The following is a 57,112-nucleotide window of genomic DNA, read 5'->3' as shown; positions in this document are numbered from 1 at the left end:
TGGCCGCATCGTCAGCGGCACCATCAAGTTCAAGGGCCGCGATCTGACCCATATGACCGACGAAGAACTGCGCCACATTCGCGGCTCGGAAATCGCGATGATCTATCAGGAGCCGATGGCATCGTTGAACCCGGCAATGAAGATTGGCGCGCAACTGGCCGAAGTGCCGATGATCCATCAGGGCATGGCAAAGGATGAGGCGTGGAAGCTGGCGCGTCAGATCGTGGCCGATGTCCGCCTGCCCGACCCCGACCGCATCCTGCAAGCCTATCCGCACCAGCTTTCCGGTGGCCAGCAACAGCGCATCGTCATCGCGATGGCGCTGATGTCAAAGCCCGCGCTGCTGATTTTGGATGAGCCGACCACCGCGTTGGATGTGACGGTTGAGGCCGGCATCGTCGATCTGGTCAAGGACTTGGGTCATAAATACGGCACCTCGATGCTGTTCATCTCCCACAATCTTGGCCTGATCCTCGATGTCTGCGACCGGCTTTGCGTGATGTATTCCGGCGAAGCGGTGGAAACCGGCAATGTCGTCGAAGTCTTCGACAAGATGCGCCACCCCTATACCCAAGCCCTGTTCCGCTCGATCCCGTTGCCGGGAGCCGACAAGAACACGCATCCGCTGGTGGCGATCCCCGGCAACTTCCCGCTGCCGCATGAACGGCCGAAGGGCTGCAACTTTGGCCCGCGCTGCGATTACTTCAAGGACGGCTTGTGCAATGCCGCCGACGTGCCGATGTTCCCGGTGCCCGGCGATGACCGCCACGCCACGCGCTGCTTCAGGTGGACCGAAATCGACTGGAACGCGCCGATGGCGGTGAAGGCCAGCAAACCCAAGACCCCGATCGGCAAGGTTGTGCTGAAGATGGAGGATCTGAAAAAGTATTACTCTGTCTCCACGGGCGGCTTTGGCAGCGGCACCACAAAGGTGGTGAAGGCCAATGAAACCCTGTCGTTTGAGGCCCGCGAAGGCGAAACCCTTGCCATCGTCGGCGAATCCGGTTGCGGCAAATCTACCTTCGCCAAGGTGCTGATGGGGTTGGAGACCGCGACCTCTGGCTCGATCCTGCTGTTCGATGAAAACGTGCAATCGACGCCGATCCAGCAGCGCAACACCGATACGGTATCTTCGGTGCAGATGGTGTTCCAGAACCCGTTTGACACGCTGAATCCGTCGATGAATGTCGGCCGCCAGATCATCCGCGCTTTGGAGATTTTCAAGCAGGGCAAGTCGGACGCCGAACGCCATGCCCGCATGCTGGAACTGCTCGATCTGGTAAAGCTGCCACGCGCCTTCGCCGACCGGATGCCGCGCCAGCTTTCCGGTGGCCAGAAACAACGGGTTGGCATCGCGCGGGCGTTTGCCGGTGGGGCGAAGGTTGTCGTCGCCGATGAACCGGTCAGCGCCTTGGACGTGTCGGTGCAAGCCGCCGTCACCGATCTGTTGATGGACATTCAGCGCGAGAACAAGACTACGCTGCTGTTCATCAGCCACGATCTTTCCATCGTGCGGTATCTCTCTGACCGGGTGCTGGTGATGTATCTCGGCCATGTGGTGGAAACCGGCACCACCGACGAGGTGTTCCAGCCGCCCTACCACCCCTATACCGAGGCGTTGCTGTCGGCGGTGCCGATTGCCGACACCAAGGTGATCCGCAAACGCATCGTGCTGGAGGGCGATATTCCGTCGGCCATGAATCCGCCGCCCGGTTGCCCGTTCCAGACCCGGTGTCGGTGGAAATCTCTGGTCTCCCCCGCCGGGCTTTGCGACCGCGAAATGCCCCCGATGGTGACGCTGGCGGGCGGCCATCAGATCAAGTGCCACCTCAGCGCCGAAATGTTCGCCTCGATGGAGCCGGTTATTCAGGTCGCAGCGGAGTAGACATCAGGTGGCGGGGTGACCCCCGCCCTTCCGATCATTCTGATAACTTCTGCTTTGGACATCTCTGGATGCCTCCGGCGGGAGTATTTCAGAAAGAGCAATGCCTTAAGGGCATCCTCTGTGCTCAAATATCCCCGCCGGAGGCATCGACGCCGCACCACGCGCGGCGCTACAGGCTCGGCCCCGGCGCGATTTTGCTGCCGTCGCTGAACCGCGACAGCCGGAAGCGGGTCAGATCATGCGCCTCGGTCTTGCCTGCCACCAGATCAGCCACCACCCGGCCCATGCCGGGGCCAATGCCAAAGCCGAGGCCGCTCATCCCCGTGGCGATCACCAGACCGGGGATCGCAGCGACACGGTCGATCACCGGCACCACATCGGGCATGGTGTCGATCATCCCGGCCCAAGCCGCTTTCAGCTGCGGGCGGCCCAACTCCGGCAAAGCTTGGGCGAAATTGTCCTGCACATCCGCCAGCGCCTTCATATTCGGCGCAGGATTCAGCACCCGCAGATGTTCAAACGGCGAGACTTGATCGGCCTGCCATTTGCGCTTGGTGCCCCAGGCATCCGGGTAGTGTTGCGGGGCTGCGGGGCGAAACTTGGTGGATCTGAAATCTTTTTTCAGCACCGGAACATAGGTCAGCATATGGCGAAACGCATCGGGGCCAATGAAGAAGTCATGGCTGGCCCCCGGCGCAATCGTATAGCCGCCATCCAGACGGCGGCGGAAGGCAAAGCGGTCATCCGCCACATCGCCAGCATAGACTTCGGGCATCGCTTCGGTCGCGGCCACTGAGGCCAGAACCGCCAGTTGCGGGATGATCACGCCCTCGGCGCGCAGGAACAGCGACGACCACGCGCCGCCCGCCACCACCACCTGATCGCAGGCGATGCGGCCTTTTTCGGTGTAGACCCCAGTGATGCGGCCCCCTGCCCGATCAAGCCTGCGCACGGCGCAATCCTCGATCAGCACAGCCCCGCGCGCTACCGCGCCCTCGGCCAGCATCGGCACCGCTACCCAAGGTTCGGCCCGCGCATCGGATGGCGTCAACAAGCCACCGATCCACGGTGCTTCGGCGCCTTTGATCGCCGCCTGCACCTGCCCTGCCGATTGCATCACGGTATCAAGACCGTGGGCTTTTGCATGCACCAGCCAGTCGGAGAAGCCCTGCATTTCGGCCTCGGTGCGGGCGAGATACATCACGCCTTCCTGCCGAAACCCCAGACCTGCGCCGAATTCCTGTGACAAGGATTTCCAGATCCGCAGCGACTCGATCATGATCGGCAATTCGCCCAGATCGCGGCCTTGCTGACGGATCCAGCCCCAGTTGCGGCTGCTTTGCTCGCCCGCAATCCGGCCCTTTTCGCACAGCACAACCTTCAAGCCAGCCTCGGCCAGATGCCAGGCCGTCATCACGCCAATCACACCGCCCCCCAGCACCACCACATCGCAGGCGGCAGGCAAGGCGCTGGTGAAGCGGGGTTTATTGGCTTCCGAGATCGGGAATTGCATCAGGCGAGTTCCTTCAACAGACCCTGCATGAACCGCAATCCGGCGTCCCATTCCGCCAGTTCCAGATATTCATCCACCTGATGCGCCTGCGCGATATCGCCCGGACCACAGACCACGGCGGAATAGCCCGCCTCTTGGAATTGCCCGGCTTCGGTGCCGTAAGACACCACCCCAACCGTGTTGTCGCCAGTCAGCAGCCGCACCAGATATTCGGCGGCACCATCGGTTTCAGGCTTCAGCCCCGGCACTCCGAAAAACTTTTCCAGATGCACGCCCGCTTCGGGCCGCACGGCTTTCAGCGCCGCGTCCAACCGCCCTGCTTCGGCTTCGAACTCTGCCGCCAATGCGTCAATATCCTCGCCCGGCACCACCCGCATTTCAACGGCAAATGTGCAATCGCCTGCGGTGATGTTATGCGCCGTGCCGCCTTGAATCATGCCAACATGCAGGGTGGTAAACGGCGGATAGAACGTCGCGGCCACCGCAGAGATCGGCCGCGCCTGAATTTCAGTGTTCTTGGCATTGACCCAAGCAATCAGCCGCGCGCCTTCCATGATCGCCGACACGCCGTAAGGCAGCAGCGAGGAATGCACCTCAAACCCCTTCACATGCACATGATAGCCAGTGCCGCCCTTGTGGCCGTGGATCAGCTTCATGCGGGAAGGCTCGCCAATCACCGCAGCCGAGGCTTGTGGCAACACCGCCTGCATCGCGGCGATCATCGGCGGCGCACCAGTGCAGCCAAGTTCTTCGTCATACGACAGCGCCAGTTGCAAAGGCCGCGTCACGCCTTGGCGATGCGCGCGCACCAAGGCCCAGACCGCCAGCGCGACATAGCCCTTCATGTCGCAAGTGCCTCGACCATAGAGCCGCCCGTCGCGTTCGGTCACCACCCAAGGATCCGACGACCACGCCTGCCCATCGACAGGCACCACATCGGAATGGCCCGACAGCACCACGCCGCCCTCGACCCACGGCCCGACATGCGCGAACAACGCGGCTTTCGTGCGATCTTCATTCCAGTGCTGATGCGACGTGATGCCATGCCCCGCGAGGTAGCCTTCCAGCCAGTCAATCAGATCGAGATTGCTGCCGCGACTCACCGTCGGGAAGCCCACCAGTTGCTGCAGCACTTGACGCGGCGTCAGTTCGTCCATTTTCAGCCCCCATATGTTGTGGCGGAAGGTGCCGCCCGCCACTCTCCCTGTCAATCCCAGCAAATCGACGACCAAACGCTACAAAACGCCGGAAAAACAATCTGTATCGAAGCGAAAATTCAGGATTGATAGCTGAGGGGAAATCGTCAAGACTTCCCCATACAACCGGAGCGGCACTGATCGACTTTGGACAAAAACAAAGAATAACAACGACCTGGGGAGTTTCATATGCCCGATAGGGCCGCACCCGTCCTTGATGTGAGGGGGCTGAAAACCGTATTCCGCACCCGTGGAGGCGAGATTCACGCCGTCAATGATGTCAGCTTCCATTTGGAACGCGGTGAACTTTTAGGCGTTGTCGGCGAAAGTGGTTCCGGCAAGTCAGTAACCATGATGTCGCTGATCGGTTTGCTGCCCTCGCCGCCTGCGGAAATCCGCTCAGGCACGGTGATGCTTGGCGATCAGGACCTGCTGAAGATCACGCCGGATGCCCTGCGCAATGTGCGCGGTGCCAAGGTTGGCTTCATCTTTCAAGACCCGATGACCAGCCTGAACCCGGTGTTCAACATCGGCTTTCAGATCGCCGAACCGCTGCGGCGGCATATGGGGATGAACAAAGCGCAGGCGGCAGCGCGGGCGGTGGAACTGCTGGAACTGGTCGGTATCCCCGATGCCGCCAAGCGCTTGGGCGACTATCCGCATCAGTTTTCCGGCGGCATGCGCCAGCGGGTGATGATCGCGATTGCCTTGGCTTGCGACCCCGATGTGCAGATCGCGGATGAGCCGACCACGGCGCTGGACGTGACGATTCAGGCGCAAATCCTTGAACTGGTGAAGGAATTGCGCGTCAAGCTGGGCATGGCGATCATCTGGATCACCCATGATCTGGGCGTGATTGCCGCCATCGCGGATCGGGTGATGGTGATGTATGGCGGCCAGATTGTGGAACAGGCCCCGGTGCGCGAGCTGTTTGCCAATCCGCAGCACCCCTATACGAGGGCGCTTCTAAAAACCATTCCCTCACTGACCGGGGTGCGCGAGAAGCGGCTGCAAGTGATCGAAGGCCAGCCGCCGATCATGACAACTGCGCCCACCGCGTGCGCCTTCCGCGCCCGTTGCACCCATGCGTTTGATCGCTGTGAGGTGGAAAACCCCAAGCGCCACGGCATTGATCGGCTGCCCTTGGGCCAAGGCCATGATGTTGCCTGCCATTGGGTCGCCGCACCCGTCCCAGCGGAGACTGCCCATGTTTGATGCCGCCACCGCACCCTTGGTTCAGGTTGACGGGCTGAAGATGTATTTTCCGATCTATTCCGGCATCCTGCGCCGCCATTCCGGCGATGTGAAAGCCGTCGATGGGGTGTCGTTCAGCATTCAGGCTGGCGAGACCTTGGGGCTGGTCGGCGAATCCGGTTGTGGCAAATCCACCGTCGGACGTGCGCTGCTGCGGCTTTATGAGCCGACCGCAGGCGCTGTGGTGATTGAGGGCGAGGATATCGCCAAGCTGTCGCCGGAAGCGCTGCGCCGCAAACGCCCGACGATGCAGATGGTGTTTCAAGACCCGCAGGCGAGTTTGAACCCGCGGATGACTCTGGCCGACATTATCAGCGAACCACTGGTCGAGCACACTGATTGGAAGGCCGAGCGTCGTCTGGAACGGGTTTATGAGTTGATGGATGCGGTGGGTTTGAACCGCCGCTTTGCCAACCGCTTCCCGCATGAATTTTCCGGCGGCCAACGCCAACGTATTGGCATCGCGCGGGCCTTGGCGCTGAATCCGAAATTCATCGTGTGTGACGAACCGATTGCCGCATTGGACGTGTCGATCCAAGCGCAGGTGGTCAACCTGCTGGAAGATTTGCAAGAAAAGCTGGGGCTGACCTATCTGTTCATTTCACACGATCTGTCGATGGTGCGCCATATCGCGGATCGTGTGGCGGTGATGTATCTGGGCCGCATTGCCGAACTGAGCCCCCGCGATGCGTTGTTCTCCAAGCCGTTGCACCCCTATGCCGAGGCGCTGTTGTCGGCGGTCAATGAGCCTGACCCTGCGCTTGCCCGCCGTCCGCGCATTATCCTCAAAGGCGATGTGCCTTCCCCGGCACGGCCACCAAAAGGCTGCAACTTTTCCACCCGTTGCCCGAAAGCCTTCGCGCGCTGCCACGCCGAGAAACCCGAATTGCAAGAGGTTGAACCGGGCCGCCATGTCGCCTGCTTCCTCTACACCAGCCAAACCGGATCAACCGGGACACTTGAGGCCAAAGAGCACAATCAACAAGGAGAGTATCAATGAAGCTGAAAACAGCCCTTCTCGGGGCGGCCTGCGCGCTGACCTTCGCGCCCGCCGCTTTTGCAGATCGTGGCACCGATGGTGAGGTGAAATTCACCTTCCCGCAGGCCGTCTCGATCATGAACCCCTTCCTGTCGTCCGGCACCAAGGACGTCTATGCGGCGTCGCTCGTGGTGGAACCGCTGGCGGGCTTTGATGCCGATGGCAACATCATCCCGAAACTTGTCACCGAAATCCCGACGCTGGAAAACGGCGGCATCTCGGAAGACCTGACCACCATCACCTGGAAACTGCTGCCCGATCTGAAATGGTCGGATGGCACGGCTTTCACCGCCGATGACGTGGTGTTCACTGCGGCCTATTGCATGGACCCGGCAGGCGGCTGCGCACAGCTTTCGAAATTTGACGGTGTGACCAAGGTTGAGGCTGTCGATGCGTCGACCGTCAAAGTCACCTTCTCGGGGCCGAAACCGAACCCCTACACCGCTTTCGTCGGGGCACTGTCACCGATTCTGCAAAAGGCGCAGTTCGCCGCCTGCCAAGGTGCGGCTGCCCCAACCTGCACCGATCCGAACAACATGCCGATCGGCACTGGCCCGTTCAAAGTCACCGGCTTTACCGTCAATGACACCGTGACGCTGGCGATGAACGAAAACTACCGCGATCCGGCGAAACCGGCGTTTGCAAGCGCTGTGATCAAAGGCGGCGGCGATGCCGAAGGCTCGGCCCGCGCCGTGATGGAAACCGGCGAGTTTGATTACGCCTGGAACACCCAAATTCCGCCCGACAGCCAAGCCTCGATGACCGCCGCTGGCAAAGGCGAGTTTGTGGTGGCGTTCGGCACGCTGGTGGAACGGCTTGAGATGAACATGACCAACCCCGATCCGGCGCTGCCGGAAGGTGAGCGGTCGACCGCCAAGCACCCGCACCCGTTCCTGTCGGACGTCAATGTCCGCACCGCTTTGTCGAAAGCCATTGACCGCCAAATTCTGTCGGATGTCGGCTATGGCGCAGGCGGCAAGCCGACCTGCAACGTGGTCCCCGCCCCGGATTCCTGGGCTTCGGACAACACCGGCTGCATCGCGCAGGATATGGAAGGCGCGAAAAAGCTGCTGGATGATGCGGGCTGGGTTGTCGGTGCCGATGGCATCCGCGAGAAAGACGGCAAGAAGCTGCACATCCTGTATCAATCCACCGTCAATCCGATCCGTCAGGATTTCCAGGCTTTGATCAAAGACTGGTGGACCGAGCTGGGCGTGGATGTCGAGCTGAAAGCCATTGACCCGTCGGTGTTCTTCGGTGGCGATGCAGGTTCGCCCGATACGTTCCAGAAGTTCTATGCCGATGTCGAGATGTATGCCAACAACTCGGATGGCACCGACCCGGAAACCTATCTGTCGCAATACCAGTGCGTGAACGCGCCTTCGCCGGAAAATCAGTGGCAGGGTGAAAACATGAACCGCTTCTGCGACCCGGCCTATGATGCCAAGGTCAAGGTTCTGTCGACCACGGTTGATGTGGCCGAGCGTCAGAAAATCGCTAAGGAACTCAATGACATGGTGACGAAAGACTCCATGACGGTTGTTCCGCTGGTGCACCGCGGCACGCTGTCGGCGCATTCCAACACCTTAGGCGGCGTGCAGATCAACGCATGGGATTCGGAAATGTGGAACGTGGCCGATTGGTTCCGCGTGAAGTAATCTGATCCGGCGGGGTCAGCACATGACCCCGCCACCTCCCCCTTCCCCGTTGACTTCTGACCAAAGGCGCCGCCGCGTATGCTTACTTTCACGCTCCGCAGGTTATTACTGGCCATCCCGACGCTTCTGGTCATCAGTCTGGTGATCTTTCTGCTGGTCGATCTCGCCCCCGGCTCGCCGATGTCCGAGATACCGCTGACCGTCCCGCCGGACGTCCGCAAGAAAATGATCGAGGCTTTGGGCGCCGATCAGCCCGTCATGGTGCGCTATGTGCTGTGGCTGCGGCAGTTTTTCTGGGTCGAACCCGCGACCCTGCTGGATGGCTGGTTCGGCACCAACCTTGCGGGCGGTGAGCAGCGGATTCTGTCGTGGCAGTCGCGCGCCCCGGTGTTCACCATCATCGGCCAGCGCATCCCGCAGACCCTGACCGTGATCGGCACCGCCTATCTCGTCGGCATTCTGATCGCCTTGCCGATTGGGATCTACTCGGCCTACCGGCAGTATTCGCTGTTCGACCAGTTGGGCACCTTGTTTGCGATGATCGGCTTTTCGGTGCCGACGTTCTTTTCCGGCACGCTGATCATCATCATCTTCGCCGTCACCTTGGGGTGGTTTCCGACCAAATATGACACCAATCTAAGCGTCACCGACTGGCCATCCTTCGTCAAACAACTGCAACAGATGGCGATGCCGGTGATGACGCTGGGCCTGGCCAATGCCGCCGTGATCAGCCGCTACATGCGATCTTCCATGCTAGATAACATGAGCATGGATTACGTCCGCACCGCCCGCGCCAAGGGCATGTCTGAACGCGTGGTGGTGCTGAAACATGTGCTGCGCAACTCGATGATCCCGGTGGTCACGGTGATCGCGCTTGGCATCCCGTCGATCTTCGGCGGTGCGATCATCACCGAGAACCTGTTCGGCGTGAATGGCATTGGGGCTGCGCTGATCGGCGCGATCCATGCCAGCGACTTGCCGATGGTGCAAACCCTCGCTTTCATCTTCGCCGTGCTGATCGTCACCTTCAACCTGATTGCCGATGTGCTTTACGGCTTGCTCGACCCAAGGATCCGTTATGACTGACCTCAGCACCGCCATCCCAAAACCCGAAAAGGCGTGGCGCGCGATCTGGCAGCAATTCCGCAGCCATCGCGGCGCGGTGTTCGGCCTTGTGGTGCTGTCGATCCTGATCCTCGCCGTGTTGATCGGCCCCTACCTGTGGCAGCCCGAAAAGCTGACCGTGGTGGAAGCGATCAAGTCGAAGAACAAAGGCCCCAGCCTGCAATTCCCACTTGGCACCGATCAGCTGGGCCGCGACATGCTGCAACGCATGATTCAGGCCGGCAAGGTCAGCCTTGCCGTGGGCTTTGTCGCCATGATCATCGCCATCGTGTTCGGCACTCTGATCGGGGTGCTGGCGGGCTATTACCGCCGCCTTGACGGCCCGTTGATGCGGCTGACCGACATGTTTCTGGCCCTGCCTCTGGTGCCGCTGCTGCTGGTGATCATGATGCTGTTCCGCGACCGCGCGGCCAGCATTCTGGGGGCCGAGCTGGGGGCATTCGTGCTGATCGTGTTCGCCATCGGCATCACCTCGTGGATGCAGGCCGCCCGCATCGTGCGCGGTGAGGTGCTGGCGCTGAAAGAGCGCGAATATGTGCTTGCCGCCCGGTCCATCGGTTCGGCTTCAAGGCGCATCATCACCCGGCATATCCTGCCGAACGTGATCTCGCCGGTGATGGTTGCGGCCACCCTTGGAATTGCCGAGGCGATCATCACCGAATCCGTGCTGTCCTTCCTCGGCCTTGGCTTTCCGCCGGATTTCCCGACATGGGGCCGGTTGCTCTATGATGGCCTCAGCTACATGCAGGTTTACCCCGAGCGGGTGATCTGGCCAGGCCTTGCAATCTCGTTGACGGTGCTGTCGGTGAACTATATTGGCGACGGACTGCGCGACGCTTTGGACCCGCGCATCCGGGGACGCTGATACCTTATGAAATCACTTCTGATCCACACCGGCGGCACCATTGGGATGGTGGCGACGCCGACAGGTTTCGCGCCCGCTGAAGGTGTGATTGAGGCCGCTTTAGCCGATCTGGGGGCAAGCCAAGTCACCCTGCTGCCGCTGTTGCCGCTGATTGATTCTGCACAAGCGACGCCTTCGGATTGGAACCGCATCGCCCAAGCGATCTTTGACAATCACAATGATTACAATGGCTTCATTATCACCCACGGCACTGACACGCTGGCCTTCACCGCCAGCGCTTTGTGCTTTGCGCTGGCGGGCCTGAAGCGCCCGGTGATCCTGACCGGAGCGATGCGTCCGCTGACGGTGGAAAATTCAGACGGGGTGCAGAACCTCTCGGACGCGCTGAAAGCCGCGCAAACCGCCCCACCCGGCATCTGGGTGCAATTCTCGGGCCAACTGCTGCACGGCGCACGGGTGCGCAAAGCCCACAGCTCTACGCTGGATGCCTTCACCGCTAGCCGCAGCACGGTGCCGCCGCTGCAACCCGGCAAAACCCCGACGCTGATCCCCTACACCCCTGCCGAGATCGGCATCCTCAGCATGGCCCCCGGCCAGTCCGAGGCCTTCCTCAGCCATGCCCTGACCACACTCGACGCCGTGGTGTTGCGGGTGTTCGGCGCGGGCACCATTCCTGAAACCCCCGCCCTGCGTGCAGGCCTGCTGGCCGCCCAAGCCCGCAACACGCCGGTCATCGCCATCAGCCAATCCCCCAAGGGTGGCATCGCTTTGGGCACCTATGCGGCGGGCAATCTGATGCTGCAATCCGGCGTGATCGACGGTCGCGATATGACGCCCGAAGCCGCCTACACCAAGCTTGCGCATGTGCTCAGCCTGCCCGCTGAGCAACGCCAAGCCGCCCTCGCCCGCACGCTTTGTGGTGAGGTCAGTGCATCCCGGCCTTGATCCGCCGCAAAGCGCCCCACACGCCCAGCACCACCAAAGGCGTCAGCACCGCCATCGCGGCGCCTTTGGAAATCCCCAAACCTTCGATCAGCGGATAGGCCGCATAGGCCGCCAAAGACACCGCATAATAGCTGATCGCCACCACCGACAAACCCTCGACCGTATGCTGCAACCGCAACGCCAAATCGGCGCGCCTGTCCATGCTTTCCAGCAGCTTTTGGTTCTGCGCCGAGCGTTCGACATCCACCCGCGTGCGCAGCAATTCGGCGGCGCGTTGTGCGCGTTCCGCCATCGAGCCCAACCGCGCTTCGGCGGATTTCACCGTCCGCATCGCCGGATCATAGCGCCGCATCATGAACTCGCCAAAGGTCTGCCGCCCCTGCACGCGCTCCTCGCGCAGGGCCGAAATCCGTTGGTTCACAATCGCCTCATAAGCCCCGGTCGCGCCGAACCGAAAGCTGTGCTGCACCGCCAAAGATTCAAGTTCCGCCGAAATCGCCAGCAATTCGTGCAGTGCGGCCTCAGCAGGCCGCGACACCCCATCCAGCCCCGAAACAAGCGCCGACAGCCGAGGGTCCAGCGCGTTCAACCGCCCGGTCAGCCCGCGCGCGCGCATCAGCCCCAGCATCGACATCGCGCGATAGGTCTCAACCTCGCACAACCGCTGCACAATCCGGCCCAGCCGCCGCGCGCCTGCATCGGGGCGCGCAAACACCGCGAACCGCATGTTGCCCGCCGGATCAATCCGAAAATCGCCCGCGATCACCGCCGCCCCATCGACCACCCGCGCCACCGCAAGGCTTTCGGGCACGAACCATTCCTCCAGCTTGGCCAGCATCGCGGCTTCGTCCTCGATCAGCTCCACCCGGATCAACACTGCCGCCACCCGCTTGCCAGGGGCGACCGCCAGCCAATCCTCGGCGAAAACCTCCATCTCGGCCGGATCAAACGCCCGCGCCGACAGCCCCGGAGTGAAGGCCGAATAGGTGACGAACTCGGTATGGCTTTCCCATTTCACATCCGCCCGCCCCAACGGCCCCGAGAAATGCGTCGCATCCGGCTGTGGATGTGCCGAGCCATAGCGATCCAGCAGCGCCAGCAAATGCGCCCGGTCCGCGCCCCGGTCGCGGTTCTGCGCCTCCACCGGTTCCTTGATCGCAATATAGGCCGCCACGCAGGGGGCAGACAGCGCCGGAAACGGCCGCGCGTGCAGCTCATTGACCAAAGCATAGCGCAAAGGGTGGTCGGAGGTCATCATCGGGCCTTACGTCAGCAGGAATGACCCATTTGGGCGCGTCCGCGCGGGGAGCGCCAGAATTTTCGCGGAATACCCGCGTATGCACCCCCGCTGTTGCAGAAAAGCAAAACCCCGGTGTCTCCACCGGGGTCTGGCCTATGCGTAGGGTGCGTGCTTGCACGAACCTTGCTTAATCAATCATCGGCAACAAAGCATCCAGCGACTTCTTCGCATCACCATAGAACATCCGGGTATTCTCTTTGTAGAACAACGGGTTCTCAATCCCGGAATACCCGGTGCCCTGCCCGCGCTTGCTGACAAACACCTGCTTGGCCTTCCAGCATTCCAGCACCGGCATCCCCGCGATGGGTGAGTTCGGATCTTCCTGCGCCGCCGGATTGACGATGTCGTTCGAGCCAATGACGATCGCCACGTCGGTGGTGGGGAAGTCCTCGTTGATCTCGTCCATCTCCATGACGATATCGTAAGGCACCTTCGCCTCCGCCAGAAGCACGTTCATATGCCCCGGCAGACGCCCTGCGACCGGATGGATCGCGAAACGCACGGTCTTGCCCGCCGCCCGCAACTTCCGCGTCAACTCCGACACCGATTGCTGCGCCTGCGCCACCGCCATGCCGTAACCCGGAATGATGATGATGCTGTCGGCATCGTTCAACGCCGCCGCCACGCCTTCGGCATCAATCGCCACCTGCTCACCGGTGACTTCCATCGCAGGCCCGGTGGTGCCACCAAAGCCGCCCAGGATTACCGACACAAACGACCGGTTCATCGCCTTGCACATGATATAGCTCAAGATCGCACCCGACGAGCCAACCAACGCGCCCACGACAATCAGCAGATCGTTCGACAACGAGAAACCAATCGCCGCCGCCGCCCAGCCGGAATAGCTGTTCAGCATCGACACCACGACCGGCATATCCGCGCCGCCGATGCCCATGATCAGGTGATAGCCGATGAACAGCGCAGCCACGGTCATGCCCAGCAGCGCCAACGTGCTGCCCGTTTGCAGGTAAACCACCAGCAAAACCAGCGACACAATCGCCGCCGTCGCGTTCAGCAGATGCCCGCCCGGCAGCTTCTTGGCCTTGCCATCCACCTTGCCCGCCAGCTTGCCAAAGGCAATCACCGAGCCGGTAAAGGTCACAGCCCCGATGAACACGCCGAGGAAGGTTTCCACCCGCAGGATCGACACCTCAACCCCTGATTTATGCGCAATCACGGCGGCAAAACCGTTCAACGCGGCCCGCGCCGCCTCATCCAAGCCCGCCACCCGCACCATCTCGATATGGGTGTTAAAGCCGATGAACACCGCCGCGAGGCCCACCAGCGAGTGCATCGCCGCCACCAGCTGCGGCATCTCGGTCATCTGCACGCGTTGGGCGACAACCCAGCCAATCGCCCCGCCTGCGGCAATCATAACCAGCGAAATCAGCCAGTTGCCCGCTCCGGGGCCATACAAGGTGGCCGCAACGGCCAGCGCCATCCCGACGATGCCATACCAGACCGCGCGCTTCGCACTTTCCTGCCCGGAAAGCCCGCCCAAGGACTGGATGAAAAGAACGGCTGCGACCACATAGGCCGCCGTGGTGAATCCATATTCCATATTGCCCGCTCCCTTACGACTTCTGGAACATGGCAAGCATGCGCCGGGTGACCATGAAGCCACCGAAAATGTTGATCCCCGCCATGAACACCGAGGCCGCGCCCAGCACCACAACCAGCCAGCTGCCCGAGCCGATCTGCATCAGCGCACCCAGGATAATGATCGAGGAAATCGCATTAGTGATCGCCATCAGCGGCGTGTGCAAGGAATGCGACACGTTCCAGATCACCTGCACGCCGACATAAACCGACAGCACAAACACGATGAAGTGCGCCATGAAGCTGGCAGGCGCGTAAAGCCCCGCCAGCAAAATCAGACCGCCGCCGATCACCAACATGCCAACCTGACTGCGGGTCTGCGCCTTGAAGCTTGCCGCTTCCGCCGCGCGCTTTTCGTCATGGGTCAATTCCTTGACCTTTTCCTTCGGCTTTTGCACCGCAATCGCCGCAATCTTTGGCGGCGGTGGCGGGAAGGTGATCTCATGATCCTTCGCCACGGTCGCACCGCGGATCACGTCGTCGCCCATATTGTGATCAATCACACCGTCTTTCTTTGGTGTAAGATCGGTCAGCATGTGCCTGATATTGGTGGAATAAAGCGTCGAGGCCTGTGCCGCCATCCGGCTGGGGAAATCGGTGTAGCCGACGATGGTGACACCATTGTCCGACACGATCTTCTGGTCCATCACCGTCAGATCACAGTTACCGCCACGCTCGGCGGCCAAATCCACCACAACCGAGCCGGGCTTCATCATCGCCACCATATCGGCGGTCCACAGCTTCGGCGCGGGCCGTCCGGGGATCAGCGCGGTGGTGATCACGATGTCCATCTCTGGCGCCAACTCGCGGAATTTCGCCAGTTGCTTCGCCGCGAAGGCGGGGCTCGACGGGGCCGCATAGCCGCCCGTCGCAGCGCCATCGGGCAGTTCAGAGGCATCAAACTCCAGATACACGAAAGACGCGCCCATCGATTCAATCTGCTCGGCCACTTCCGGGCGCACGTCAAACGCATGCACAATCGCGCCCAACGACACCGAAGTGCCAATCGCCGCCAACCCGGCCACGCCCGCGCCAACCACCAGAACCTTCGCTGGGGGAACCTTGCCCGCCGCCGTCACTTGGCCCGTGAAGAACCGCCCGAAATTAGAGCCCGCCTCGATCACCGCGCGATAACCGGCAATATTCGCCATCGACGACAAAGCATCCATCTTCTGCGCGCGGCTGATCCGCGGCACCATATCCATCGCCACCACGGTCGCGCCGCGTGCCTTGACGATCTCCAGCAGTTCCGGGTTCTGCGCTGGCCAGAACATCGAGATCAGCGTCTGGCCCTCGCGCAACGCCTGCGCCTCGGCCACTTCCGGCCCGCGCACTTTCACCAGCACATCAGCGGCAGCAATCACATCGGCAGCCGAGGCCAGAACCTCAACCCCGGCCTTGGCATACAAAGCGTCGGAAAAACCGGCCTTCGTGCCCGCCCCGGCCTGAATGACGCAAGTATGCCCCAGTTTCACCAGTTGCAGCGCCGAATCCGGGGTCATCGCCACCCGGTTTTCGCCCGCAAAAATCTCGCTCAACGCACCTATTTTCACTGTGTTCCCCCGTAGTTTGCGCGGTTCAAGGAGCAACCGTGACCGCCAAATCCCCGCCGAGCCTTAACATCGAAGTTCAAGAGTTCAACGCCTGATTGCCGCTTTTGGCGAAAAACCTGTCGGCTTCAACGGATGCCGCTGCGCTCTGCCAAAGCTTGGGGCGAAAATTCCACACCAAACCACCCAGATGGACGAATTTCCCGCAGCTGATTATCATCACAATTTCAAGATGCTACCCAGAAAGCCGTCTGATAGCGCAAACATCCAATCGGACTACACGCAGGCTGGCTCGAATCGAAACAATTTCAAGCTTGAAATTTTAACCTGATCGACCTATTGCTGACCACAAGCCGCCATGCCACGCTGATGCTGAGGGAATCCAGATGACCGACTTCGCCGCCACCAAAGCCCAGTTCCATCTGCCCGAAGGCATGATCTATCTCGATGGCAACTCGCTGGGCCCCTTGCCGCGCGCCACGGCTGCACGGGTGGCGCAGACGGTCACCGCCGAATGGGGCGACATGCTGATCACCGCCTGGAACAAGGCGGCGTGGATGGACAAACCGATGCGCGTCGGCGACCGCATCGCCCGGCTGATCGGAGCCGAGGCTGGCCATGTGGTGATGGGTGACACCCTGTCGATCAAGGTCTATCAGGCGCTGGCGTCTTGCCTTGAAATGAACCCCACGCGCCGCGTGATCCTGTCCGACACCGGCAATTTCCCCTCCGACCTCTACATGGCCGAGGGACTCTGCCGCACGCTTGGCAATGGCTACACACTGAAAACCGTCGCCCCCGAAGACGTGCTCGACGCCATCGACGACACCGTCGCTGTCACCATGATCACCGAAGTTGACTACCGCACCGGGCGGCGTCACGACATGGCCGCGATCACCGCTCGCGCCCACCAACACGGCGCGCTGACGATCTGGGATCTGGCGCATTCCGCAGGGGCCTTCCAAGTCGAACTGGCCAAATGCAACGCCGATTTCGCGGTCGGCTGCACCTATAAATACCTTAACTCCGGCCCCGGCGGCCCGGCCTTCATCTACGTCGCCCCCCGCCATGCCGACACCGCTCGTCCGGCGCTTTCGGGTTGGCAAGGCCATGCCGCCCCCTTCGCCTTCGATCTCGATTACCACCCCGCCACCGGCGCGGAACGCATGCGCGTCGGCACCCCGCCGATCCTGCAACTCGCCGCCCTGGAGGCTTCGCTGGATATCTGGGACACGGTAGACATGGCCGCCCTGCGTGCAGCCTCGCTGAAACTGCAAGACCAATACATCGCAGGCGTTGAGTCCGCCTGCCCCACCCTGACCCTCGCCACCCCTCGCAACCACCAAGATCGCGGCAGCCAAGTCTCGTTCCGCCACCCTGAAGGCTACGCCATCATGCAAGCCATGATCGCGCGCGGCGTGATCGGCGATTTCCGCGCCCCCGACATCATCCGCTGCGGCTTCACGCCTTTGTTCATCGACGAAGCTGACGTTGACAAGGCGATCAAAATCATCGCCGATATCATGCAAAACAACCTCTGGGACCGCCCCGCCTACAAAACCCGTGCGAAAGTCACCTGATGCCTTCGGATTTCATCTTGGCAAAAATATCCCCGCCGGAGGCTCCCCGGCCCGCCGCCGAAGCCTCCGGTGGGGATATTTTAACCAATGTGAAAGCCACAAGCACCGCCCTCTGTCGCCCCGCCGGATGGATCGCCCAGTGGCGCACCATCGGCAATCTTTCGGTGCTGAACTGCCAAACTCATTCCATCGCCTGACGCCCCATTCGGGGGAAACCCAAATGACAGGAGAGAATGATATGACCACCGATCCGAAATCCGGCTGCCCGATGCACGCCGCCCCCGGCAATTCTGGCCCCTACAACCCTGCCACCGAAGGCGCACAAATGTCCTTCGATGGCCGGATGTCTTACGGCGATTATCTGCACATCGACCAGATCCTATCCGCCCAACGCCAACTCACCCCGGCGCATGATGAGATGCTGTTCATCATCCAGCACCAGACCTCCGAGCTTTGGATGAAGCTCGCGCTGCATGAACTCAACGCTGCCCGTCAGGCCATCGCCGACAACCGCGCGCCGGAAGCCTTCAAGATGCTCGCGCGCATTTCCCGCATCTTTGAGCAGTTGAACAACGCCTGGGACGTGCTGCGCACCATGACGCCCTCGGATTACACCACCTTCCGCGAGGGTCTTGGCCAATCCTCGGGCTTCCAGTCCTGGCAATACCGCCTGATCGAGTATGCTGTCGGCAACCGCAATCTGGCGATGCTGAAACCGCACGCCCATCGCGCCGATCTGACGGCGCTGCTGGAAGCCGAACTCGCCCGCCCCAGCCTCTATGACGAAGCTTTGCGCCACCTCGCCCGTGCTGGACTGCCCGTGCCCGAAGACGTGCTGAACCGCGATCTGCGCCAACCGTGGACCGTGCATGAAGGCGTGCAGCGGGTGTGGGAAACCGTCTACCGCGATCCGACGCAATACTGGCAGGCCTATGAGTTGGCCGAGAAGCTGGTCGATTTTGAAGACTACTTCCGCCGCTGGCGCTTCAACCACGTCACCACGGTGGAACGCGTCATCGGCCTGAAACGCGGCACCGGCGGCACCGGCGGCGTCAGTTACCTGCGCCGGATGCTGGATGTCGAATTGTTCCCGGAACTCTGGCATCTGCGCACAACGCTGTAAGGGCGGGCAACCACACGGCGTTGTGCTCCGACATCCGCGCACGACCTTGTGATTATGCATGCTTTAGAAACAAGGGCTTTGACCTTGCTTTTCGGCTGATCTAGCGTCTTTACAAGAGAATCTGGGCGGCACTCCTCTGCCGCCCCATTTTGTGATCGGCTGACGGATGCGCTTTTTGACGGTTAAACTTCTTGCGGCGACAGCTTTGTCGCTGACACTCGCGGCCTGTGTGCCTGGGTCCACCCTGTCGGGCAAAACCCCGACAGTGGTGCAACTTCCCACGCCGACCGACAACACAGCGCATTATGCCGGTGTCGTGGACAACGGCTTCACCGTGCCGACCGTGCCGGTCGACAAGGTGCCCGCCGCCTATCAGGTGCAGCAGGTCGAATATGCCAGCAACGAGGCGGTCGGCACCATCATCATCAACCCAGCTGAAAAGCATCTCTATTATATCAGCGGCAAGAACAAAGCCCTGCGCTATGGCATTGCCGTCGGCAAAGCTGGTTTCCAGTGGGCGGGCGTGGCCAATATCACCAACCGCACGCATTGGCCGAAATGGACGCCGCCGCCGGAAATGATCGACCGGAAACCCGAACTGGCAAAGTGGGAAAAAGGCCAACCCGGTGGGCCGACCAACCCGCTCGGCGCGCGCGCTTTGTATCTGACCACCAATGGCGTTGATTACGGCTACCGCATCCATGGCACGCCGGAATGGTATTCGATCGGCAAGAACGCCTCGTCGGGCTGTATCCGCATGATAAATCAGGACGTGATGGATCTGTATAACCGTGTGCAGGATGGCGCGAAGGTTGTGGTGCTGAACGCCGATGGCACTTACCCAGAAAAGCTGAAACTGCCGCCACCCGCACCGAAGAAGAAAAAGCCTGCACCGGCCCCGGTGGAGGCTGCGGCCCCCGTGCTGAGCGCGACCCCGACCATGCTGCCGGGGGGCGCCACCACTCTGCCCGCCGCCACCACTCTGCCGGCTGCGACGGCACCAACCGCCACTCTGCCCACCGCTCCGGTTGATCCGGCCGTCACCACCACCCCCGCCCCGGCCGCGACCACGCTGCCAGCGGCAACGGCACCAGCAGCCACCGCTCCGGCTGCGACAGCACCCACCGTCCCTGCGGCGGCACCCACCACGCCCAGCACCTGTGCTGTGCCGCTGGTGAACGGCCTCTGCCCGCAGCCATAAGCGGACCACGGCGACAAACAAAAAAACCCGCCTCAATCCGAGGCGGGTTTTTTTTCATGCTTAGATTTCCGACAGCCTCACAGCCACTTGTCGTAATCGCTGACCAACAGATGCGTGGGGGCGACATCTTCCTCGATATCGGCAAACCGCCCGATCGGTTCGCGGAACACATTGTCGGTGACATCGTCGTTCACGGTGGACACCTCACCGATCAGCACATCGCCGCCCTCACCCCAGAACGCGTGCCAATCGCCCGGCATCAGTGTAACGGACTCGCCCGGAGCCAGCCGCAGCTTGTCTCCCGGCTTGTAGGGCCGCTCAATGCCATCGCAGCGCACCAGACCGCCGCGATCCGCCGCCCAGTTGCCCGCATCATCCGAGCCGTAAAGCTCCACCACCAACGTCGCCCCGCCGCGGTTGATGATATCTTCCGCCTTGATCACATGGGTGTGCATCGGCGAAAGCTGATCCTGCCGCGAAATCAACAGCTTCTCGGCATAACACATGCCCCCCCCGCGTTGCAGATCGGCCAGAGAGCCATTGCGCAGGGTGAACAGAAACAACCCCATCTGGTCAAAGCGGCCTTGGCCGTAATCGGTGATATCCCAGCCGCAACGCCCCTCAATCACCCGGCTCGCAATCGGTTTGTTGGCCTTGAATTCACTCGGAGACCAGTTGGCAAAGGGCGGCAAGACAAAGCCATATTGCCGCACCATCTCCTCTGCCCCAGCCATAATCTCATTGATACGCGACCGCTTCATCTTCGTCCTCCCAAGAATCTGGCCGCAGTATACCGCCAATGTTTGCGCCAACAACGGCAAAGGCAGATCGGAATTCGCGCGAATTCCGGCACGATTTTCGCGCGAAAATCGCCTAGGGCAAACGCCGGATCGGCTCGTTGTTGCAAAAGATCACAAACTGCCCGGCATTTTCCACCACCGGAAATCCCCGCCGCTTGGCTTCAGCCAGAAATGCCTCATGCCCGATATAGCGCTCCACATCCCGCACCTTGCGCCGAACGATGGCACCACGCGCCGCCGCCTGCGAGCCGAAAAGCTCCAGGAAAAACTGCTGCGGGCTGATCGGTGGCATGGCTGACATGCCCGCAGCTTGCCGCGCTTTGGTTAAAAATCCCTGAACGCTTAGCCGCGCCCCGCCCCAGTTCGCGCCGCCCAAGCCCGCACCGCATCGCCAAAGGCCGTGAACAAAGGCCGCGACACTGGATCATTCGCCGCATTCCACTCTGGATGCCACTGAACCGACAGGGTGAACCCCGGCGCGCCCTGCACATACAAAGCCTCGGGCGTGCCATCCGGTGCCACCCCGTCAATCACAATCCGGCTGCCCGCCCGCGCCACACCCTGCCCGTGCAGCGTGTTGGTCATCACCTCTGCCGCCCCCATCAGACGATGAAACACCCCGCCTTCGGTGAACTTCACCACATGGCGATGCGCAAACACCTCCTCCATCGTGCCCTCCGGCGGCATCCGGTGGTTCAATCGCCCCGGCAATTCGCGGATCTCGGGGTAAAGCGAGCCGCCCATCGCCACGTTGACCTCCTGAAACCCGCGACAGACCCCCAAGAACGGCTGACCACTTTCCACACAGGCCCGGATCAGCGGCAGCGTGATCGCATCGCGCCCCCGGTCAAACGCGCCATGCGCCGGGGTTTCCGGCTCGCCATATTCATCGGGATGCACATTCGGCCGCCCGCCGGTCAGCAAAAACCCATCACAGACCGCCAACAGATCCGCCACCGAGACAAAGCGTGGGTCCGCCGGCACGATCAGCGGCACGCAATCTGCGACCTCCGCCACCGCTTCCGAGTTGATATGCCCGGCGGCATGCACCTCATAGCGGTCGTTCATCAGATGCGCGTTGCCGATGATCCCGACAACGGGGCGGCGCATGGCTTTGGCTGGCATAGGGTCGGGCATCACAGGCCTGCATTGACAATCTGCCGCCATCATATCAGCGCAGCGGGCAAGATGAAGGGCGAAAGCCACGCTCTGCCGCCCGCACCTTCACATCTGCCTGATTTTGCGGCACCCCGCCGGAAACTTCGCCCAACCCGCAAGCCCGTTCCGCCGCGCGCCATGTCGCAAACGCGCGGGACGCCCGCCCGCACCCGGCCTAGACAAGGGCCAACCGCAGCAGGATCAGCCATGCCCACCGCCCTTTCTCGCCCCGCTACCGCCCCGCTGATCGGCGTTGCCTTCATGCTGGGCGCGATGGCGCTGTTGCCCTTCCTTGACGTCTTCGCCAAATTCCTCGGCCAGCAAGGCGTGCCCGTGCTGCAGATCGTCTGGGCCCGGCTGTTCGTCGGGGCGCTTATCGCCCTGCCCTTCGCCCTGCCGCATCAGGGCGCAAAGGGCCTGATCCCGGACCGCCCCGGCTATCACAGCTTTCGCGCAGGCTTCCTGATCCTCGCCACTTTCTGCTTCTTTCTGTCGCTGAAATACCTGCCCATCGCCGACGCGCTGGCGATCTTTTTCGTGCAACCGCTAGTCGTCACCGTGCTGTCAGCCCTCGTGCTGAAAGAGGCGGTGCCGCGCAACCGCTGGGCCGCCGTCGCGGTGGGCTTCGTCGGCACGCTGATCATCATCCGCCCCGGCTTTGTGGCGCTCAATCCCGGCAGCCTGCTGGCGCTGGCCGCAGGCAGCTTCCTTGCGATCTACTTCGTGATGACCCGGCATATCTCGGGCCGCGCGCCCGCGATGGTCACCACGTTCCAGACCAACATGATAGGTGCCGCCGCGCTGAGCCTCGCGATGCCGCTGGTCTGGCACACCCCCAGCCTCGAACAATGGCTGATGTTTGCAGGCCTCGGCGTGATCGCCACCTTCGGCCATTACCTGATCGTGCGCGCCTATGATTATTCCGAGGCCTCGCTGCTGGCCCCGCTGGCCTATACCGAGATGGTGGTCGCCACCGCCGTCGGCTGGTATTTCTTCGGCGATTTCCCCGATGCACTGACCTTTCTCGGCGTCGCCGTGCTGATCGCCTGCGCGCTCTACATCACCCTGACCGAGCGCAACCGCGCCACACCCGATGCGATAGAGCAGCCGTAACGCCTTCATGTAAAAGATAAGTATCGCCCATCAAAATACTGATATTATAAAAAATACCCGCACCCCAATGCACCTTTTCGGCTTTCACATTGGCGTAAATACTCAGGCCGGAATGTGAGCATTCCGGCGAGCCGGAGGCGTATCTACTCCAAGGCCCCTCGAAACCCAATTCCTCAGCCGCGCAGCCTCAGCCTCAGCCACAGCTTACCCCTGCGCCGCCACATCCACACGATACTGCCGCATCCAGTCCGCACTCACCGCATCGGCCAGCTTTGCAACCCCCGGTATCAGCCCGCCCGTGACAGGTGCCGCCACGCCCAAAGCCGCACAAATCCGCGCCACCTCTGCCACGGGATCAGCCGACAAGCTGTCATACTCCACGCGCAACGGCACAATGCCCTGCTCCGCAAACCAGTCCAGCCAAGCGGCATCATAACCCTGCAACTCCGCCACCATCGCCCGAAGCCGCGCAAAGTCATACCGAGGCTCCTGCGGCGCGGAAAGCCGCTCCAGCTCGCTGCCATCCGGGGCCACATGCCACAACCCGGTCTGCTCGGCCTTGATCAACGACACCGCCTGCGCCAGCTTGTCCTGCCGCGACAAATGCACAAACAGCACCTCGCCAAACGCTGCCCGCAGCCGCGCGCGATCCGAGGTCAGACCCGGATAAACCGTGTCTATCACCGCCAACACATCGCCCAGACTCTCTCGCATCAACCGCAGGCCAAACACCCCGGTCGCCCCAGTGCCTGCCGTGATCGCCGCCGCCAGATAGCCCGCAGCATAGCGCACGGCATCCAACTCGCCGCGCGCAGGCAGGCCCCAGGCCCGCGCCCAAACCGGATCGACATCGCGCATGAAAAACGAATCCGGCACACCCGCCACTTGCGTTGCCGCCAACAGATCGCACAGCAACGTGCTGCCACTGCGCGGCGTGCCGCAGATGATATAGCTTTTCATGCCGACATGCCCCACGGCACAGCCCTGCAGACCAGCACTTGCCCGTCCCGCTTCAGCGCCTCAGTCCTGAAATCCACCGCCGCGCACAGCCCCCGACCAAGCCATTGCTCTTTGTCAAATACTCCCGCCGGAGGCTCCTCGATCCCCGCCAAACCCACCGCCGCAAAGCCGTCCCCCGGCAGCGCGGTCAAGCGCCCCCTCGATGGGGGCCGAGACCGCCGCACCCGATCAGATCCCGCGCTCACAGCTTCGAGAACCGCAACACCCCGGCCAGCCGGTCAGCGCCGTCTGCATCCGACGGATGCACCACCCCGTTCATCACCAGAACCTCCGGGAAATCAAACGGCGACATCCCCGCAATACAGGCCACATTGACACCAAACTGTCCGGGGTCAGACCTGCGCTGATGATGGGTATAGATGCCGCAAGTCTTGCAAAAATAATGCCGCGCCACCTTGGTGTTGAACTGGTAAAGGCTCAGATTCTCCTCGCCCTGCACGAACACAATATCGCCAACCCGCGCCGAGACCGCCACCGCCCCGCGCATCCGGCACAGCGAGCAATCGCAGCGCCGGGCAGAGTTCAGCCCATCGCTCAGCCGCACCCGAAACTGCACCGCCCCACAATGACACGCCGCGTCATGCAACACGCTATCTTCGTCCATCATGCCGCCCTCCGATTGTTTTCAAGAAAGATAGATCAGCTCAGAATGGCAGGAAACTAAAATCACGGAGCCTCGTTTCGCGCAAACGGATTTTTCGATGCTTGCGCCGCCGCACAACCTGACCCGCTTTCTGAAGACGCATCCTGCCGACATCCCCCAAACCTCCCGCAAGCTTGTTTTGCCCCATACCCCGCAAAGCCGCGCTTCGCCCAAGCTATGCGCCCGGCTGCAAGGCCCTCCCCGGCAGCGCGGTCGCGTGCCCCCTCGATGGGGGCCAAGACCGCCCCGCGTTCCAGATCGCTGTCGCCAAAGCTTAAGGCCGCCTTAACGCACCCCCGCTAACCCCTTGAAATCGCACATACGCAAACCTGTCCACGCGTGGACATCGCCCTCAAACCCCAGCCCCCGCCGCCACAACAGCCGCCGCCGCCGCCAAAGCCCCCGGCCCGTGCGTGATATCCAAAGCGATCATCCCCGCCTCCATCACCGCCAGCGCCCCAAGGGTCATATGAGCGTTCACGTGCCCCATATGCGCCACCCGCAGAAAGCCGTGATAGGCGGGGTCGCTGGTCGCAGCCATCCCCAGCCCGATCCCCAACGTCACCCCGGCGCGATGCTCGCACCATTCCCGTAGCCTAGTGGCATGGGGTGCTCCAAACCGCGCCGCCGTCACCGACCGCCCGCGATCTTCCGGCCGCGCCACATTCATCCCGATCGCCGGATTGCCCGCCGACCAGCAGTCAAACGCCGCCCAAACACTGCGCGCCAGACACTCATGCCGCGCCCAGACCGCAGGCAATCCTTCCTCACCAATCATCGTCAAAGCCTCGCGCAGCCCATAAAGATGATGCGTGGGTGCTGTGCCGTTCCACAGCTGCCAGAATTCTTCGCCATCCGCACGCGGGGCCCAGTTCCAATACGGCGTGCGCAAATCTGCAGCCACTGTGGCCGCCCGCGCCTTATCCGAGAACCAGACAAACCCCATGCCCGGCGGCGTCATCAGCCCTTTCTGGCTCGCCGCCACCGTGACATCAACGCCCCAGTCATCCATCCGGTATTCATCGCAGCCCAGCGAGGCGATGCAATCCACCGCCAACAACGCGCCATGCCCGACACTATCCATCACCGCCCGCAGTGCCGCGACATCGGTGCGGATCGTCGAGGCCGTGTCGACCTGCGTCGTCAGCACCGCCTTGATCCGACCCGCCTTATCGGCCCGCAGCACCGCCTCTACCCGCGCCATATCGACCGGGGTGGATTTGCCGAAATCCAGCACCTCCACCTCAATCCCCATCGCCCGCGCAGAATTCGCCCAAGACAGCCCAAACTGCCCGGTCGCCAGCACCAAAGCCTTCTCACCGCGCGAGAACATGTTGGCGTTCGCCGCCTCCCAGACCGCATGACCGTTGCCGATATAGGCTGCAACCGAAGCCTTGGTCCCCGCCAGCGCCTTCAGGTCGGGCCAAAGCGAAGCCACCAGATCATACAAAGCGCCCTCATAGATGTTCGGCGCCGCCCTGTGCATCGCCGCAAGCACCCGGTCTGGCATCACAGAGGGGCCCGGAATGGCAAGGTAAGCGCGGCCGTTGGCGAGGGTCATGTCAGGCTCCAAATTCACATCGCACATGGCTATCCGGGCCAATATGCCGCGTCAATCGCCAGCGACACCCTGCCCCGTTCCGCCGCGCCGCTTGCCCTACCGGCCCGCGCAAGCTAGACCAATCCTGCCACTCGCAACCGAAAGTGCCGCGTCTTGACCCAAGCAAACCCCAGCCTGCTCCGGCGCTTTTGGTCAAACTATATCCATCAGCACACATGGAGCATCGTGCTGTGCTTCTTGCTGATGATCATTGAGGGCAGCGCGCTTGGTGGCCTGTCCTATCTGCTGAAACCGCTGTTCGACGTGGTGTTCACCCCCGGTGGTGAGGCCGCGCTTTACGGTGTCGGTTTTGCGATTTTCGGCTTGTTTGCCACCCGTGCTTTCACCTCGGTGATCGCCCGCACGCTGATCTGGTCAATCTCGCAGCGGGTGTCTGCCGCGATGCAATCTGACCTGTTGCGCCACATCCTGACGCTGGATGCGCCGTTCTTTCAAACCAACCCACCCGGCGTGTTGATCGAGCGGGTTCAGGGGGACACAAGTGCGGTGCAAGGCATCTGGAGCGCCCTCGTCACCGGTATTGGCCGCGATCTGCTGGGGCTGATCGCGCTGCTGGCGGTGGCGGTCTCGATTGATCTGCGCTGGACGCTGGCCGCACTGATCGGAGCGCCTTTGCTGATCCTGCCCGCCACGATGTTGCAGCGCTATGTGCGGCGCAAATCCAAAGAGTTGCGCAATCAGGCGGGTCAGCGCGCCACCCGGCTGGATGAAATTTTTCACGGCATCACTGCGGTCAAGCTGAACCGGATGGAAGATTACCAGACGGGCCGCTTCCGCACCGTGCTGAAGTCGATCCGCCGCGCCGAGGTGCGCTCGATCTTCGCGCGCAGCCTGATGCCGGGGATGATTGATCTGGTCACCGGTCTTGGGTTTTTCGCGGTGCTCTTGATGGCGGGGGACAAGATTTCCTCGGGCGAGCGCACCACCGGCGATTTCATGTCGTTCTTCACCGCGATGTCGCTGACCTTCCAGCCTTTGCGCCGTCTGGGCGAGATGGCAGGCACCTGGCAAGTGGCCGCGGCCAGTCTGGAGCGGATCTACGCGCTGTTTGACGCCCGACCCGCCTATCCCCGTCCTGCGGTCAGCGTCGCCCTGCCTGCCCCCGGCGCGCCGGAAATCCGCTTTGAGGATGTCAGCTTCGCGCATGGCGACCAAACCGTGCTGCACGGTCTTTCGTTCACCGCCGAGGCGGGCAAGACCACGGCGCTGGTCGGCTCTTCCGGTGCGGGCAAGAGCACAGTCTTCCATCTGCTGACCGGCCTTATGGAGCCTGCCAGCGGGGTGATCCAGATCGGTGGCGTCGCGGCTTCGGGCCTCGCGCTGGCCGATCAGCGCGCGCTGTTTGCCACCGTCACACAAGACTCGGCGCTGTTCGATGAGACCCTCGCCGAGAACATTGCCTTGGGCCGTACAGTCGCCCCCGATGCGCTGGACGCCGCCCTGCGCGCCGCCCATGTTGCCGATTTCCTCCCGGCGCTGCCGCGTGGCGTCGAAACCCCGGTTGGCCCGCGCGGCTCTGCCCTGTCAGGCGGCCAACGTCAGCGCGTGGCGATTGCCCGCGCCTTGGTACAGGACGCTCCGGTGTTGCTGCTGGATGAGGCCACCTCGGCGCTGGATGCGCAATCCGAGTCCATCGTGGCCGAGGCCCTCGCACTTGGCAGTCAGGGCCGCACCACCTTGGTGATCGCCCACCGTTTGGCAACTGTGCGCAACGCCGACAAAATCGTGGTGATGGATCACGGCAGGGTTGCGGAAACCGGCACGCATGACCAACTTCTGGCACAGGGCGGGCTTTATGCCGGGCTCTACCGCTTGCAATTCAAGGACTAAGCCATGTTGGGCGAAACCGCCGCCGACCGCCGTGTTTATACCGTCACCGGGGCTGATCGCCTGCCCTTCCTGCAAGGCATGGTCAGCAATGACGTGCTGCCGTTGGGGCGCGGTGATGGCGCGGTCTGGGCGGCGCTGCTGACGCCGCAGGGCAAATACCTCGCGGACTTTCTGCTGGTGGCGCAAGGCGACCGCCTGCTTCTCGACATCAAGGACAGCATTGCCGAAGCCACCCTGCGCCGTCTGTCGATGTATCGCCTGCGCGCCGATGTGCAGTTTGCCGCCAGCGATCTGAAGGTCGCGCGGGGCTTGGGTGCCACCCCGCCCGGTGCCATCGCCGATCCGCGCCACCCCGCCCTTGGTTGGCGCGGCTATGGTGCGGCAGGCGGCGCGCCTGAAATTGACTGGGACGCCATCCGCGTCGCCCATTGCATCCCCGAGACCGGGATCGAGCTTGTCCCCGACGACAGCTACCTGCTCGAGTCCGGTTTTGAGCGCCTGCACGGCGTCGATTTCCGCAAAGGCTGCTATGTCGGCCAGGAAGTCACCGCGCGGATGAAGCACAAGACCGAGTTGAAGAAGGGCCTGATCACTGTCAGCATTGACGGCGCGGCCCCTCCCGGCACCCCAATCCTGCAAGGCGAAAAACCCGCCGGCACTCTGTTCACCCAAAGCCAAGGCCGCGCTATCGCTTACCTGCGCTTTGACCGTTCCGAGAACCTGACCGCAGGCAGCGCCAAAATCTCGCTGTAAAAACCCTGCCCTAAGCCCATCCTCTGCGTATAAATATCCCCGCCGGAGGCATCCGCCGCCTCAGACTGCGCAACGGATCACTCCGCCAACGCCGCATAATCCCGCGCCACGCGATCCCAAGTCGCCTCGGAATTCGCCACCAGCAACACCCCAGCCCTGCGCGCCAGATCATACGCCGCGCCATCGAGAAACCGCGCCACGCCGCCCGCCGCCTGCACCGCCAGCACGCCTGCCGCATGGTCCCACGGATGCGGCTGCGGCCCCGAGAGCACAAACTCGACATGCCCCTGCGCCAGCAACCGATACTCATGGCATGAACAGCGCAAGGACGTGACGCGGCCATAAGACAGCCCCGCCAACACCGCCGCGCGCCTTTGCGCCGGGGGAAACAGCCCGGTCGGAATATAGCCGCACATCTGTGCCGGATCGCTGACCCCAGACACCCGCAGCACCCGCGCCCGCCCGTCCGCCTGCACGAACCGCGCAGCTTCCCCCGCTGTGACCTCGACCCAATCATCCAGCAGCGGATCATAAAGCAAGCCATAGCGCGCCACGCCGTCCTTGACCGCCACCGCGATCATGCCGAAGGTCGACAGCCCCTTGGCAAAGTTCCAGGTGCCATCGACCGGATCCACGATCACCTGCCACCCCGGCCCTGCCATCGCCGCACGCAAGCCCGGATCCGCCGCCACAGCCTCTTCGCCCAGCACCCGCGCCTCCGGCCAGGTCTTCGCCAAAGCTGCACCAATCAAAGCCTCGGCCTCGGTATCCGCCACCGTCACCAGATCGGCGAAGTCGGTTTTCTGGGAAACCTCTCCCACACCCAAGGCTCGAAATCGCGGCAACACCGCCGCTTTCCCCGCCGCCCGTACCGCCTGCAAAACCAAATCCATCACTGCCCCCAACGAAAAGGCCGCCCCAAAGGACGGCCCCAACTCTCACCCGAAGAATCGCCCGAACTTACGCGCGTTCAGAGTATTCCATCAATTCGGTATGCACGATGATATCTTCATCTGGCCCGATGAACGGCGGGATCATGATCCGCACGCCGTTGTCCAGGATCGCAGGCTTGAAGCTGTTCGCCGCGGTCTGGCCCTTTTGCACAGGCTCGGTATCGACCACCTTGCAGCGCACTTTTTGCGGCAGGCTGACGTTCAACGGCTCTTCGCCGTAATAGTTCACCGTCGCCATCATGCCATCTTGCAGGAACGGGCGACGATCGCCCAGCAATTCGGCATCAATTTCAACCTGCTCGTAGGTCTCGGAATCCATGAACACCAAGCGGCCATCGGTTTCATACAGAAACTGCTGGTCCTTGTTTTCCAACTCGACCCGCTCAACCTTATCTTCCGAACGGAACCGCTCGTTCAACTTGCGGCCATCGCGCAGGTTTTTCAGCTCTACCTGAGCGAAAGCGCCGCCCTTACCCGGTTTGACATGGTTGACCTTGACCGCAGCCCAAAGCCCGCCGTCATGTTCCATGATGAAGCCCGGCTTGATTTCATTTCCGTTGATCTTCGGCATTTGTGGTAAAACCTTGTCAAAAGGTTGAAGTTAAAGAAGCGCCCCCTATATATCGGGTTCTACCTTCAGGCAAGACGACTAAATAGAGTAGACGCAAGCCAGAGCCATGCAATATACGCATGGCAGACATTCGAAAGTTGACCCCCCGAATCGTAATGAAAACGTTACAAGCGCGGAAGTTACGGAAATACAAGAGCAAGAAAAAAGGACAATGTGATGTTGGATACGGTTGACAGCACAGCCTTCAACTTTGAACAAGGCCAGCGGGCGCGCAAGCTTTTTGCGGCGGTGGTTTTGGCTGCTTTGGATGATGCCATTGCAGATGACAAGAAATATGGCAACGGCCCCGATCAAATCGCCCGTTGGGCACGTTCGCGCGATGGCCGCGAAGTGTTGTCCTGCTCGGGGATCGACCCGAACGAGCGTGTGGTCAAAGGCCTGATGGAGTTTGTCTCGAAGGGCGTGCGCACTTCGGTCGCGCTGTCGCGCGAGGAATCCGAGCGCCGTCATGCGCTGGAGCTGGAGCACGCCGAGGCTGCATAAGCCTTTGCGACCCTGAAATAGAAAAACGCGCCCCGCTTTGACAGTGGGGCGCGTTTTTCATTTGCCTCAGCAGCTTGGCGTCAGCCCTGCCCTATTCAAACTCTTGCGAAGCCAGCGCCCGCGCGATTTCGGCCCGCACCAGTTTGCGGATATTGCGGGTGATCCGCTCACCCATTTTGCCAGCCAGTTCTTCGCGCAGCATGTCCCGCACCAACTCGCGCAGCACGTCTTCATCAAAGCGCATGCCCTGATCGTAATCACTTTCCTCAGCCGTGTCGTGCTCGGCAAGGGCCGCGAGCACGCTGGCTTCGGCAGCATCGGCCCAGACCGGATCAGGCTCTACCGTGCCATGCAGCGGTGCTGTAAGCGGCTCAACATCGTCGTCCAGCGCCGCATCGTCTTCTTGTGCCCAGGCCGGGGTTTGGCCGGGGGCTGCATCGGTCACATGATGCTCAAAATGATCATGCCGTGCAGGCTCCGCTTCGGTTTCAAGCTGCGGCGCCTCGGCAGGAAATGCCTCATCCGCGGGCAACGACCACGGATTGACCATCGTCGCCTCCGGCTGCGGCGCGCTGTCGCCGATCTCAGCCTCCCAGTCATCGGGCGCTGCGTCAACGGCGGCCCCTACGCTGGTGACAACGTCGCCCAAACCACTGCGGGGCGTGTCCATCAGGGTTGCGCGCGGCACCGCGACGAACATCGGCAAAGGGTTGGTCAGATTGAACGGTTCCGGCGCTTCAGCCTCGGTCGGCACCACCCGCAAAGCGGGCGTCAGGATCAGCTTATCCCCCGCCCCGCCCACAACACGCGGCGCGGGCCGCATGTCATCTGAAACCAGCCTTCGGATAGAGGACAACACATCCTCAATCTCGGTCGAACTCATCGGCTCTGACATCAACGGTGCCCTACGCATTTCAATCCCAAGTCTTGCTCGACAGTCTAGCGACAGAACCTGCACAAGACAAGGAATTGGCGCATTGTCGAGAACGATCAAGCGGATAGACTGCCAAGCAGTTTAACAAAAACGGCCCCGCACCGCATCCTGGCAGGGGCCGTTTTTAGGGCATCGCAAAGCACCTAAAGCTTAATTTCCGATCTTCTCAAGGATCTTGTCCAGCTTCTTGCCGCGCGTCGAGGTCAGCGGGGCTTTTTTCACCGCGTTGTAATACGCATCCGGGTCAAAGGTGGTGATGCCAAGGTTCAACTGATCGGCGGTCAATTGCCCCATCGTCGACAGCAGCTGATACACCCCCACATAGCGGCTGGCTTCGGCCTCCAGCTTGGTGGCCCGCGCATCCAGCAATTCCTGCTCGGCGTTCAGCACATCCAAGGTGGTCCGCGCGCCCAAGGTGGCTTCTTCGCGCACACCTTCAAATGCCTTTTGCGCCGCCGTCACCTGCAACCCACCCGCCTCGATCGACGCCTGCTGCACCATCACATTCGACCAGGCATTGCCCACGGCTTCCGACACATCGACCACCGCCTGCAATTGCGCCGCAGCCGAGGCTTCTTTGCCCGCCAAAGCCTTACGGAACAGCGCCGAGCGTTCGCCACCCTGATAGATCGTGTCGCTGAAGCGGATCCCGGCCACGGTGTTGCCCTGACCAGACAACCAATCCTCTGTTACCGTAAGCGAACTGCTGACCGTCGGCAGGAAAGCGGTTTTAGCAATGTCCACCCGGATGTCTGAAATCTTCACCTCGTGCCCAGCCTGTTTGATCACCGGATGATTGCGCACAGCAATCGCCCTTGCAGCATCTTCCGAACGGGCTGCCACGGGCAGCTTCGGCAGACTCGCGAGATTGCTGGGATAATGGCCAATCGCTGCTTTGTAACGCTCCCGCGCGGCTTCCAGCGCGCCTTGCGCCGCAGCCAGACCCGCTTGTGCCGCAGCTCGCCGCGCTTCTGCCAAGGATACATCGGTCAGCGTGACTTCGCCAACCTCAAAGCGGTCTTTTGCCGCCTGAAGTTCCTGCGAGATCAGCCGCACGTTCGACTGGCGCAGTGCCACAATCTCAATCTGCAACCGGACATTCACATAGGCCGAAACCGCGTCCAGCAATACCTGCTGTTCGACTCTCACCAAAGCCTCACGGGTCGAAAGCACACTTTCTTTCGCCACGTCGATTGCCATTTTGCTGCGCCCACCGGCGTAAATCAGGAACGAAGCGGTCAAGGAGGCCGAGGCATCGGTGGATTCGGAGTAGGCTGGCGTCACGCCAGTCAGAATGTTTCCGATCGGCGAGTCGTTGTCGGTCTTGGTCCATGACGCCTGCGTCGCGAACGTGATCACAGGACGCAACTGCGCCAAAGCGATCGCCGCATCCTCGTCCGCCGCCCGCAACACCGCCTGATTTTGATCCAGCAAATTCGAGCTGCGATAGGCCGAGATCAGCGCATCCGCCAAAGTCTCGGATCGCGCGGCAGGGGCCGCCACCATCGCCGCCGTCACCGCCACTGCTGCCCAAAACTTCTGCATCACGACCTCATGTATAGCTGCGCGTTTTGCGCTTGTTGTCAGCGGCCAGACCCGGTCTGGCCGCCACGTCTAGTTTTTACAAAGCAAAGGCCGCAGCCTTGGCATATCCCGGCAAAACCGGGGCAGTCGCATTGAACGAGAACCGCCAGCTGATCCGGCCCTCAGCCTTGTGGCCGATCTTCACCAACCCCAGCGCACCCTGCATGAAAATCGCGGCAATCCGCCCGCCTTCCGCCAACTGCCCCAGCAGGACTTCCGGCACCTCTTGCACGCCGCCTTCGATCAGGATCACATCGTAAGCCCCAGCCGAACCGGCCTCAAGCGCACCCGTCACCACCGACACATTGCTCACGCCCTGCCCCGCCAGCGTGGCAGAGGCCGCACCCGCCAGCCCCGCATCCGACTCGACCATCACCACCGAGGTCAACATCTGGCCCAGCACAGCCGCGCCATAGCCCAAACCACCGGCAATATACAAAGCCCGATCCGAAGGCTGCACATCCAGCGCATCCAGCATCTTGGCCAGCGTGCGGGCTTCCACCATCACCCGACCCGCGCCGATCTCAAGGTTTTCACCGACATAGGCCGCTTCGGATTTGGAATGCGGCACATAGGCCTCGCGCGGCACAGCAAGCATGGCCGCGATGATCGGGAATTTCGTGACATCGGAAGGGCGGACCTGAGTGTCAACCATCATCACGCGGCGGGCAGAAAAATCGCTCATATGGCTAAACTCACCAGTCTAGTTTGCGTCTCTTTCCTCTTGCCACATCTGATGAGGCAGAGCAACGCCCCATCGCAAACCTGCGACGATTGTGATGGGGTGTGCTGCGCCTAAACTCCGGTGCTGCCGCTAAATCTGGCACCAGCCCAAGTCGCAGCCCGCGTGCCCAGTTCTTTGAACTTCGCGGTGGCCGCGTCCAGCTTGGCGCGCCAGACCGGATCGGGCTGTTGGCCATCGGTCACTTTAAAGAACACCTGCAACAAACAGGCGATGGCAAAGGGCTCGATCAGCGCGGCCTTCACCGCCCAAGCAAACAGTATGGCAAAGACAAATCCGCCCGCCGACCACGCGCCGGGGATCAGATAGACCACAGCTGCCGCCGGAGCGAGCATGATCAGGAACACCACGAACGCCAGCCCATAGCTGATCAGTGTCAGCCAAGCGGCGTTTACCAGCATCGGCCGCGCGTTCTGCGCGTAAAGCACCAACGCGTCCTGCGCCGAACTCCAGGGATTTTCCGCCTTTGTCTTGATGCCATGCGCCAGGATCACCTCGTCGACCAGCCCGACCGACACCCTCAGATAGGCCCGCACCACGCCCATCATCTGATCCAACCCCGGAATGGGCAGGAAGTTCAGAATGCCTTGGATCAGGCCAGTCACCACGCCGACGATGCCCTTGATCAATTTATCCAGCGCAAACAATGCCGACGCCTCGCCGAACCGCGCCTTCACCACGGCTGTGGCATGCTCAATCTGCCCACGCCCGCCCGGCACCTGACCGCCCTGCATGATCTCTACCATCACCGCGATATGGCCGGCTTTCACGATGTAAAGGATGTAGTCGCGCAGGAAGAACAGCAATCCCGCGGTGCCAGCAAAGCCAATCAGCCCGCCATAAAACGTCGAGTTGATCTGAAAATCCTCATCGCCAAACGCGCCCACCCCCCAGCCGATCCCCGCGCCTGTGCCCGTCACCAGGATAAATGCCGCCGAGATGCCGAAATACACGATCACCCGGAACAGCACGAAAGGTGCCGTGCGGCGCATCAAGCCAAGCGCCTGCGTCATCGAAAAATCCCACATCTCCGTCTCCAAATAAAACTGCCGCCGCAGCGGAAAACCCAGCCAGAATTCGCCGCGCCCGCCCGCATTGCAAGAAAATTTATCAAAGGCGGTTTGCGGAAAAATGTCGTGCTGCTGCGGATCGAAACCGATCATTAACCCATTCGACCGCATCCTGCCCGAACAAAGCCGCAACAGGAGAATCCGATGCCCGCCCCGAACCCTGCCGATGAACTTTGCGAGATCCGCGCCGTACTGGCCCGCCTGACCGCGCGCGAAGCCAGCCTCTGCGCGGCTTTTCTGCGCGACCCCGATCAGGGCGCGGTGGGGCGGTTCAGCAAGATTGAAGTCGTCCGAAACTGCATCATGGAATTCGATATCACGCTGCTGCCCGATAATTTGCGCCACAACGTCGATTACTACAGAGAGCGGACTATCCTCACCGTGCAAAGCCTGCCCATGCCCACCGCGCCCAGCCCCCGCCCCGGCTGGCCGATCCGGCGCGAGGTCGCTGCGATGCACTAAACCGGCAAGGCGGCACTAGGCCGTGTCACGCAGTTTGAACCGCTGAATCTTGCCGGTCTGCGTTTTCGGCAGAGCCGCTACAAACACCACCCAGCGGGGGTATTTATAGGGCGCGATCACCCGTTTGACGTGATCTTGCAGCGCCTTGACCATCACCGCATCGCCCTCACGCCCCTGCGCCAGCACAACATGCGCCGCGACAATCTGGCCGCGTTCTTCGTCCGCCAGCCCGATCACCGCACATTCCAGCACATCCGGGTGCGACAACAGCGCCGCCTCGACCTCTGGCCCGGCGATATTATAGCCCGCCGAGATGATCATATCATCCGAGCGCGCCGCAAAGTGGAAGCGGCCCTCGTCATCCTGCCAAAAGCTGTCCCCGGTCAGGTTCCAGCCATCCCGCACATATTTCTCTTGCCGATCATCCGCCAGATAGCGACACCCCGTCGGCCCCCGCACCGCCAACCGCCCCACTTCCCCGCGCGGCAATTCCGCCATATCTGGCCCGACAATTCGCGCCTGATAGCCCGTCACCGGACGCCCAGTGCAGCCGGGGCGGTGATCTTCAAACCGATTGGTCAGGAAGATATGCAGCATCTCGGTCGCCCCAATGCCATCCAGCATCGGCTTGCCGGTCTTCGCCATCCACTCCTCATAGACCGGCGCAGGCAACGTTTCCCCCGCCGAAACCGCCGCGCGCAAGGATGACAAATCCGCCCCCTCCGCCATCGCCTTCAGCATCACCCGATACGCCGTGGGCGCGGTGAAACACACCGTCGCTTTATGGGCCTGGATCAACTCGATCATATTGCCCGGCGTCGCCTGCTCCAGCAGCGCCGCCGCCGCGCCAAACCGCAACGGAAACACCGCCAGCCCGCCCAAACCAAAGGTAAAGGCCAACGGCGGCGAGCCCACAAAGACGTCCTCCGGCGTGACGTTCAGCACTTCCTTGGCATAGCCATCCGCGATGATCAGAATATCGCGGTGAAACGCCATCGCGCCCTTCGGCTCGCCCGTAGTGCCAGAGGTAAACCCGATCAGCGCAACATCATCGCGCCCCACCGGCGGGGCGACAAACCGCACCGATTTTCTCAATGCCGCCCGGTCCAACTCGGCATCGTGGTTCGCCGTGCCGTCAAACCCCACCACGGTTTTCAGAAACCCCGAGGTTTTGGCACAAGCCACCAATTCCTCCATCAACCGCGTGTCGCACAGGGCCAAAGCGATCTCGGCCTTATCGACAATCTGGCCCAACTCGCCGGCCCGCAGCATCGGCATGGTATTGACCACCACCGCCCCGGCCTTGGTCGCCCCCAGCCAGCAGGCCACCATTGCCGGGTTGTTGGCGGACCTGATAAGCACGCGATTACCGGGTCTTACACCATAATCTTCAACCAAAACATGAGCAATCCGGTTCGACCAATCCGTCAACTCTTTGTAGGTGCGCTGCCGCCCGTTGCCGATCAAAGCGGTATGATCGCCAAAGCCCTTTTCGACCATCCTGTCGGTCAACTCGACCGCTGCATTCAGGTATTCGGGGTAGTCAAAACCCTCCAGCAGAAATTCGGGCTGCTGATCGGGGTGCGGCAGACGATCCCGCGTGAACGTATCGCTATGTCCTGACGGCCCAAGTTTTGAGTGTTCGGACATCATGCGCCCTCCGGGATAACAGCCGTCGCCTCAATCTCAACCTTCGCGCGATCCTCGACCAAAGCCACCACCTGCACCAGCGCCATTGCCGGATAGTGCCGCCCGATCACCTCTTTATAAACCGCACCCAAACCCTTCAGATTGCTGAGATATTCGTGCTTGTCGGTGACATACCAGGTCAAACGTACAAGATGCTCCGGCTTGGCCCCGGCACAAGCGAGAACCTCGACAATCCCGCGCAAAGCCGCTTCAACCTGGCCCACAAAATCATCGGTCTCAAACTCTTGATCGGCATTCCAGCCGATCAACCCGCCGGTGAAAACCATCCGCCCCGAGGCCGCCATGCCATTGGCATAGCCCCGCGCGGCTTTCCAGTTTTTCGGATGCAAAACCTCATGGCTCATGCCGCGTCCTCCTGATATGCCACCAGCCGCGCCCGCATCGCGTCAGGCCAAGCAGCCGATTTCATGCCGTCAATCCAAACCAGTGTCAGCGCCACCCGCAGCCGCAATTCCGCGCCCATATGGCCCTCGATTTTCAAGCTGACCGAAGAGCGCCCCAGCTTCTCAATCCTCAGCGAAAACAACACCTTATCACCAAGCCGAGAGGGGGCGACAAACTCCGCCGCCAGCGCCACGGTGGGCACACCATTGTTTGCGCCGTTATGCATGGAAGCAAAGCTACGCCCGACCACATCGTTGAAAAAATTCTCGACAACCGAGTTGGTCATCTCAAAGTAGCGCGGATAAAACACAATGCCCGCCGGGTCACAGTGGTTGAACTCGATCTGAATTTCGCGGGTATAGCTCATCCCAGAATACTCCGCGCGATCACCACCCGTTGCACATCCGACGCGCCCTCATAGATCCGCAACGCCCTGATTTCGCGGTACAAGGCCTCTACCGCGAAGCCATGCCGCACACCGTCGCCGCCATGCAGTTGCACCGCCATATCAATCACCTTCTGCGCCGCTTCCGTCGCATAAAGCTTGGCCATCGCGGCCTCCCGGCTGACCCGAGCAGCGCCTTGATCTTTCACCCAAGCCGCCCGGTAAATCAGCAAAGCACTGGCATCGACCTGCAACGCCATATCCGCCAGATGCCCCTGCACCATCTGCAATTCCGACAGCGCCGCCCCCTGAATCCGCCGCGATTGTGTCCTCGCCAATGCCTCATCCAGCGCCCGGCGCGCAAACCCCAAAGCCGCAGCCCCCACGGTCGAGCGGAAGACATCCAGCACCGACATCGCGATCTTGAAACCATCTCCCGCCCGCCCGATCAGCGCGGTCTCCGGCAAAACCACATCCTGCAACGCCAGATGCGCCAAAGGATGCGGCGCGATCACCTCAATCCGCTCCACCACAGACAGGCCCGGCGTATCCGCAGGCAGCAAAAACGCCGACAGGCCCTTCGCCCCCGGAGCCTCGCCCGTGCGCGCAATGATCACATAGAGATCGGCAATCCCGCCGTTCGAGATATAGGTCTTCTCGCCGTTCAGAACCCACCCCTGCGGCCCGCGCACCGCCGTCGTCGAAGTCGCCGCCACATCAGACCCCGACCCCGGCTCGGTCAGCGCAAAGCCCGAAATCGCCGTCCCCGCCCGCGTCCGCACCAGCCATTCGCGCTGATGGTCCGAGCCGAACAGCGACACCGCCCCCATGCCAAGCCCTTGCATCGCAAAGGCAAAATCCGCCAAGCCGTCATGCCGCGCCAAAGTCTCGCGGATCAGACATAAGGAGCGCACATCCAGCTTTTCCCCCGCCGCAGCGCCCGAGTGCTGCAGCCAACCGCCCGCCCCCAGCATCGCCACCAGCCCCCGACAGGCCGCATCCACATCGCCATGATCCACCGGCAAATGCGTCCCGGCCCAAGCTTCCAAAGCCGCCGCCAACACCCGGTGGCGATCTTCAAAAAACGGCCAGCTCAGAAAACTCACATCCGCCATGTTTCATCTGTTCCTAAATATCCCGTGGGTCCGGGGGCTGCCCCCCGGCATTGGCAGCCAGAGGCCATCAATCCCCCGCGAAAACCGGCTTTTCTTTCGCCACGAACGCCCGATACGCCCGCTCGAAATCCTTCGTCTGCATGCAGATCGCCTGCGCCTGCGCTTCCGCCTCAATCGCGGCCATCAGCCCCATATCCCATTCCTGCAAAAGCTGCGTCTTGGTCACGCCATGCGCAAACGTCGGCCCCGCCGCCAGTCGCCGGGCCAGAACCAGCGCCTCGGCTTCCAGCGCATCCGCCGCATGCAAAGCGTTCCAGAAGCCCCAACGCTCGCCCTCGGCCGCTGTCATCACGCGGCCCGTGTAGAGCAGTTCCGCCGCCCGACCCTGCCCGATGATCCGTGGCAGCATCGCGCAAGCGCCCATATCGCAGCCTGCCAGCCCCACCCGCGTGAACAGAAACGCGCATTTGGCTTCCGGCGTCGCCAGCCGCAGATCAGCGGCCATCGAAATAATCGCCCCCGCCCCGACAGCCACGCCATCCACCGCTGCAATCACCGGTTTTCCACAGGAAATCATCGCCTTGACCAGATCGCCGGTCATCCGCGTAAATGCCAGCAGATCCTTCATCGGCAGCCCGATCAGCGGCCCGATGATGTCATGCACATCGCCGCCCGAGCAGAAATTGCCCCCGTTGGAGGCAAACACCACCACATCCACATCCTCGGCATAGACCAGATCGCGGAACAGATCGCGCAACTCGGCGTAGGACTCGAACGTCAGCGGGTTCTTCCGCTCCGGTCGGTTCAAACGCAGCACGGCCACCCGGTCCGTCACCTCCCAAAGAAAATGCGCAGGCTTAAAATCTGCAAGCTTCATGCCTTAGCCATCCTCTTCAAAATCTCGGTCAGGCTGTCCAGATCCGCCTCTGACAGCCCGCCAAACAGCCGATCCACCTCGTGCTCGTGATCGCTCGCCAGTCCTTCGAAAGCAGCCAGACCCTCCGGCGTCAGCGCGACAAATACCGTGCGGCGATCTTGTTCGGATTGGGTGCGCGCGACCTGCCCGTCTTTCTCCAGCCGGTCCACCACCGCCGTTGCGTTACCGTTTGACACCAGCAACATCCGGGAAAGCTCAGACATCGTCACGCCATCGCGCCTGCGATACAGCGCCGCCAGCACGTCAAAACGCGGCAAAGTGGTGTCGTGCTTCACCCGCAGAAACTCGCGCAGATGGCTTTCCGAGCCGCGAGTCACCCCCAGCATGCGGATCCACATCTTCAAACGGCGCTTGGACAACTCGCTCACAATTCGCCCCCCGCAATCGTCAATGCCTGACCGTTGACCCCTTCGGACCCCGGCCCGCACAAAAACAACGCCATCGCGGTGACTTCCGAAGGCGCTATCAGCCGCCCCTGCGGGTTCATCCCGGCCAGCACCGCCCGCGCTTCCGCCAAAGATTTCCCGGTCTTCTCGGCAATCACTTCGACCGAATGATCGGTCATCGGCGTGTCCAAAAACCCCGGACAAATCGCGTTCACCGTCACCGGGCGCTTGGCTATTTCCAAGGCAAGTGAACGGGTTAACCCAATCACCCCATGTTTCGCCGCCGCATAGGGTGCCACCTTGGCGTAACCCTTCAACCCGGCAGTTGAGGCGACCGAGATCAACCGGCCCCAGCCGGGCATCTGGTTTAAGCCGTCGCGCAGGGTCAAAAACACCCCGGTCAGGTTCACCGCCAACATCGCATTCCACTGCTTCAGCGAGGTTTTCGCCATCACCGTCGAATCCGCCGCCCCGGCATTGGCGATCACCACATCGCAAGCCCCGGCGGCGGCAAACATCGCCCGAACCGAGGCTTCATCGGTCACATCCGCCTGCACCGCGCGCATCCCCGGCGCTTGCGCCACAACCGCCTGCAACGCCTCGAGCCTGCGCCCCGCGATCACCACTTCCGCCCCGGCCTGCGCAAAGCCGAGTGCGAGGTTTTCACCTGCGCCCGAGCCGCCGCCGGTGATCAGAACGCGTTTGCCAGCCAGACTGATACCCGACAGTGTCATACCCGGATCACGCCTTCCGATTTCTGCACCAAGCGCCGCGCCTGATCCCGGCCCGCATAATAGGGTTTCGGCCATGCGGTACCGCTATCGCCCAGCGCCACCGACTGATGCAAAGTCCAATACGGGTCTGCCAAATGCACCCGCGCAAGGCAGACCAGATCGGCACGACCCGCGAGCAAAATCTGGTTCACCTGATCGGCTTCGGTGATGTTGCCCACCGCCATCGTCGCAAGTCCGGCTTCATTCTTGATGCGATCCGAGAACGGCGTCTGGAACATCCGGCCATAAACCGGCTTCGCATCCGTCGAGGTCTGCCCCGCAGAGACGTCAATGATATCAGCGCCTTCTGCTGCAAACATCTGTGCGATTTGCACAGCCTCGGCAGGTGTCACACCGCCCTCGGCCCAGTCATTGGCGGAAATCCTAACCGACATCGGCTTGTGCCCCGGCCAATAGCGCCTCATCTCGCGGAACACCTCCAGCGGATAGCGCATCCGGTTTTCAAGCGACCCGCCGTATTCATCTTCCCGCACATTCGACAGCGGCGAGATGAAAGACGAGATCAGATAGCCATGCGCCGCGTGCAGCTCGATCATATCGAAATCCGCGCCCTCGGCCATTTCGGTGGCCTTGATGAAATGGCGCAGAACCGTGTCCATATCATCGCGGTCCATCGCCTTTGGCACCTGATTGCCCGCCTGCCATGGGATTGCCGAAGCCGAAAGCAGCGGCCAATTCCCCGACACCAGCGGCGCATCCGCATCTGCCCAACCCACTTGGGTAGAGCCTTTGCGCCCGGCATGACCGATTTGACAGCATGTCTTCGCCTTCGTCTCGGCATGGATGAAATCGTTGATCCGCTTCCAAGCCAGCTCGTGCTTTTGCGAATACAGCCCCGGACAGCCCGGCGTGATCCGCGCATTCGCCGTAACACAGGTCATTTCCGTATAAACCAGCCCAGCGCCGCCCTTGGCGCGCTCGGCATAATGCACGAAATGCCAATCCGTCGGCGTGCCTTCCACCGCGCGATACTGCGCCATCGGCGATACCACGACACGGTTTTCAAGCGTCATGCTGCGCAGCTGAAACGGCGTGAACATCGGCGCACGGCCCGGTTTGCCACCATATTGCGCCGCAAACCAATCCTCGGCGGATCGCAGCCAAGCCGGGTCACGCATCCGCAAATTCTCATGGCTGATCCGCTGCGAGCGCGTCAGCAGCGAATAGGCAAACTGCGGCGCGGGCATATCGAGATAGCGCTCTACCTCTTCAAACCACTCCAGCGAGTTGCGCGCCGCCGATTGCAGCCGCAACACTTCCACGCGGCGTTCCGCCTGATAGCGTTCAAACGCCGCCTGCATGTTGGGTTCCGAATGCAGATATTCCGCCAAAGCAATCGCACTATCAAACGCCAGCCGCGAGCCGGACCCGATCGAGAAATGCCCCGTCGCCGCCGCATCGCCCATCAGCACGACATTCTCATGATACCACTGCTGGCAAATCACCCGTGGGAACTGCATCCACACCGCAGAGCCGCGCAAATGCGCCGCATTCGACATCAGATCATGGCCGCCGAGATGCCGCTCAAAGATCTTGCGGCAGGTCTCTACCGTTTCCTCTTTGCTCATCGCCTCGAAGCCCCACAGCTCCCAAGTATCCGGGTGGCATTCGACGATGAAGGTCGCGGTGTCCTTGTCAAACTGGTAAACATGCGCCCAGACCCAGCCGTATTCGGTCTTCTCGAAGATGAAGCTGAAGGCGTCGTCAAACTTGGCATGGGTGCCGAGCCAGACGAACTTGCACTTCCTCACATCAATATCCGGCTGGAACACCTCGGCATATTCCCGGCGCACGAGGCTGTTGATGCCATCCGTCGCCACCACCAGATCATACTCGGCGCGGTATTCCTCTGCCGACTTGAACTCGGTCTCAAACCGCAGATCGACACCCAATTCCCGCGCCCGCGCTTGCAGCAGGATCAGCAGCGCCTTCCGCCCGATCCCGGCAAAGCCATGTCCACCCGACACCGTGCGCACGCCGTTATGCACCACCGCAATATCGTCCCAATAGGCAAACTGGCTGCGAATGGCCTCGGTGCTGACCGGATCATTCTTCGCCATCCGCCCCAGCGCATCATCCGACAGCACCACGCCCCAGCCGAAGGTGTCATTGGCCTTGTTGCGCTCCATCACCACAACCTCGTGGGACGCATCGCGCAACTTCATCGAGATCGCAAAATACAAGCCCGCCGGACCGCCGCCCAAACACAGAACCTTCATCGCCAACCCCCTGAATGCGTTTGGGTCAGCCTGCCACCACAGCAAAACAATTTCAAGCTTGAAATTTCTCACTTGAAATTTTCTGCCCACCCCGCATAGTGCTGCCATGGAAAACCTGATCCTCACCCCCCATCCCGGTTGGCTGCATATCGCGCTGAACCGCCCTGCGGCGAAGAACGCGCTGAACACTGCGACTCTGGCCGCTTTGGCCGAAACGCTGACCCAAGCCGCCACCGACCCCACCCTCCGCGCCGTCCTGCTTTCCGGCACCGAGGGCAATTTCGCCGCAGGGGCCGACATCACCGAAATCGAGACCAAAACCAGCGCGCAGGCCGCGCAAGATCCCCGCAAAGCCCATTGGGCCGCCGTCCGCGCCTTCCCCAAACCGCTGATCGCCGCCGTAGACGGCTTCGCCCTTGGCGGCGGCCTGGAACTCGCCCTGATGGCCGACCTCATCGTGCTGGGCGAAACCGCCAAACTCGGCCTGCCCGAAACCAACCTCGGCCTGATCCCCGGCGCAGGCGGCACCCAGCGCCTGCTGGCCCTCGCGGGCCGCGCCCGCGCCAGCCGGATGATCCTGACCGGAGAGATCATTGACGCCCAAACCGCCCACGCATGGGGCATCGCCGCCTATCTCGCCGCAGGCTCCGCCCTATCCGACGCCATCACCCTCACCAGCAAAATCGCCCTCCGCGCCCCGCTCGCGCTGCAAGCCGCCAAAGCCGCGCTCATAGCAGGCGACGAAGCCCCGCGCGCCTTCACATTGGAGCGCGCAAATTTCGAGTCCCTGATGGACACCGCCGACAAAGCCGAAGGCATCGCCGCCTTCCGCGAAAAACGCAAACCCAGCTTCACAGGCACCTGATGCACCCCACCATCGGCCCCAAAATCGGCATAATCGGTCTCGGCACCATGGGCCTCGGCATCGCGCAAGTCTTTGCGCAGGCGGGCTTTCCCACCATCGTCACCGACGCCTACCAACCCGCCCGCGCCAATGCCCGCGAACGGATGGAACAGGCCCTGAACGCCCGCATCGCGAGCGGAAAACTCACCCCCGAGGCCCGCGACGCCACCCTCGCCAACCTGCATATCGCGGAATCCCTGACAGAATTCGCCGCCTGTGCCCTGATCATCGAGGCCATCGTCGAGCGCCTAGACGCCAAACAATCCCTGTTCGCCAGCCTCGAAGCCGTGATCCCCGCCAGCACCATCCTCGCCACCAACACCTCGTCGATCCCCGTCGCCAGCATCGCTAGCACCGCGCAATGCCCGGACCGCATCCTCGCGCTGCACTTCTTCAACCCGCCCACCGCGATGAAGCTGGTTGAACTCGCCCCTCACGCAGGCACCTCGGACGCCGCCCTCACCCTCGCCCGCGCAATCACCGAAGCCGCAGGCAAAACCACCATCCAATGCCCCGACCGCCCCGGCTTCATCGTCAACCGCTGCGCGCGCCCCTATTACGGCGAAGCCCTTGCCCTGCTGGCAGAAGGCCACTCAGCGGAAGAAATTGACGCCGCCATGATGGCCGCAGGCTACCGTCTTGGCCCCTTCGCGCTGATCGACCTGATCGGTGCCGACATCAACCTCGCCGCCACCGAGGGCCTTTCAGCCGCGATGCAAAACCACCCGCGCTATCATGTCTTCCCAGCGCTCAAAGCCCAAGTCGCCAGCGGAAACTTAGGCCGCAAATCCGGCCAAGGCTTTATCCACCCCGCGCAAACCCTACCGAAAACCAACCCCGAAATTGCCCTGCGCATCGAATCCACCCTGATCAACGAGGCCGCTTGGCTGCTCAATGAAGGTGGCGCCACGCCCGAAGGCATCGACACAGCTATGAAACTCGGCCTCAACTTCCCACGCGGCCCGTTCGAGGCTCTCGCCCAGCACACCGCCGCAAAAGTCCTCGCCATCCTGCAAAGCCTCGCAGCCCAAGCGCCCGCAAACCTAAAACTCCGCTACGCCCCCGCCCCCTTCCTCACCCGGTGATCCCCATGTCTGAGACGTATTTCCTCTACCACTCCATCGGCATGTATCCCGGCAAGACCGCCGATCTGGCCCATGCGATGACCGAATTTGCCGGCGTTTGGGGCAAGCCCGATGACAGCCAATGGGCCTATGCGCTTGGCAAACGTCAAAGTTTCATCGACCGCTGGCGCGCGATCCTGAACGCCCCGCCGCAGTCGATCACCGCCACTGAAAACGTCACCGCCGCCTTCCACGCGCTGCTGACCTCCCTCCCCCAATCCCATCTGAAGGGTCGCAAAGTGCTGGTTGGGGCTGATTGCTTCCCCTCCAACCACTTCCTGCTGAATGGAATGGCCGAGAAATACGGCTTCACCCTGCACACCGTGCCGCTGCGCCAAGGCATGGGTTACGTCGAGGATGAAGACTTCATCGAGGCTTGGACCCCAGACGTCGGCCTCGCTTTGCTGACTTGGGTGTCGTCGCTCACCTCGCACCGCATTGACCTGAAACGCATGGTCGCCCACGGTCGTCGCATGGGGTCACTGATCGGCACCGACATCACCCAAGCCGCAGGCCTGATCCCGTATGACGTGATGGCCCCCGAGGTCGATTTCACCGTCAGCACCTCGCTGAAATGGATGTGCGGCACCCCCGGCGCGGGCATTCTCTACGTCAGCCCACGTCTGACCCCGCATTGCCACCCCGAACTGCGCGGCTGGTTCTCGCAATCCAACCCGTTCAACTGGGACATCACCGCCTTCGAATACGCCCCGGACATTCGCCGCTACGACAACGGCACCCCCGGCACGATGGCAGCCCTCGCCAGCCTGCCCGCGCTCGACTGGCACGCCACCCAAATCCAGAGCGACCTCCTGGCCCATAACCGCCAACTGACCGCCCGCTTGATCGAAGCCGCAGACGCGCTGAACCTCACCCTGCTCACCCCGCGGCAGCCCGAAAAACGCGGCGGCTCGATCATGCTGCGCCTGCCCGACAGCCACAACGCCGCCAACATCGTCACCGCCCTGCGCGCCCAAGGCATCACCACCGACGCCCGCAGCCAAACGCTGCGGCTCTCGCCCGGCAACCTCACCACGCTGGCAGGCACCGAAACCCTGATCGCAGCGCTGACAAAACTGCTGCGCGCCTAGCCCTTTCACATTGGCAAAAATACTCCCGCCGGAGGCATCCGCCTCAACCGCGAAAGCCTCCGGCGCAGAACAATCGCCATGCGCCAAACCCTTAACAAACCCTAAACGCCTAAAACCACCTCTTTGAAAAACAACAATATTCCAAACGGTCCCAACGCGGGACCGCGTCATTCTTTCCCGTTGCCGGAACTCCCCCCTTATCCTACCCTGCGCCCATTCATTCCGGGAGGATACCATGACCGCACCCCTAGGCTTCGACACCCTTGCCATCCACGCAGGCACCGCCCCCGACCCCGCCACCGGGGCGCGCCAAGTCCCGATCTACCAAACCACCGCCTATGTTTTCCGAGACGCCGAGCACGCGCGCAAACTTTTCGGCCTGCAAGAAGTCGGCTACATCTATTCCCGCCTGACCAACCCCACCGTCGCCGCCCTCGCCAACCGGGTCTGCGCCCTAGAAGGCGGCGCGGGGGCAATCTGCTGCTCCTCAGGTCACGCCGCCCAAATCATGGCTTTGTTTCCCCTGATGGGGCCGGGCCTGAACATTGTCGCCTCGTCGCGGCTTTATGGTGGCACGATCACTCAGTTCAGCCAGACCATCAAACGCTTCGGCTGGTCGGCAAAATTCGTCGATACTGAAGACCTGCTGGCCGTCCAGCATGCCATTGATGAGAACACCCGCGCGATCTTTTGCGAAACCATCGCCAACCCCGGCGGCTATATCTCTGACCTTGATGCTTTGGCCCGCATCGCGGATCGGGCGGGCATTCCGCTGATCGTCGACAACACCACCGCCACGCCATACCTGTGCAAGCCCATCGAACATGGGGCCACGCTCGTCGTCCATTCCGCCACCAAATATCTGACAGGGAATGGCACCGTCACCGGCGGGGTTGTGGTGGACAGCGGCAAGTTCGACTGGTCAGCCAGCGATAAATTCCCCAGCCTCAGCCAACCTGAACCAGCCTATCACGGCCTCACCTTCCATGCGGCACTGGGGGCGATGGCCTTCACCTTCCATTCCATAGCCATCGGCCTGCGCGATCTGGGCATGACGATGAACCCGCAAGGCGCGCATTACACGTTGATGGGGATCGAAACCCTTGGCCTGCGGATGCAGCGCCATATCGAGAACGCCAAGATTGTCGCGGAGTATCTCGAGCAAGACCCTCGGGTGGAATTCGTGACCTATGCCGGGCTGCACTCCTCACCCTATCGCAAACGGGCCGAGTCGATCACTCCGAAAGGTGCAGGGGCGTTGTTCACCTTCGCGGTGAAGGGCGGCTATGACGCCTGCGTCAAGCTGGTGGATAGTGTGAAACTGTTCAGCCATGTCGCTAACCTCGGCGATACCCGCAGCCTGATCATTCATCCGGCCTCGACCACCCACAGCCAGTTGGACGATGAAGCCAAAATCCGCTCGGGGGCCGCGCCGAATGTGGTGCGGTTGTCGATCGGGATCGAGGATGTGAAGGACATCATCGCCGATCTGGATCAAGCCTTGGCGGCGGCGACGGCATAAGACGGCAAAGCCCAGACCGGGATCCAGTCTGGGCTTGCTCTTTTTGAAATACTCCCGCCGGAGGCTTCTGAGGCAAATGTCGGATGCCTCCGGCGGGGATATTTAGGCCAAGATGAAACGCGAAGTTACTCGACAATCTCATAGGTGACCGTCACCGACGCACTCATGCCGATCTGGCCCGAAGCGACGGGAACGGCGGCCGCCGCTTTGGATTCGTCGCGGAACATCGGCATCGGCGCGCCGTAGCCCGCTGTTTCGGTGATCGACTCGATCTTGCCCAGCTTGACGCCAGCGGCCCCTGCCAGCAGTTCGGCACGAGCTTTGGCATCGGCGACGGCGGCTTTGCGGGCCTCGTCCTGCGACGGGCGCGGGGCGGCGAGATCAAAGGTGATGCCGTTCAGCGTGTTGGCACCATCGGTGATGCTGGCATCCAGAACCGTGCCAAGGGTATCCAAAGCGCGCACCCGCACGCTCAGCATGTTTGACGCCACATAGCCCGCGATTTTCGGGGTGGAGCCTGCCTCGTAGCCGACCCAGTTCGGGTTCAGCGACAGGTTCGAGGTTTGCAGATCGCGGTCTTCGATCCCTGCGGATTTCAACTTGTCGATCACCGCTTGCAGCGCCTTGGAATTGGCTGCCATCGCCTCTGCCGCAGATGCGCCATCGGTGGTGACGCCCAGCGAGATCGTCGCCATATCGGGCGTGACCTGCACGGTGGCTTCACCGGTGACGGTGATCACATTATCGGCAAGAGCCGGCGCTGCCATCGGCAAGGCCAGGGCAGCAGAGAGCAGCAAAGCATTCATCACACGCATGGGAACCTCCAAAAGTTGTGCGTCTTAGGTGTAATGCTATGACGCGGGCCGCAAGTCATTCCTTGGCGGCGATCTGCGTTTTTCTTTCCTTCGGCAAAAAGCTGCTATAGGAAGGGCCTCACCCTGCGGCGCGCGTTTCCTGCTGTGCCCTCTTTGTGCTAGACCCGTGAAATGAAACCAGCTTTTGCACTCGACTTCCGGGATGAAACCATCAGCTTGCTGCACCGCTCTGGCAGTGGTTGGCAGCTTGTGGGTGCAGTTCCGCTTGATACTCCCGACCTGACCGAGGCCTTGGGTTACTTGCGGGCGACCGCTTTGGGCCTGTCACCGCGCGGCATGGCCACCAAGCTGGTGATACCGAACGATCAGATCCTGTATCTGAATGTCCATGCGCCGGGGCCGGACGAGGCTGCGCGCCACGCGCAAGTCATGGCAGCCCTTGAAGGGCGCACGCCCTATGATGTCGCCGATCTGGCCTTTGACTATACCGGGACCGGCCCGGATGTGCAGGTCGCGGTGATCGCAAAAGAGACCTTGGCCGAGGCCGAGAGTTTTGCCGCCGAGCATCGCCTGAACCCGATTGCTTTCGTCGCGGCCCCCGAGCCAGATAGCTTTGCGGCAGAGCCTTGGTTTGGCCTGTCGGCGATGGCCCCGTCGCTGATCGCGGCAGGCGCGCAGGTGGAGCGTGACAGCAGCCCCGTTATGATCGTGGCGCGTGGCTTTGGCAGCTTGGGGCAAAGTGCTGATGCGGCGACCGAGGCAGCGCAGCAAACGGCTGCGCCGGAATTGGAAGACCCACCCGAGCCTGAAGCGGCGTTGACGCCCGAAGTTGGGGTTGAACCAGTTGTGGTTGAAGCAAAAGTCGTGGCTGAAGCAGAGCCTGCGATCGAGCCCGAGGCCGTGGTCGAACCGGAAGTTGCCATTGCACCGGATGATTTGCCCGAGCCAGAGTTCATCGCTGAACCCGAACAGCGGCTTGCGGCAAAACCGGCGTTTGAGGCTGCGCCTTCAGAGGCCGCGCCTTTTGAGAACGCACAAGAAGACATACAGCCCGCAGCGGTTGTGCCAGACCAGCCACAGCCTCGCAAAGAGCCTGCGCGGAACGCGGCACCCGCCACCGTTACACGCGACACGCCCCCTGCATCTTCATTTGATGACGATAACGCGTTGATTGCGGCGCTTGCCGATACGTTGTCGTCGCCAATCCCGCAACCAGACCGGCCACCGCCCGCCCCTCCTGCACCGCGAAAGCCGATGGTCGAGGTGGAAGAAGCGCCGATGGCTTTGGATGTGCCCGATGATGCCGGCGACGCAGAGGAGACCGAACCGGCCGAGCCTCAGGGCGCCGAGGTGATCCGGGCGGCGATTTCGGCACAGGCGGCGCGGGTGATTGATCCGGCGATCGCGGATGATTTGCCGCCCTCGCCTGCGCCTGCCGCCTTGGGGGCTTTCTCAAGTCGCCGTCAGGGCAATGACCCATTGCCGCACAAAGCGCTGCCGGTTGCGCCGATCAAGGCCGGCGTGCCACGTCCGGCAGGCGCAAAGCCGCTGAGCGCGATGCCCGCTGGCGGAACGCCACGCGCGCTGCCGCCAAAGCCGGATCTGGCCGGAAAAGTGGCAAAACCTGCCAAAGCCGGCTTGCGCGGTCTGTCTGCCTTGGTCACTGCGCCGAACGCCGCCGGGGCCAAGCCACGCAGCAAGGTCGCCATCCCTTCAGCCTTGCCGCCGCTGAAACCCGCCGATGCCGCAGGCGCAAACGCCACCAGACCGCAAGCCCCGCGCCCGACAGCCGCGCGCGGGCCCAGCGGGTTTGCTGCGCGCGAGCCGATGCGCGGCAAACCGCGCTATCTTGGCCTGATGCTGACAGCTGTATTGCTGTTCCTGCTGGCGATGATCGCGGCTTGGTCGTCTTATTCGATGGGCGCCTGGAACACCGGAGCAGATGCGCCCGTGCAAGTCGGTGCGACCAACCCGGATGGCTCGACAGCCATTGCGGCGGCGGACATGCCGGATGCCGATGAAGAGATGTTGGCCGACATGCAGGATCCGACAGAACTGTCAGACACCGCATCGGTCAGCGATTCACCTGTGCCTGCTGAGCAAGAGGTGGCCTCGCCCGATGCGGTGGATCTGGGCGGCACCAGCGCCGAGCCTGCCCCGACGCTGGATGTGACCGCTGAAACCGCAGCGCAGGTCAACCCAACCGCAGGCACCGATGATGAGATCTTTCTCGCCTCGATGGATGCCGCGCCCTCCTCGTCCGATCCGTTATCGCTGGCGTCGCCGCAGGCCCAGGGCGATGTGATGCCTGCGGCACAGCCCGCCCCCCCGCCTTACGGCACCGTGTATCAGTTTGAACCGAATGGAGCCATCACACCAACGCCCGAGGGGATCATCACGCCCGAGGGCGTTTTGCTGCGTGCTGGCAAGCCTTCGCGTGTGCCAACCGCGCGGACAGAGGCCGTTGTCGCGGCAGTCGCAGCTGCAAAACCGGCAGTTACGGAGGCGGCACCGGCCAGCTCAACGACATCTGCCGCCGCCGCTCCGGCGGTTTTTGCTGACCCAGCGCTGGCGGGGAAAAAGCCGAAAACCCGCCCGGAAGGCCTGACACCGCCCGCTGCTGCGGATCAGGGCGCATTGGCCCCCGAAGCTGACAGCCGCCTTGCCGGATTGCGCCCGACGCCGCGCCCCAGCGGTATCCTTTCAGCGGGGCGTCAGGCGCAGCAAGCCTCGGCAGCTGCGTCGCTGACCGCGCAGGCCGAAGCGTTGACCCAAGAGGCGGCGCTGACCGGCGGCTCGAAGCTGGCAGTGGCGATCAGCCGCAAGCCTGCACCCCGCCCGCGGGACCTAAGCCGCGCTGTGGAGGCCGCCGTTGCAGCCGTTGCGCGCCAACCCGATCCTGAAGCCGCCGTTGAACCGCAGCCGCGACTGGCGGCGATCCCTGAGAAAAACGCCAGCCCCGAAGACGATGGCGAACCGGATGTTGTGTCAGCAGCACCGAAGATCCCGACCAAGGCCACCGTGGCGAAACAGGCGACATTCAAGAATGCGATCAACCTGTCCAAGCTGAATTTGATCGGGGTTTATGGCACGCAATCAAAGCGTTACGCTTTGATCCGCACACCGGCGGGTCGTTATAAGAAAGTCCGTGTCGGGGATACGATTGATGGGGGCGGCCGCGTGGCAGCGATCACCGCCACGGAAGTGCGCTATCAAAAAGGGGGTCGTCTGGTCGCTCTGGCAATGCCGAAAGGCTAGGACGGTTTGCGTTTGCCTGAGCCGCAATTCGCGCCAAAATCTGCGCGCCTTGTGATGTTTCTCGGTCAGATAGAACGCAAACCCCTTTGATCACCCAGCCGTCAGCACACCCCGATCAATCTGATCCTGTTCGATGCTTTCGAACAAAGCCCGGAAGTTGCCCTCGCCAAAGCCGTCGTCGCCCTTGCGCTGAATGAACTCAAAAAAGATCGGGCCGATCACGGTTTTTGAGAAGATTTGCAGCAAGATCCGGGTTTCTCCGCCATCCACCACGCCCTCGCCGTCAATCAGGATGCCATGCTTGGCCATCGCGTCCAGCGGTTCCTGATGTCCGACCACGCGGGTTTTTGACAGTTCATAGTAAGCCATCGGTGGTTTTGGCATGAACTTGAGCCCGCGGGCGGCGATCTCGTCAGTGGCGGCATAAATATCCTGCGCCCCGACCGCGATATGCTGGATGCCCTCACCATTGTAGCGCTTGAGGTATTCGACGATCTGCCCAGTTTCGCCGCGATCTTCGTTGATCGGAATGCGGATGCGCCCACAGGCCGACGTCAGCGCGCGGCTGAACAGGCCCGAGTGTTTGCCCTCGATGTCAAAGAAGCGTATCTGCTTGAAGCCGAAGATTCTGCCATAGAAATCAAACCACTTGTCCATATTGCCCTTGTGGACATTGTGGGTGAGATGGTCGAGATAATAGAAACCCACCCCCTTGGGTTTGTGATCGGTGAAGGTGAAATCCTGGTAAGGGTTCGCAGCACCGTATTGATCGACAAAGTAGATCAACGAGCCGCCGATGCCGACAATCGCCGGAACCTCCACCGTCTTGGCCCCCAGAAATGGCTCTGCTCCCTGTGCCACCGCATGCGCGAAAGCCTGCGCCGCATCCACCACCCGCCAGCCCATTGAGGGCGCGCAGGGGCCATGTATGTCGACAAAATTGCGGCCGTGGCTGCCGGGCTCGTCATTCAGGATATAGGTGATGTCGCCCTGCTGCCAAAGCTCGATCGCTTTGGTGTTGTGGCGCGCGGTCAGACTATAGCCCATCCGCGTGAACAGGTCGCGCAACGCTTGCGGATCAGGATGGGCGAATTCGACAAACTCCATGCCATCGGTACCTGCCGGGTTGGTGGCGCTGATGCTGGCTTTTGCGGCGGAATGTGGAAACGGACCCATGACATGCCTATTTTGATTACGTTTCGTTATTATAACGCATTAGTGACACGCAATTTGCGCGTAGTTGGCTTGTCTTGCCGCAATCGGCGCGCGATACACGCGGGATACCTGAATTTGACGCGAGAAACCCGCATGCTGGACACTATCGACTCACGTCTGCTTGCCGAAATACAAGCCAATGCCATGCTGACGGCGCAGGAGCTGGGTGAACGGTTGAATCTGTCGCCCAGTCAGGCAGCGCGGCGCAGGCAGCGGCTGGAGGCTGAAGGCTTTGTGACGGGCTATGCCGCCAAGCTGTCGCCTGCCAAGGTCGGGCTGACGGTGCAGGCGTTTGTGCAGGTGCAGATGGCCACGCATTCGCCCGATGCCGCGCGCAGTTTCGGCACGTTGCTGGCGACCTGCCCCGAGATCGTCTCGGCCTGGACGCTGACCGGAGAGGCGGATTACCTGCTGCGGGTGTGGTGCGCGGATTTGCCGGATTTGAACCGGGTAATTCACACGCTTTTGCTGCCGCATCCAGCGGTGGCACGGGTGCAGAGCCAGATTGTGATGGACCAATTCAAAGCGGATGCCCCCTTGCCGACCTGAAGCTACACCCGATCCAAAGTTGCTTCCGACGTAATGCTGTTGCCAACCTGAAAGTGCGTGATGGAAAGTTTTCTGCTGCAAGCCTCAATCTACTTGGGTGCCGCCGTTTGCGTCGTGCCTTTGGCGGTGCGTTTGGGTTTGGGCTCGGTGTTGGGTTATCTGGCGGCAGGGATTCTGATGGGGCCGATCTTGGGTTTGGCCGGGGCAGAAACCGCCGATTTACAGCATTTTGCCGAATTTGGCGTGGTGTTGATGCTGTTTCTGATCGGGCTAGAGTTGGAACCCAAATCACTGTGGGAGATGCGGCACAAGCTGTTGGGCATGGGTGGGGCGCAAGTGGTGCTAACCACCGCCAGCGTCGCTATGGCGTTGATCTGGTTTGGGATGTCTCCGGGGGTGGCATTGGTGCTGGGGATGATGGCCTCACTGTCATCCACCGCTATCGTGCTGCAAACGCTGTCTGAAAAGAACCTGATGCGCACGCAGGGCGGGCGATCAGCCTTCTCGGTTCTGTTGACACAGGATATGTCCGTCATCCCGATGTTGGCGATCATTCCCCTGCTGACGCTGCCGGATCTGCTGACGCAAAAGTCAGATGTCTATGGCGTCAACAATGCACAGGATCTTGTGGACAGCCATGAGGCCGCCTCGCCGCTGTTCAGCACGGTGCAATCGCTGCCCGGCTGGGGCGCAGGCTTGTTGACGCTGGCAATCGTCGCCGGGATCGTGCTGGCCGGACATTACCTCAGCCGCCCGATCTTCCGTTTTGTGCATGCCGCGAAATTGCCCGAGATGAGCACGTTCATCAGCCTGCTGATGGTATTGGGTATTGCGTTCTTGATGGTGCTGGTGGGGCTATCGCCGGCTTTGGGCACCTTTGTGGCAGGTGTGGTTCTGGCAAACTCAGAGTTCCGCCACCAGCTGGAGGCCGATCTGAAACCGTTCAAGGGCCTGCTGTTGGGGCTGTTCTTCATGACGGTCGGCGTGGGCATCAATTTTGCCATGCTGGCGCGCGAACCGCTGACGGTGTTGGGGCTGACCTTGGGCCTGATGTTGCTGAAGGGCTTGATTTTGCTGGGCATTGCGCTGGTATTCAAGCTGAAGCGGCAAGACCGCTGGTTGTTCTCGCTGAGTCTGGCGCAGGGTGGGGAGTTTGGCTTTCTGATTGTCAGTTTCGCGCGCTCCGAAAGCGCTTTGCCGCTGGCGGCGGGGCAAATGGGCCTGCTGGTGATCAGCCTGTCCATGCTGCTTACGCCCTTGCTGTTTATTGGCTATGACTGGTTGACGACCCAGTTTGCGCAGCGCACGCCCGAGCAGGCACCCGATGAGATCGACGAAAAAGGCCGGGTGATCATCGCGGGCATTGGCCGGTTTGGGCAGGTGGTCAATCGGCTGATCCGCACCTCGGGCATTCCGACGGTGGTGCTAGACAACGATATGACCACGATTGAGACGATGCGGAAATTCGGCGTGAAAGGCTTCTTCGGCGATCCGGCGCGGCCAGAACTGCTGGAAGCAGCGGGGCTGGCAGATGCGCAGGTGATCGTGATTGCTGTGGATGACAGTGACACGGCGACCCGCATCGTGCGCTATGCCAGATCGCGCCGCCCTGACATTCATATCGTCGCGCGGGCGCGGGATCGGGTGCATGTCTACGAGCTGTATCAAGCCGGGGCGAATGACATTGTGCGCGAGACCTTCGACAGCTCGATCCGGGCTGGGCGCTATGTTCTGGAAAACATGGGATTTTCCGAATACGAGGCCGCCAAGGTGTCGCAGGCCTATTATCGCGTCGATCGCGGCGCGATGCGCGATCTGGCCGAGGTTTGGGTGCCGGGACAGGCCACGCATCTGAACGAGGCCTATATCGCGCGGGCCAAACAGTTGGACCGCGATCTTGAAATCGCTTTGATGGAAGAACTGCACGAGGTCAAACCAATGGCAGCCGAAGAGCCCGCTGAGGTGTTGGAGGCGATGCTGTTTCCCGATCTGGAAGAACCCAGCGAGAAACACACGGATCAATAGCAGCCATGAAAAGAGGCGGCCCGAAGGCCGCCTTCTTCAAATTTCCAGACACATCAGGCCGCGCGGCCAATCAGCACGTCGCCGACTTTCTTCTGCGCGCCAGCTTCATCGACGCCAGACACGGCGGCAACTTCGCGCGTCAGACGTTCCAGCGCTGCTTCATAAAGCTGACGCTCGGAATAGGACTGTTCGCGCTGATCATCGCTGCGGTGCAGGTCGCGCACGACCTCTGCAATCGCCATCAGGTCGCCGGAGTTGATCTTCTGCTCATATTCCTGAGCCCTGCGCGACCACATCGCACGCTTCACACGGGCTTTGCCCTTCAGCGTGTCCAGCGCCTTGGTCACCAGATCTGGCGAGGACAGCGAACGCATGCCAACATCCGTTGCCTTGTGGGTGGGCACCCGCAGGGTCATCTTGTCTTTCTCAAAGGAAATTACGAACAGTTCCAACACGAAACCGGCAATTTCTTGCTCTTCAATCGAGATGATGCGGCCGACGCCATGAGCAGGGTAAACAACGAACTCGTTCGGACGAAAATCAGGCTTCTTCGATTTGGTCATACAGTCGCTTCCTCGGCAGGAACCTGTTCCGCAAAAAACATCACCGTCCCGGGAAATCACCCCGACCGAACGGCTTATCTTTTCGACTAGATTTTCACCCCAAGCGGACAGCTTTGGGATTTGTGCAGGTATCCGTGTTTATTTGTAAGACATGTGTAACACAAAAATGCACTGATTCCAACCACCACGAAAGATCAGCGCAAGCGCTTTACGAGTTGGAATCACTATATTTTCTGCACCCTACCCGATTCGTGAACGCAAAGTCACCGAATCAGCTGCAATACCTGTGGCTTAGTTGCCCTGCCCCGGCGCTTCGGAGAAATACTTCTCGCGCTTGTCCGTCTCGCCGTCGCGTTCTTCGTAGCCCGGCAAAGGATCTTTTTTCGTGACAATCACCGGCCACATTTCGGAATACTTGCGGTTGAAAGTAACCCAAGCGTCCATATCCGGCGCAGTATCCGGGCGGATCGCGTCAGCGGGGCATTC

General features: G+C 61.7%; 53 protein-coding genes (1 of these 53 cut by a window edge). 23 read left to right on the top strand and 30 right to left on the bottom strand.

Annotation, left to right across the window (positions count from 1 at the left end; genetic code table 11):
* Window positions 1-1,885, top strand: the 3' portion of a protein-coding gene (locus tag U1A24_RS15420) for an ABC transporter ATP-binding protein (protein ID WP_322322865.1). It extends 206 nt beyond the left edge of the window; the window shows 1,885 of its 2,091 coding nt (coding positions 207-2,091); its start codon lies beyond the left edge, outside the window; its stop codon occupies window positions 1,883-1,885.
* A gap of 169 nt (window positions 1,886-2,054) precedes the next feature.
* On the opposite strand, the gene U1A24_RS15415 is transcribed toward U1A24_RS15420, so the two are convergent.
* Together U1A24_RS15415 and argE are read right to left on the bottom strand one after the other, a co-directional pair.
* Complete coding sequence (locus U1A24_RS15415; protein ID WP_322322864.1) at window positions 2,055-3,398, bottom strand: FAD-binding oxidoreductase; 1,344 nt, start codon at window positions 3,396-3,398, stop codon at window positions 2,055-2,057.
* Window positions 3,398-4,555, bottom strand: a complete 1,158-nt coding sequence (gene argE / locus U1A24_RS15410) for an acetylornithine deacetylase (protein WP_322322863.1) — start codon at window positions 4,553-4,555, stop codon at window positions 3,398-3,400. Before argE ends, U1A24_RS15415 begins: the two co-directional genes overlap by 1 nt.
* 228 nt (window positions 4,556-4,783) lie before the next feature.
* Between argE and U1A24_RS15405 the strand changes: the two genes are divergently transcribed.
* The 6 genes from U1A24_RS15405 (at window position 4,784) to U1A24_RS15380 (ending at window position 11,480) form a co-directional block, all read left to right on the top strand.
* Complete coding sequence (locus U1A24_RS15405) at window positions 4,784-5,809, top strand: ABC transporter ATP-binding protein (RefSeq protein WP_322322862.1); 1,026 nt, start codon at window positions 4,784-4,786, stop codon at window positions 5,807-5,809.
* Window positions 5,802-6,848 carry a dipeptide ABC transporter ATP-binding protein gene (locus U1A24_RS15400; protein WP_322322861.1) on the top strand — a complete coding sequence of 349 codons (1,047 nt, stop codon included), beginning with the start codon at window positions 5,802-5,804 and terminating at the stop codon, window positions 6,846-6,848. The genes U1A24_RS15405 and U1A24_RS15400 overlap by 8 nt, the downstream gene beginning before the upstream one ends.
* A complete protein-coding gene (locus U1A24_RS15395) occupies window positions 6,845-8,545 on the top strand; it encodes a peptide ABC transporter substrate-binding protein (protein ID WP_322322860.1) in 1,701 nt (566 codons plus the stop codon). Before U1A24_RS15400 ends, U1A24_RS15395 begins: the two co-directional genes overlap by 4 nt.
* A 78-nt stretch (window positions 8,546-8,623) precedes the next feature.
* On the top strand, window positions 8,624-9,631 hold the full coding sequence (locus tag U1A24_RS15390) for an ABC transporter permease (protein WP_322322859.1): 1,008 nt from the start codon (window positions 8,624-8,626) through the stop codon (window positions 9,629-9,631).
* Window positions 9,624-10,535, top strand: a complete 912-nt coding sequence (locus U1A24_RS15385) for an ABC transporter permease (RefSeq protein WP_322322858.1) — start codon at window positions 9,624-9,626, stop codon at window positions 10,533-10,535. The genes U1A24_RS15390 and U1A24_RS15385 overlap by 8 nt, the downstream gene beginning before the upstream one ends.
* Before the next feature lie 6 nt (window positions 10,536-10,541).
* Window positions 10,542-11,480, top strand: a complete 939-nt coding sequence (locus U1A24_RS15380; RefSeq protein WP_322322857.1) for an asparaginase — start codon at window positions 10,542-10,544, stop codon at window positions 11,478-11,480.
* Here U1A24_RS15380 and U1A24_RS15375 read toward each other — a convergent pair.
* The 3 genes from U1A24_RS15375 to U1A24_RS15365 form a co-directional block, all read right to left on the bottom strand.
* A complete protein-coding gene (locus tag U1A24_RS15375) occupies window positions 11,461-12,735 on the bottom strand; it encodes a DUF3422 family protein (RefSeq protein WP_416173497.1) in 1,275 nt (424 codons plus the stop codon). The genes U1A24_RS15380 and U1A24_RS15375 overlap by 20 nt on opposite strands.
* A 172-nt stretch (window positions 12,736-12,907) precedes the next feature.
* Complete coding sequence (locus tag U1A24_RS15370) at window positions 12,908-14,341, bottom strand: NAD(P)(+) transhydrogenase (Re/Si-specific) subunit beta (RefSeq protein ID WP_322322855.1); 1,434 nt, start codon at window positions 14,339-14,341, stop codon at window positions 12,908-12,910.
* A gap of 13 nt (window positions 14,342-14,354) precedes the next feature.
* Window positions 14,355-15,932, bottom strand: a complete 1,578-nt coding sequence (locus tag U1A24_RS15365; protein WP_322322854.1) for a Re/Si-specific NAD(P)(+) transhydrogenase subunit alpha — start codon at window positions 15,930-15,932, stop codon at window positions 14,355-14,357.
* Window positions 15,933-16,315: 383 nt separating this feature from the next.
* On the opposite strand from U1A24_RS15365, the gene kynU reads away from it, so the two are divergent.
* From kynU to U1A24_RS15345, 4 genes are all read left to right on the top strand, one after another.
* On the top strand, window positions 16,316-17,509 hold the full coding sequence (gene kynU, locus U1A24_RS15360) for a kynureninase (RefSeq protein ID WP_322322853.1): 1,194 nt from the start codon (window positions 16,316-16,318) through the stop codon (window positions 17,507-17,509).
* A 17-nt stretch (window positions 17,510-17,526) separates the two neighbouring features.
* The gene (locus U1A24_RS15355; protein WP_322322852.1) at window positions 17,527-17,706 is read left to right on the top strand and encodes a hypothetical protein; all 180 of its coding nucleotides are present in this window, start codon (window positions 17,527-17,529) and stop codon (window positions 17,704-17,706) included.
* 41 nt (window positions 17,707-17,747) lie between these two features.
* Window positions 17,748-18,632, top strand: coding sequence for a tryptophan 2,3-dioxygenase (kynA, locus tag U1A24_RS15350; protein ID WP_322322851.1), 885 nt, complete (start codon window positions 17,748-17,750; stop codon window positions 18,630-18,632).
* Window positions 18,633-18,798: 166 nt separating this feature from the next.
* Window positions 18,799-19,833: a L,D-transpeptidase gene (locus U1A24_RS15345; RefSeq protein WP_416173496.1), complete on the top strand. Its 1,035-nt coding sequence runs from the start codon at window positions 18,799-18,801 to the stop codon at window positions 19,831-19,833.
* Between the two features lie 77 nt (window positions 19,834-19,910).
* Here U1A24_RS15345 and U1A24_RS15340 read toward each other — a convergent pair whose 3' ends face one another.
* From U1A24_RS15340 to U1A24_RS15330, 3 genes are all read right to left on the bottom strand, one after another.
* Complete coding sequence (locus U1A24_RS15340; protein WP_322322849.1) at window positions 19,911-20,594, bottom strand: D-lyxose/D-mannose family sugar isomerase; 684 nt, start codon at window positions 20,592-20,594, stop codon at window positions 19,911-19,913.
* A gap of 112 nt (window positions 20,595-20,706) precedes the next feature.
* Window positions 20,707-20,934: an N-(5'-phosphoribosyl)anthranilate isomerase gene (locus U1A24_RS15335; RefSeq protein ID WP_322322848.1), complete on the bottom strand. Its 228-nt coding sequence runs from the start codon at window positions 20,932-20,934 to the stop codon at window positions 20,707-20,709.
* A gap of 41 nt (window positions 20,935-20,975) precedes the next feature.
* Window positions 20,976-21,743, bottom strand: coding sequence for a gamma-glutamyl-gamma-aminobutyrate hydrolase family protein (locus tag U1A24_RS15330; RefSeq protein WP_322322847.1), 768 nt, complete (start codon window positions 21,741-21,743; stop codon window positions 20,976-20,978).
* Window positions 21,744-21,998: 255 nt separating this feature from the next.
* On the opposite strand from U1A24_RS15330, the gene U1A24_RS15325 reads away from it, so the two are divergent.
* A complete protein-coding gene (locus U1A24_RS15325; RefSeq protein WP_322322846.1) occupies window positions 21,999-22,904 on the top strand; it encodes a DMT family transporter in 906 nt (301 codons plus the stop codon).
* Between the two features lie 204 nt (window positions 22,905-23,108).
* On the opposite strand, the gene U1A24_RS15320 is transcribed toward U1A24_RS15325, so the two are convergent.
* The 4 genes from U1A24_RS15320 to U1A24_RS15305 form a co-directional block, all read right to left on the bottom strand.
* Window positions 23,109-23,864 carry a Stf0 family sulfotransferase gene (locus tag U1A24_RS15320; RefSeq protein WP_322322845.1) on the bottom strand — a complete coding sequence of 252 codons (756 nt, stop codon included), beginning with the start codon at window positions 23,862-23,864 and terminating at the stop codon, window positions 23,109-23,111.
* On the bottom strand, window positions 23,861-24,055 hold the full coding sequence (locus tag U1A24_RS15315) for a hypothetical protein (protein ID WP_322322844.1): 195 nt from the start codon (window positions 24,053-24,055) through the stop codon (window positions 23,861-23,863). The genes U1A24_RS15320 and U1A24_RS15315 overlap by 4 nt, the downstream gene beginning before the upstream one ends.
* A gap of 50 nt (window positions 24,056-24,105) precedes the next feature.
* Entirely contained in the window at window positions 24,106-24,531 is a 426-nt protein-coding gene (locus tag U1A24_RS15310) for a GFA family protein (RefSeq protein WP_322322843.1), read from the bottom strand.
* A gap of 388 nt (window positions 24,532-24,919) precedes the next feature.
* Complete coding sequence (locus tag U1A24_RS15305; protein WP_322322842.1) at window positions 24,920-26,128, bottom strand: pyridoxal-phosphate-dependent aminotransferase family protein; 1,209 nt, start codon at window positions 26,126-26,128, stop codon at window positions 24,920-24,922.
* Between the two features lie 153 nt (window positions 26,129-26,281).
* Between U1A24_RS15305 and U1A24_RS15300 the strand changes: the two genes are divergently transcribed.
* A complete protein-coding gene (locus U1A24_RS15300) occupies window positions 26,282-28,018 on the top strand; it encodes an ABC transporter ATP-binding protein (protein ID WP_322322841.1) in 1,737 nt (578 codons plus the stop codon).
* A 3-nt stretch (window positions 28,019-28,021) separates the two neighbouring features.
* The gene (locus tag U1A24_RS15295; RefSeq protein WP_322322840.1) at window positions 28,022-28,771 is read left to right on the top strand and encodes a folate-binding protein; all 750 of its coding nucleotides are present in this window, start codon (window positions 28,022-28,024) and stop codon (window positions 28,769-28,771) included.
* Between the two features lie 77 nt (window positions 28,772-28,848).
* On the opposite strand, the gene U1A24_RS15290 is transcribed toward U1A24_RS15295, so the two are convergent.
* Both U1A24_RS15290 and efp read right to left on the bottom strand, forming a co-directional pair.
* Window positions 28,849-29,664 carry an inositol monophosphatase gene (locus U1A24_RS15290; RefSeq protein ID WP_322322839.1) on the bottom strand — a complete coding sequence of 272 codons (816 nt, stop codon included), beginning with the start codon at window positions 29,662-29,664 and terminating at the stop codon, window positions 28,849-28,851.
* A 67-nt stretch (window positions 29,665-29,731) separates the two neighbouring features.
* Complete coding sequence (efp, locus tag U1A24_RS15285) at window positions 29,732-30,295, bottom strand: elongation factor P (RefSeq protein WP_054004611.1); 564 nt, start codon at window positions 30,293-30,295, stop codon at window positions 29,732-29,734.
* A gap of 216 nt (window positions 30,296-30,511) precedes the next feature.
* Here efp and U1A24_RS15280 point away from each other — a divergent pair, with 216 nt between their 5' ends.
* Window positions 30,512-30,838 (top strand): DUF6280 family protein, encoded by a 327-nt coding sequence (locus U1A24_RS15280; RefSeq protein ID WP_054004612.1) that lies wholly within the window; start codon window positions 30,512-30,514, stop codon window positions 30,836-30,838.
* 91 nt (window positions 30,839-30,929) lie between these two features.
* Here the strand turns inward: U1A24_RS15280 and U1A24_RS15275 are convergent, their stop codons facing one another.
* From U1A24_RS15275 to U1A24_RS15260, 4 genes are all read right to left on the bottom strand, one after another.
* Entirely contained in the window at window positions 30,930-31,721 is a 792-nt protein-coding gene (locus tag U1A24_RS15275) for a hypothetical protein (RefSeq protein ID WP_322322838.1), read from the bottom strand.
* A 201-nt stretch (window positions 31,722-31,922) separates the two neighbouring features.
* Window positions 31,923-33,317, bottom strand: a complete 1,395-nt coding sequence (locus U1A24_RS15270; protein ID WP_322322837.1) for a TolC family outer membrane protein — start codon at window positions 33,315-33,317, stop codon at window positions 31,923-31,925.
* A 76-nt stretch (window positions 33,318-33,393) separates the two neighbouring features.
* Window positions 33,394-34,041 carry a protein-L-isoaspartate O-methyltransferase gene (locus U1A24_RS15265; protein WP_322322836.1) on the bottom strand — a complete coding sequence of 216 codons (648 nt, stop codon included), beginning with the start codon at window positions 34,039-34,041 and terminating at the stop codon, window positions 33,394-33,396.
* A gap of 110 nt (window positions 34,042-34,151) precedes the next feature.
* Window positions 34,152-35,126 carry a hypothetical protein gene (locus tag U1A24_RS15260; protein ID WP_322322835.1) on the bottom strand — a complete coding sequence of 325 codons (975 nt, stop codon included), beginning with the start codon at window positions 35,124-35,126 and terminating at the stop codon, window positions 34,152-34,154.
* Window positions 35,127-35,312: 186 nt separating this feature from the next.
* Here U1A24_RS15260 and U1A24_RS15255 point away from each other — a divergent pair, with 186 nt between their 5' ends.
* On the top strand, window positions 35,313-35,630 hold the full coding sequence (locus U1A24_RS15255) for a hypothetical protein (protein WP_322322834.1): 318 nt from the start codon (window positions 35,313-35,315) through the stop codon (window positions 35,628-35,630).
* 15 nt (window positions 35,631-35,645) lie between these two features.
* Here the strand turns inward: U1A24_RS15255 and U1A24_RS15250 are convergent, their stop codons facing one another.
* The 8 genes from U1A24_RS15250 to U1A24_RS15215 form a co-directional block, all read right to left on the bottom strand.
* Window positions 35,646-37,280 carry an AMP-binding protein gene (locus tag U1A24_RS15250; RefSeq protein ID WP_322322833.1) on the bottom strand — a complete coding sequence of 545 codons (1,635 nt, stop codon included), beginning with the start codon at window positions 37,278-37,280 and terminating at the stop codon, window positions 35,646-35,648.
* Window positions 37,280-37,684 (bottom strand): RidA family protein, encoded by a 405-nt coding sequence (locus U1A24_RS15245; protein ID WP_322322832.1) that lies wholly within the window; start codon window positions 37,682-37,684, stop codon window positions 37,280-37,282. The genes U1A24_RS15250 and U1A24_RS15245 overlap by 1 nt, the downstream gene beginning before the upstream one ends.
* Entirely contained in the window at window positions 37,681-38,091 is a 411-nt protein-coding gene (locus tag U1A24_RS15240; protein WP_322322831.1) for a thioesterase family protein, read from the bottom strand. The genes U1A24_RS15245 and U1A24_RS15240 overlap by 4 nt, the downstream gene beginning before the upstream one ends.
* Window positions 38,088-39,224 (bottom strand): acyl-CoA dehydrogenase family protein, encoded by a 1,137-nt coding sequence (locus U1A24_RS15235; RefSeq protein ID WP_322322830.1) that lies wholly within the window; start codon window positions 39,222-39,224, stop codon window positions 38,088-38,090. The genes U1A24_RS15240 and U1A24_RS15235 overlap by 4 nt, the downstream gene beginning before the upstream one ends.
* Window positions 39,225-39,291: 67 nt before the next feature.
* Window positions 39,292-40,101 carry an enoyl-CoA hydratase family protein gene (locus U1A24_RS15230; RefSeq protein ID WP_322322829.1) on the bottom strand — a complete coding sequence of 270 codons (810 nt, stop codon included), beginning with the start codon at window positions 40,099-40,101 and terminating at the stop codon, window positions 39,292-39,294.
* Window positions 40,098-40,529, bottom strand: coding sequence for a MarR family transcriptional regulator (locus tag U1A24_RS15225; protein WP_322322828.1), 432 nt, complete (start codon window positions 40,527-40,529; stop codon window positions 40,098-40,100). Before U1A24_RS15225 ends, U1A24_RS15230 begins: the two co-directional genes overlap by 4 nt.
* Window positions 40,526-41,281 carry an SDR family NAD(P)-dependent oxidoreductase gene (locus U1A24_RS15220; RefSeq protein WP_322322827.1) on the bottom strand — a complete coding sequence of 252 codons (756 nt, stop codon included), beginning with the start codon at window positions 41,279-41,281 and terminating at the stop codon, window positions 40,526-40,528. Before U1A24_RS15220 ends, U1A24_RS15225 begins: the two co-directional genes overlap by 4 nt.
* Window positions 41,278-43,560 carry a bifunctional salicylyl-CoA 5-hydroxylase/oxidoreductase gene (locus tag U1A24_RS15215; protein WP_322322826.1) on the bottom strand — a complete coding sequence of 761 codons (2,283 nt, stop codon included), beginning with the start codon at window positions 43,558-43,560 and terminating at the stop codon, window positions 41,278-41,280. The genes U1A24_RS15220 and U1A24_RS15215 overlap by 4 nt, the downstream gene beginning before the upstream one ends.
* 106 nt (window positions 43,561-43,666) lie before the next feature.
* Between U1A24_RS15215 and U1A24_RS15210 the strand changes: the two genes are divergently transcribed.
* The 4 genes from U1A24_RS15210 (at window position 43,667) to U1A24_RS15195 (ending at window position 48,201) form a co-directional block, all read left to right on the top strand.
* On the top strand, window positions 43,667-44,425 hold the full coding sequence (locus U1A24_RS15210) for an enoyl-CoA hydratase-related protein (RefSeq protein ID WP_322322825.1): 759 nt from the start codon (window positions 43,667-43,669) through the stop codon (window positions 44,423-44,425).
* Window positions 44,425-45,549, top strand: coding sequence for a 3-hydroxyacyl-CoA dehydrogenase (locus U1A24_RS15205; protein WP_322322824.1), 1,125 nt, complete (start codon window positions 44,425-44,427; stop codon window positions 45,547-45,549). The genes U1A24_RS15210 and U1A24_RS15205 overlap by 1 nt, the downstream gene beginning before the upstream one ends.
* A gap of 5 nt (window positions 45,550-45,554) precedes the next feature.
* On the top strand, window positions 45,555-46,679 hold the full coding sequence (locus U1A24_RS15200; protein WP_322322823.1) for an aminotransferase class V-fold PLP-dependent enzyme: 1,125 nt from the start codon (window positions 45,555-45,557) through the stop codon (window positions 46,677-46,679).
* A 235-nt stretch (window positions 46,680-46,914) separates the two neighbouring features.
* Window positions 46,915-48,201: an O-acetylhomoserine aminocarboxypropyltransferase/cysteine synthase family protein gene (locus tag U1A24_RS15195; protein WP_322322822.1), complete on the top strand. Its 1,287-nt coding sequence runs from the start codon at window positions 46,915-46,917 to the stop codon at window positions 48,199-48,201.
* A 125-nt stretch (window positions 48,202-48,326) separates the two neighbouring features.
* Here the strand turns inward: U1A24_RS15195 and U1A24_RS15190 are convergent, their stop codons facing one another.
* The gene (locus U1A24_RS15190; RefSeq protein ID WP_322322821.1) at window positions 48,327-49,016 is read right to left on the bottom strand and encodes an SIMPL domain-containing protein; all 690 of its coding nucleotides are present in this window, start codon (window positions 49,014-49,016) and stop codon (window positions 48,327-48,329) included.
* Window positions 49,017-49,187: 171 nt separating this feature from the next.
* Between U1A24_RS15190 and U1A24_RS15185 the strand changes: the two genes are divergently transcribed.
* The gene (locus U1A24_RS15185) at window positions 49,188-52,274 is read left to right on the top strand and encodes a hypothetical protein (protein WP_322322820.1); all 3,087 of its coding nucleotides are present in this window, start codon (window positions 49,188-49,190) and stop codon (window positions 52,272-52,274) included.
* A gap of 90 nt (window positions 52,275-52,364) precedes the next feature.
* On the opposite strand, the gene hppD is transcribed toward U1A24_RS15185, so the two are convergent.
* The gene (gene hppD / locus U1A24_RS15180; RefSeq protein ID WP_322322819.1) at window positions 52,365-53,450 is read right to left on the bottom strand and encodes a 4-hydroxyphenylpyruvate dioxygenase; all 1,086 of its coding nucleotides are present in this window, start codon (window positions 53,448-53,450) and stop codon (window positions 52,365-52,367) included.
* 132 nt (window positions 53,451-53,582) lie between these two features.
* On the opposite strand from hppD, the gene U1A24_RS15175 reads away from it, so the two are divergent.
* The gene (locus tag U1A24_RS15175; RefSeq protein ID WP_322322818.1) at window positions 53,583-54,038 is read left to right on the top strand and encodes an Lrp/AsnC family transcriptional regulator; all 456 of its coding nucleotides are present in this window, start codon (window positions 53,583-53,585) and stop codon (window positions 54,036-54,038) included.
* A gap of 60 nt (window positions 54,039-54,098) precedes the next feature.
* Complete coding sequence (locus tag U1A24_RS15170) at window positions 54,099-56,063, top strand: cation:proton antiporter (RefSeq protein WP_322322817.1); 1,965 nt, start codon at window positions 54,099-54,101, stop codon at window positions 56,061-56,063.
* A 53-nt stretch (window positions 56,064-56,116) separates the two neighbouring features.
* Here U1A24_RS15170 and U1A24_RS15165 read toward each other — a convergent pair whose 3' ends face one another.
* Both U1A24_RS15165 and U1A24_RS15160 read right to left on the bottom strand, forming a co-directional pair.
* Complete coding sequence (locus U1A24_RS15165) at window positions 56,117-56,626, bottom strand: CarD family transcriptional regulator (RefSeq protein ID WP_054004630.1); 510 nt, start codon at window positions 56,624-56,626, stop codon at window positions 56,117-56,119.
* A gap of 291 nt (window positions 56,627-56,917) precedes the next feature.
* Window positions 56,918-57,112, bottom strand: a 195-nt coding sequence (locus U1A24_RS15160; RefSeq protein ID WP_322322816.1) for a DUF3470 domain-containing protein, incomplete at its 5' end; no start/stop codon positions are given.

Origin of the sequence: Cypionkella sp. (assembly GCF_034376685.1) — a bacterium.
Lineage (GTDB): Bacteria > Pseudomonadota > Alphaproteobacteria > Rhodobacterales > Rhodobacteraceae > Cypionkella.
The sequence above is the reverse complement of the archived record's forward strand: the minus strand, read 5'-3'. Positions and strand labels throughout refer to the sequence as shown.

Coding starts and splice junctions, on each gene's coding strand:
- U1A24_RS15250 (WP_322322833.1), bottom strand. CDS start 37,280: ATGTCCGAACACTCAAAACTTGGGCCGTCAGGACATAGCGATACGTTC.
- U1A24_RS15235 (WP_322322830.1), bottom strand. CDS start 39,224: ATGGCGGATGTGAGTTTTCTGAGCTGGCCGTTTTTTGAAGATCGCCAC.
- U1A24_RS15395 (WP_322322860.1), top strand. CDS start 6,845: ATGAAGCTGAAAACAGCCCTTCTCGGGGCGGCCTGCGCGCTGACCTTC.
- kynU (WP_322322853.1), top strand. CDS start 16,316: ATGACCGACTTCGCCGCCACCAAAGCCCAGTTCCATCTGCCCGAAGGC.
- kynA (WP_322322851.1), top strand. CDS start 17,748: ATGACCACCGATCCGAAATCCGGCTGCCCGATGCACGCCGCCCCCGGC.
- U1A24_RS15280 (WP_054004612.1), top strand. CDS start 30,512: ATGTTGGATACGGTTGACAGCACAGCCTTCAACTTTGAACAAGGCCAG.
- U1A24_RS15310 (WP_322322843.1), bottom strand. CDS start 24,531: ATGATGGACGAAGATAGCGTGTTGCATGACGCGGCGTGTCATTGTGGG.
- U1A24_RS15380 (WP_322322857.1), top strand. CDS start 10,542: ATGAAATCACTTCTGATCCACACCGGCGGCACCATTGGGATGGTGGCG.
- U1A24_RS15290 (WP_322322839.1), bottom strand. CDS start 29,664: ATGGATTTGGTTTTGCAGGCGGTACGGGCGGCGGGGAAAGCGGCGGTG.
- U1A24_RS15240 (WP_322322831.1), bottom strand. CDS start 38,091: ATGAGCTATACCCGCGAAATTCAGATCGAGTTCAACCACTGTGACCCG.
- U1A24_RS15375 (WP_416173497.1), bottom strand. CDS start 12,735: ATGACCTCCGACCACCCTTTGCGCTATGCTTTGGTCAATGAGCTGCAC.
- U1A24_RS15190 (WP_322322821.1), bottom strand. CDS start 49,016: ATGCGTGTGATGAATGCTTTGCTGCTCTCTGCTGCCCTGGCCTTGCCG.
- U1A24_RS15295 (WP_322322840.1), top strand. CDS start 28,022: ATGTTGGGCGAAACCGCCGCCGACCGCCGTGTTTATACCGTCACCGGG.
- U1A24_RS15185 (WP_322322820.1), top strand. CDS start 49,188: ATGAAACCAGCTTTTGCACTCGACTTCCGGGATGAAACCATCAGCTTG.
- U1A24_RS15170 (WP_322322817.1), top strand. CDS start 54,099: ATGGAAAGTTTTCTGCTGCAAGCCTCAATCTACTTGGGTGCCGCCGTT.
- U1A24_RS15270 (WP_322322837.1), bottom strand. CDS start 33,317: ATGCAGAAGTTTTGGGCAGCAGTGGCGGTGACGGCGGCGATGGTGGCG.
- U1A24_RS15255 (WP_322322834.1), top strand. CDS start 35,313: ATGCCCGCCCCGAACCCTGCCGATGAACTTTGCGAGATCCGCGCCGTA.
- U1A24_RS15415 (WP_322322864.1), bottom strand. CDS start 3,398: ATGCAATTCCCGATCTCGGAAGCCAATAAACCCCGCTTCACCAGCGCC.
- U1A24_RS15220 (WP_322322827.1), bottom strand. CDS start 41,281: ATGACACTGTCGGGTATCAGTCTGGCTGGCAAACGCGTTCTGATCACC.
- U1A24_RS15215 (WP_322322826.1), bottom strand. CDS start 43,560: ATGAAGGTTCTGTGTTTGGGCGGCGGTCCGGCGGGCTTGTATTTTGCG.
- U1A24_RS15370 (WP_322322855.1), bottom strand. CDS start 14,341: ATGGAATATGGATTCACCACGGCGGCCTATGTGGTCGCAGCCGTTCTT.
- U1A24_RS15335 (WP_322322848.1), bottom strand. CDS start 20,934: ATGTCAGCCATGCCACCGATCAGCCCGCAGCAGTTTTTCCTGGAGCTT.
- U1A24_RS15330 (WP_322322847.1), bottom strand. CDS start 21,743: ATGCGCCGCCCCGTTGTCGGGATCATCGGCAACGCGCATCTGATGAAC.
- U1A24_RS15405 (WP_322322862.1), top strand. CDS start 4,784: ATGCCCGATAGGGCCGCACCCGTCCTTGATGTGAGGGGGCTGAAAACC.
- U1A24_RS15275 (WP_322322838.1), bottom strand. CDS start 31,721: ATGAGTTCGACCGAGATTGAGGATGTGTTGTCCTCTATCCGAAGGCTG.
- U1A24_RS15200 (WP_322322823.1), top strand. CDS start 45,555: ATGTCTGAGACGTATTTCCTCTACCACTCCATCGGCATGTATCCCGGC.
- U1A24_RS15340 (WP_322322849.1), bottom strand. CDS start 20,594: ATGAAGCGGTCGCGTATCAATGAGATTATGGCTGGGGCAGAGGAGATG.
- U1A24_RS15325 (WP_322322846.1), top strand. CDS start 21,999: ATGCCCACCGCCCTTTCTCGCCCCGCTACCGCCCCGCTGATCGGCGTT.
- U1A24_RS15245 (WP_322322832.1), bottom strand. CDS start 37,684: ATGAGCCATGAGGTTTTGCATCCGAAAAACTGGAAAGCCGCGCGGGGC.
- U1A24_RS15320 (WP_322322845.1), bottom strand. CDS start 23,864: ATGAAAAGCTATATCATCTGCGGCACGCCGCGCAGTGGCAGCACGTTG.
- U1A24_RS15230 (WP_322322829.1), bottom strand. CDS start 40,101: ATGAAGCTTGCAGATTTTAAGCCTGCGCATTTTCTTTGGGAGGTGACG.
- U1A24_RS15205 (WP_322322824.1), top strand. CDS start 44,425: ATGCACCCCACCATCGGCCCCAAAATCGGCATAATCGGTCTCGGCACC.
- U1A24_RS15400 (WP_322322861.1), top strand. CDS start 5,802: ATGTTTGATGCCGCCACCGCACCCTTGGTTCAGGTTGACGGGCTGAAG.
- U1A24_RS15175 (WP_322322818.1), top strand. CDS start 53,583: ATGCTGGACACTATCGACTCACGTCTGCTTGCCGAAATACAAGCCAAT.
- U1A24_RS15165 (WP_054004630.1), bottom strand. CDS start 56,626: ATGACCAAATCGAAGAAGCCTGATTTTCGTCCGAACGAGTTCGTTGTT.
- U1A24_RS15390 (WP_322322859.1), top strand. CDS start 8,624: ATGCTTACTTTCACGCTCCGCAGGTTATTACTGGCCATCCCGACGCTT.
- efp (WP_054004611.1), bottom strand. CDS start 30,295: ATGCCGAAGATCAACGGAAATGAAATCAAGCCGGGCTTCATCATGGAA.
- U1A24_RS15210 (WP_322322825.1), top strand. CDS start 43,667: ATGGAAAACCTGATCCTCACCCCCCATCCCGGTTGGCTGCATATCGCG.
- U1A24_RS15265 (WP_322322836.1), bottom strand. CDS start 34,041: ATGAGCGATTTTTCTGCCCGCCGCGTGATGATGGTTGACACTCAGGTC.
- U1A24_RS15385 (WP_322322858.1), top strand. CDS start 9,624: ATGACTGACCTCAGCACCGCCATCCCAAAACCCGAAAAGGCGTGGCGC.
- U1A24_RS15305 (WP_322322842.1), bottom strand. CDS start 26,128: ATGACCCTCGCCAACGGCCGCGCTTACCTTGCCATTCCGGGCCCCTCT.
- U1A24_RS15195 (WP_322322822.1), top strand. CDS start 46,915: ATGACCGCACCCCTAGGCTTCGACACCCTTGCCATCCACGCAGGCACC.
- hppD (WP_322322819.1), bottom strand. CDS start 53,450: ATGGGTCCGTTTCCACATTCCGCCGCAAAAGCCAGCATCAGCGCCACC.
- U1A24_RS15260 (WP_322322835.1), bottom strand. CDS start 35,126: ATGTGGGATTTTTCGATGACGCAGGCGCTTGGCTTGATGCGCCGCACG.
- argE (WP_322322863.1), bottom strand. CDS start 4,555: ATGGACGAACTGACGCCGCGTCAAGTGCTGCAGCAACTGGTGGGCTTC.
- U1A24_RS15345 (WP_416173496.1), top strand. CDS start 18,799: ATGCGCTTTTTGACGGTTAAACTTCTTGCGGCGACAGCTTTGTCGCTG.